The 54,798-nt window shown below is 60.4% G+C and carries 58 protein-coding genes (2 of these 58 running past the window's edge); 32 read left to right on the forward strand and 26 right to left on the reverse strand.

Annotation, left to right across the window (positions count from 1 at the left end):
* Positions 1 to 583 carry the 5' end (the start) of a class II 3-deoxy-7-phosphoheptulonate synthase gene (locus BSG20_RS16800; protein WP_072376998.1) on the reverse strand. The gene continues 791 nt to the left of window position 1, outside the view, so the window shows 583 of its 1,374 coding nt (coding positions 1–583); its start codon is at positions 581 to 583; its stop codon lies beyond the left edge, outside the window.
* Between the two features lie 289 nt (positions 584 to 872).
* On the opposite strand from BSG20_RS16800, the gene BSG20_RS16805 reads away from it, so the two are divergent.
* Positions 873 to 2,201 (forward strand): TadE/TadG family type IV pilus assembly protein, encoded by a 1,329-nt coding sequence (locus BSG20_RS16805; RefSeq protein WP_072376911.1) that lies wholly within the window; start codon positions 873 to 875, stop codon positions 2,199 to 2,201.
* Between the two features lie 6 nt (positions 2,202 to 2,207).
* On the opposite strand, the gene gor is transcribed toward BSG20_RS16805, so the two are convergent.
* The 3 genes from gor to rpiA form a co-directional block, all read right to left on the reverse strand.
* Positions 2,208 to 3,593, reverse strand: coding sequence for a glutathione-disulfide reductase (gene gor, locus BSG20_RS16810; protein WP_072376909.1), 1,386 nt, complete (start codon positions 3,591 to 3,593; stop codon positions 2,208 to 2,210).
* A gap of 109 nt (positions 3,594 to 3,702) precedes the next feature.
* A complete protein-coding gene (locus BSG20_RS16815; protein WP_072376907.1) occupies positions 3,703 to 4,290 on the reverse strand; it encodes a DUF2059 domain-containing protein in 588 nt (195 codons plus the stop codon).
* Between the two features lie 17 nt (positions 4,291 to 4,307).
* Positions 4,308 to 5,006: a ribose-5-phosphate isomerase RpiA gene (rpiA, locus tag BSG20_RS16820; RefSeq protein WP_072376905.1), complete on the reverse strand. Its 699-nt coding sequence runs from the start codon at positions 5,004 to 5,006 to the stop codon at positions 4,308 to 4,310.
* A 191-nt stretch (positions 5,007 to 5,197) separates the two neighbouring features.
* On the opposite strand from rpiA, the gene BSG20_RS16825 reads away from it, so the two are divergent.
* Positions 5,198 to 5,905, forward strand: a complete 708-nt coding sequence (locus BSG20_RS16825; RefSeq protein ID WP_072376903.1) for an HAD family hydrolase — start codon at positions 5,198 to 5,200, stop codon at positions 5,903 to 5,905.
* 57 nt (positions 5,906 to 5,962) lie between these two features.
* Here the strand turns inward: BSG20_RS16825 and BSG20_RS16830 are convergent, their stop codons facing one another.
* Positions 5,963 to 7,837: a L,D-transpeptidase family protein gene (locus BSG20_RS16830; RefSeq protein WP_072376901.1), complete on the reverse strand. Its 1,875-nt coding sequence runs from the start codon at positions 7,835 to 7,837 to the stop codon at positions 5,963 to 5,965.
* A gap of 399 nt (positions 7,838 to 8,236) precedes the next feature.
* Here BSG20_RS16830 and fumC point away from each other — a divergent pair, with 399 nt between their 5' ends.
* From fumC to BSG20_RS16845, 3 genes are all read left to right on the forward strand, one after another.
* A complete protein-coding gene (fumC, locus tag BSG20_RS16835) occupies positions 8,237 to 9,628 on the forward strand; it encodes a class II fumarate hydratase (RefSeq protein WP_072376996.1) in 1,392 nt (463 codons plus the stop codon).
* 160 nt (positions 9,629 to 9,788) lie between these two features.
* Positions 9,789 to 11,396: a fumarate hydratase gene (locus BSG20_RS16840; protein WP_072376899.1), complete on the forward strand. Its 1,608-nt coding sequence runs from the start codon at positions 9,789 to 9,791 to the stop codon at positions 11,394 to 11,396.
* 548 nt (positions 11,397 to 11,944) lie between these two features.
* The gene (locus tag BSG20_RS16845; protein WP_072376897.1) at positions 11,945 to 13,015 is read left to right on the forward strand and encodes a GGDEF domain-containing protein; all 1,071 of its coding nucleotides are present in this window, start codon (positions 11,945 to 11,947) and stop codon (positions 13,013 to 13,015) included.
* A 129-nt stretch (positions 13,016 to 13,144) separates the two neighbouring features.
* On the opposite strand, the gene BSG20_RS16850 is transcribed toward BSG20_RS16845, so the two are convergent.
* Both BSG20_RS16850 and BSG20_RS16855 read right to left on the reverse strand, forming a co-directional pair.
* Positions 13,145 to 13,756 (reverse strand): pyridoxamine 5'-phosphate oxidase family protein, encoded by a 612-nt coding sequence (locus BSG20_RS16850; protein ID WP_072376895.1) that lies wholly within the window; start codon positions 13,754 to 13,756, stop codon positions 13,145 to 13,147.
* A 50-nt stretch (positions 13,757 to 13,806) separates the two neighbouring features.
* A complete protein-coding gene (locus BSG20_RS16855; protein ID WP_072376893.1) occupies positions 13,807 to 14,760 on the reverse strand; it encodes an alpha/beta hydrolase in 954 nt (317 codons plus the stop codon).
* A gap of 45 nt (positions 14,761 to 14,805) precedes the next feature.
* On the opposite strand from BSG20_RS16855, the gene BSG20_RS16860 reads away from it, so the two are divergent.
* Positions 14,806 to 15,273 carry a MarR family winged helix-turn-helix transcriptional regulator gene (locus BSG20_RS16860; protein WP_024312811.1) on the forward strand — a complete coding sequence of 156 codons (468 nt, stop codon included), beginning with the start codon at positions 14,806 to 14,808 and terminating at the stop codon, positions 15,271 to 15,273.
* A gap of 1 nt (position 15,274) precedes the next feature.
* Here the strand turns inward: BSG20_RS16860 and BSG20_RS16865 are convergent, their stop codons facing one another.
* Both BSG20_RS16865 and BSG20_RS16870 read right to left on the reverse strand, forming a co-directional pair.
* Positions 15,275 to 16,462, reverse strand: a complete 1,188-nt coding sequence (locus BSG20_RS16865) for a low temperature requirement protein A (protein WP_072376891.1) — start codon at positions 16,460 to 16,462, stop codon at positions 15,275 to 15,277.
* Between the two features lie 26 nt (positions 16,463 to 16,488).
* A complete protein-coding gene (locus BSG20_RS16870) occupies positions 16,489 to 16,863 on the reverse strand; it encodes a gamma-butyrobetaine hydroxylase family protein (protein ID WP_072376889.1) in 375 nt (124 codons plus the stop codon).
* A 134-nt stretch (positions 16,864 to 16,997) separates the two neighbouring features.
* On the opposite strand from BSG20_RS16870, the gene moaA reads away from it, so the two are divergent.
* Positions 16,998 to 18,044 carry a GTP 3',8-cyclase MoaA gene (gene moaA, locus BSG20_RS16875; protein WP_072376887.1) on the forward strand — a complete coding sequence of 349 codons (1,047 nt, stop codon included), beginning with the start codon at positions 16,998 to 17,000 and terminating at the stop codon, positions 18,042 to 18,044.
* A 21-nt stretch (positions 18,045 to 18,065) separates the two neighbouring features.
* On the opposite strand, the gene BSG20_RS16880 is transcribed toward moaA, so the two are convergent.
* Positions 18,066 to 18,836 (reverse strand): SDR family oxidoreductase, encoded by a 771-nt coding sequence (locus tag BSG20_RS16880; protein WP_072376885.1) that lies wholly within the window; start codon positions 18,834 to 18,836, stop codon positions 18,066 to 18,068.
* A 201-nt stretch (positions 18,837 to 19,037) separates the two neighbouring features.
* Here BSG20_RS16880 and BSG20_RS16885 point away from each other — a divergent pair, with 201 nt between their 5' ends.
* From BSG20_RS16885 to BSG20_RS16900, 4 genes are read left to right on the forward strand one after another with little or no spacing between them, the layout of a single operon-like run.
* On the forward strand, positions 19,038 to 19,946 hold the full coding sequence (locus tag BSG20_RS16885) for a DMT family transporter (RefSeq protein WP_072376883.1): 909 nt from the start codon (positions 19,038 to 19,040) through the stop codon (positions 19,944 to 19,946).
* A gap of 7 nt (positions 19,947 to 19,953) precedes the next feature.
* Complete coding sequence (mobA, locus tag BSG20_RS16890) at positions 19,954 to 20,586, forward strand: molybdenum cofactor guanylyltransferase MobA (RefSeq protein WP_072376881.1); 633 nt, start codon at positions 19,954 to 19,956, stop codon at positions 20,584 to 20,586.
* Entirely contained in the window at positions 20,586 to 21,101 is a 516-nt protein-coding gene (gene mobB, locus BSG20_RS16895; protein WP_072376879.1) for a molybdopterin-guanine dinucleotide biosynthesis protein B, read from the forward strand. Before mobA ends, mobB begins: the two co-directional genes overlap by 1 nt.
* A 17-nt stretch (positions 21,102 to 21,118) precedes the next feature.
* Positions 21,119 to 21,907: a GNAT family N-acetyltransferase gene (locus BSG20_RS16900; RefSeq protein ID WP_072376877.1), complete on the forward strand. Its 789-nt coding sequence runs from the start codon at positions 21,119 to 21,121 to the stop codon at positions 21,905 to 21,907.
* 89 nt (positions 21,908 to 21,996) lie between these two features.
* On the opposite strand, the gene BSG20_RS16905 is transcribed toward BSG20_RS16900, so the two are convergent.
* The gene (locus BSG20_RS16905; RefSeq protein ID WP_072376875.1) at positions 21,997 to 24,213 is read right to left on the reverse strand and encodes an OmpA family protein; all 2,217 of its coding nucleotides are present in this window, start codon (positions 24,211 to 24,213) and stop codon (positions 21,997 to 21,999) included.
* Between the two features lie 324 nt (positions 24,214 to 24,537).
* Here BSG20_RS16905 and BSG20_RS16910 point away from each other — a divergent pair, with 324 nt between their 5' ends.
* From BSG20_RS16910 to BSG20_RS16925, 4 genes are all read left to right on the forward strand, one after another.
* Positions 24,538 to 25,314 carry an ABC transporter substrate-binding protein gene (locus BSG20_RS16910; RefSeq protein WP_024312821.1) on the forward strand — a complete coding sequence of 259 codons (777 nt, stop codon included), beginning with the start codon at positions 24,538 to 24,540 and terminating at the stop codon, positions 25,312 to 25,314.
* Positions 25,315 to 25,427: 113 nt separating this feature from the next.
* Positions 25,428 to 26,231 carry an ABC transporter permease gene (locus tag BSG20_RS16915; RefSeq protein ID WP_072376873.1) on the forward strand — a complete coding sequence of 268 codons (804 nt, stop codon included), beginning with the start codon at positions 25,428 to 25,430 and terminating at the stop codon, positions 26,229 to 26,231.
* Positions 26,228 to 27,058, forward strand: a complete 831-nt coding sequence (locus tag BSG20_RS16920) for an ABC transporter permease (protein WP_072376871.1) — start codon at positions 26,228 to 26,230, stop codon at positions 27,056 to 27,058. Before BSG20_RS16915 ends, BSG20_RS16920 begins: the two co-directional genes overlap by 4 nt.
* A 158-nt stretch (positions 27,059 to 27,216) precedes the next feature.
* Entirely contained in the window at positions 27,217 to 27,483 is a 267-nt protein-coding gene (locus tag BSG20_RS16925) for an usg protein (RefSeq protein WP_024312824.1), read from the forward strand.
* A 15-nt stretch (positions 27,484 to 27,498) separates the two neighbouring features.
* On the opposite strand, the gene BSG20_RS16930 is transcribed toward BSG20_RS16925, so the two are convergent.
* Entirely contained in the window at positions 27,499 to 28,221 is a 723-nt protein-coding gene (locus tag BSG20_RS16930; protein ID WP_072376869.1) for a DUF2270 domain-containing protein, read from the reverse strand.
* A gap of 125 nt (positions 28,222 to 28,346) precedes the next feature.
* On the opposite strand from BSG20_RS16930, the gene BSG20_RS16935 reads away from it, so the two are divergent.
* The 5 genes from BSG20_RS16935 (at position 28,347) to BSG20_RS16955 (ending at position 31,201) form a co-directional block, all read left to right on the forward strand.
* A complete protein-coding gene (locus tag BSG20_RS16935; protein WP_072376867.1) occupies positions 28,347 to 29,162 on the forward strand; it encodes a class I SAM-dependent methyltransferase in 816 nt (271 codons plus the stop codon).
* 295 nt (positions 29,163 to 29,457) lie between these two features.
* Complete coding sequence (locus BSG20_RS16940) at positions 29,458 to 30,141, forward strand: glutathione S-transferase family protein (protein ID WP_072376865.1); 684 nt, start codon at positions 29,458 to 29,460, stop codon at positions 30,139 to 30,141.
* Positions 30,138 to 30,470 (forward strand): ArsR/SmtB family transcription factor, encoded by a 333-nt coding sequence (locus BSG20_RS16945; RefSeq protein ID WP_072376863.1) that lies wholly within the window; start codon positions 30,138 to 30,140, stop codon positions 30,468 to 30,470. Before BSG20_RS16940 ends, BSG20_RS16945 begins: the two co-directional genes overlap by 4 nt.
* Before the next feature lie 8 nt (positions 30,471 to 30,478).
* Positions 30,479 to 30,955, forward strand: a complete 477-nt coding sequence (locus BSG20_RS16950; RefSeq protein ID WP_072376994.1) for an SRPBCC family protein — start codon at positions 30,479 to 30,481, stop codon at positions 30,953 to 30,955.
* Between the two features lie 63 nt (positions 30,956 to 31,018).
* Positions 31,019 to 31,201: a hypothetical protein gene (locus BSG20_RS16955; protein WP_072376861.1), complete on the forward strand. Its 183-nt coding sequence runs from the start codon at positions 31,019 to 31,021 to the stop codon at positions 31,199 to 31,201.
* A 47-nt stretch (positions 31,202 to 31,248) separates the two neighbouring features.
* Here BSG20_RS16955 and BSG20_RS16960 read toward each other — a convergent pair whose 3' ends face one another.
* Positions 31,249 to 32,064 carry a class I SAM-dependent methyltransferase gene (locus tag BSG20_RS16960; RefSeq protein ID WP_072376992.1) on the reverse strand — a complete coding sequence of 272 codons (816 nt, stop codon included), beginning with the start codon at positions 32,062 to 32,064 and terminating at the stop codon, positions 31,249 to 31,251.
* A 111-nt stretch (positions 32,065 to 32,175) separates the two neighbouring features.
* Between BSG20_RS16960 and BSG20_RS16965 the strand changes: the two genes are divergently transcribed.
* From BSG20_RS16965 to BSG20_RS16980, 4 genes are all read left to right on the forward strand, one after another.
* Complete coding sequence (locus BSG20_RS16965) at positions 32,176 to 33,309, forward strand: ABC transporter substrate-binding protein (RefSeq protein WP_072376859.1); 1,134 nt, start codon at positions 32,176 to 32,178, stop codon at positions 33,307 to 33,309.
* 96 nt (positions 33,310 to 33,405) lie between these two features.
* Positions 33,406 to 34,542, forward strand: coding sequence for an ABC transporter substrate-binding protein (locus BSG20_RS16970; RefSeq protein WP_072376991.1), 1,137 nt, complete (start codon positions 33,406 to 33,408; stop codon positions 34,540 to 34,542).
* Positions 34,542 to 35,609 carry a FecCD family ABC transporter permease gene (locus BSG20_RS16975; RefSeq protein ID WP_072376857.1) on the forward strand — a complete coding sequence of 356 codons (1,068 nt, stop codon included), beginning with the start codon at positions 34,542 to 34,544 and terminating at the stop codon, positions 35,607 to 35,609. Before BSG20_RS16970 ends, BSG20_RS16975 begins: the two co-directional genes overlap by 1 nt.
* Positions 35,603 to 36,355 (forward strand): ABC transporter ATP-binding protein, encoded by a 753-nt coding sequence (locus tag BSG20_RS16980; RefSeq protein WP_072376855.1) that lies wholly within the window; start codon positions 35,603 to 35,605, stop codon positions 36,353 to 36,355. Before BSG20_RS16975 ends, BSG20_RS16980 begins: the two co-directional genes overlap by 7 nt.
* Positions 36,356 to 36,388: 33 nt before the next feature.
* On the opposite strand, the gene BSG20_RS16985 is transcribed toward BSG20_RS16980, so the two are convergent.
* The 4 genes from BSG20_RS16985 to BSG20_RS17000 all read right to left on the reverse strand — a co-directional run bounded on the left by BSG20_RS16985 (position 36,389) and on the right by BSG20_RS17000 (position 40,319).
* Positions 36,389 to 37,213 carry an ABC transporter ATP-binding protein gene (locus tag BSG20_RS16985; RefSeq protein WP_072376853.1) on the reverse strand — a complete coding sequence of 275 codons (825 nt, stop codon included), beginning with the start codon at positions 37,211 to 37,213 and terminating at the stop codon, positions 36,389 to 36,391.
* 10 nt (positions 37,214 to 37,223) lie between these two features.
* Positions 37,224 to 38,060, reverse strand: coding sequence for an ABC transporter permease subunit (locus tag BSG20_RS16990; RefSeq protein ID WP_072376851.1), 837 nt, complete (start codon positions 38,058 to 38,060; stop codon positions 37,224 to 37,226).
* An 87-nt stretch (positions 38,061 to 38,147) separates the two neighbouring features.
* Complete coding sequence (gene ssuD / locus BSG20_RS16995) at positions 38,148 to 39,323, reverse strand: FMNH2-dependent alkanesulfonate monooxygenase (RefSeq protein ID WP_072376849.1); 1,176 nt, start codon at positions 39,321 to 39,323, stop codon at positions 38,148 to 38,150.
* 30 nt (positions 39,324 to 39,353) lie between these two features.
* The gene (locus tag BSG20_RS17000) at positions 39,354 to 40,319 is read right to left on the reverse strand and encodes an aliphatic sulfonate ABC transporter substrate-binding protein (RefSeq protein WP_072376847.1); all 966 of its coding nucleotides are present in this window, start codon (positions 40,317 to 40,319) and stop codon (positions 39,354 to 39,356) included.
* Positions 40,320 to 40,570: 251 nt separating this feature from the next.
* Here BSG20_RS17000 and BSG20_RS17005 point away from each other — a divergent pair, with 251 nt between their 5' ends.
* Positions 40,571 to 41,440 (forward strand): NAD(P)-dependent oxidoreductase, encoded by an 870-nt coding sequence (locus tag BSG20_RS17005; RefSeq protein ID WP_072376845.1) that lies wholly within the window; start codon positions 40,571 to 40,573, stop codon positions 41,438 to 41,440.
* Positions 41,437 to 42,117, forward strand: a complete 681-nt coding sequence (locus BSG20_RS17010) for a DNA alkylation repair protein (RefSeq protein ID WP_072376843.1) — start codon at positions 41,437 to 41,439, stop codon at positions 42,115 to 42,117. The genes BSG20_RS17005 and BSG20_RS17010 overlap by 4 nt, the downstream gene beginning before the upstream one ends.
* Positions 42,118 to 42,206: 89 nt before the next feature.
* Here the strand turns inward: BSG20_RS17010 and BSG20_RS17015 are convergent, their stop codons facing one another.
* Together BSG20_RS17015 and BSG20_RS17020 are read right to left on the reverse strand one after the other, a co-directional pair.
* Positions 42,207 to 43,196, reverse strand: coding sequence for a substrate-binding domain-containing protein (locus BSG20_RS17015; protein WP_072376841.1), 990 nt, complete (start codon positions 43,194 to 43,196; stop codon positions 42,207 to 42,209).
* A 46-nt stretch (positions 43,197 to 43,242) separates the two neighbouring features.
* Positions 43,243 to 44,223 (reverse strand): NAD-dependent epimerase/dehydratase family protein, encoded by a 981-nt coding sequence (locus tag BSG20_RS17020; RefSeq protein WP_072376839.1) that lies wholly within the window; start codon positions 44,221 to 44,223, stop codon positions 43,243 to 43,245.
* Between the two features lie 213 nt (positions 44,224 to 44,436).
* Between BSG20_RS17020 and BSG20_RS17025 the strand changes: the two genes are divergently transcribed.
* Entirely contained in the window at positions 44,437 to 45,180 is a 744-nt protein-coding gene (locus BSG20_RS17025) for an ATP-binding cassette domain-containing protein (RefSeq protein WP_072376989.1), read from the forward strand.
* A gap of 35 nt (positions 45,181 to 45,215) precedes the next feature.
* Entirely contained in the window at positions 45,216 to 46,214 is a 999-nt protein-coding gene (locus tag BSG20_RS17030) for an ABC transporter permease (RefSeq protein WP_072376837.1), read from the forward strand.
* A gap of 30 nt (positions 46,215 to 46,244) precedes the next feature.
* Here the strand turns inward: BSG20_RS17030 and BSG20_RS17035 are convergent, their stop codons facing one another.
* The 3 genes from BSG20_RS17035 to BSG20_RS17045 form a co-directional block, all read right to left on the reverse strand.
* Positions 46,245 to 46,733, reverse strand: coding sequence for an Lrp/AsnC family transcriptional regulator (locus BSG20_RS17035; RefSeq protein WP_024312846.1), 489 nt, complete (start codon positions 46,731 to 46,733; stop codon positions 46,245 to 46,247).
* Between the two features lie 67 nt (positions 46,734 to 46,800).
* Positions 46,801 to 47,451, reverse strand: a complete 651-nt coding sequence (locus tag BSG20_RS17040) for a uracil-DNA glycosylase family protein (protein ID WP_072376835.1) — start codon at positions 47,449 to 47,451, stop codon at positions 46,801 to 46,803.
* Complete coding sequence (locus BSG20_RS17045; protein WP_072376833.1) at positions 47,445 to 47,981, reverse strand: thermonuclease family protein; 537 nt, start codon at positions 47,979 to 47,981, stop codon at positions 47,445 to 47,447. Before BSG20_RS17045 ends, BSG20_RS17040 begins: the two co-directional genes overlap by 7 nt.
* A gap of 106 nt (positions 47,982 to 48,087) precedes the next feature.
* Here BSG20_RS17045 and BSG20_RS17050 point away from each other — a divergent pair, with 106 nt between their 5' ends.
* The gene (locus BSG20_RS17050) at positions 48,088 to 49,623 is read left to right on the forward strand and encodes a sensor histidine kinase (RefSeq protein WP_072376831.1); all 1,536 of its coding nucleotides are present in this window, start codon (positions 48,088 to 48,090) and stop codon (positions 49,621 to 49,623) included.
* 381 nt (positions 49,624 to 50,004) lie between these two features.
* Here BSG20_RS17050 and BSG20_RS17060 read toward each other — a convergent pair whose 3' ends face one another.
* Together BSG20_RS17060 and cobT are read right to left on the reverse strand one after the other, a co-directional pair.
* Positions 50,005 to 50,385 carry a diacylglycerol kinase gene (locus BSG20_RS17060; RefSeq protein ID WP_072376827.1) on the reverse strand — a complete coding sequence of 127 codons (381 nt, stop codon included), beginning with the start codon at positions 50,383 to 50,385 and terminating at the stop codon, positions 50,005 to 50,007.
* Between the two features lie 119 nt (positions 50,386 to 50,504).
* Entirely contained in the window at positions 50,505 to 51,521 is a 1,017-nt protein-coding gene (cobT, locus tag BSG20_RS17065) for a nicotinate-nucleotide--dimethylbenzimidazole phosphoribosyltransferase (protein WP_072376987.1), read from the reverse strand.
* 140 nt (positions 51,522 to 51,661) lie between these two features.
* Between cobT and BSG20_RS17070 the strand changes: the two genes are divergently transcribed.
* Genes BSG20_RS17070 through BSG20_RS17080 form a run of 3 tightly spaced genes read left to right on the forward strand, consistent with a single transcriptional unit; the run spans position 51,662 to position 53,376 of the window.
* Positions 51,662 to 52,444 carry an adenosylcobinamide-GDP ribazoletransferase gene (locus BSG20_RS17070; RefSeq protein WP_072376985.1) on the forward strand — a complete coding sequence of 261 codons (783 nt, stop codon included), beginning with the start codon at positions 51,662 to 51,664 and terminating at the stop codon, positions 52,442 to 52,444.
* A gap of 18 nt (positions 52,445 to 52,462) precedes the next feature.
* Positions 52,463 to 52,678, forward strand: a complete 216-nt coding sequence (locus BSG20_RS17075; protein ID WP_072376825.1) for a DUF1289 domain-containing protein — start codon at positions 52,463 to 52,465, stop codon at positions 52,676 to 52,678.
* On the forward strand, positions 52,675 to 53,376 hold the full coding sequence (locus BSG20_RS17080; protein ID WP_072376823.1) for a TIGR02281 family clan AA aspartic protease: 702 nt from the start codon (positions 52,675 to 52,677) through the stop codon (positions 53,374 to 53,376). Before BSG20_RS17075 ends, BSG20_RS17080 begins: the two co-directional genes overlap by 4 nt.
* Positions 53,377 to 53,406: 30 nt before the next feature.
* Here the strand turns inward: BSG20_RS17080 and BSG20_RS17085 are convergent, their stop codons facing one another.
* On the reverse strand, positions 53,407 to 54,168 hold the full coding sequence (locus tag BSG20_RS17085) for an ABC transporter permease (RefSeq protein ID WP_072376821.1): 762 nt from the start codon (positions 54,166 to 54,168) through the stop codon (positions 53,407 to 53,409).
* Positions 54,165 to 54,798, reverse strand: partial view of an ABC transporter ATP-binding protein gene (locus BSG20_RS17090; protein ID WP_024312857.1) — the 3' portion only. It continues 293 nt past the right edge of the window; the window shows 634 of its 927 coding nt (coding positions 294–927); its start codon lies off the right edge, out of view — the gene reads right to left on this strand; the stop codon is at positions 54,165 to 54,167. Before BSG20_RS17090 ends, BSG20_RS17085 begins: the two co-directional genes overlap by 4 nt.

Raw genomic sequence — 54,798 nt, forward strand, 5'->3', positions numbered from 1 at the left:
GCGGGCTATCCTTGACGAAACCGAGCATCCACTGATGCACGTTCTCGAGGTTGGCATAGCCACCCATAGCAAAGGCGCGCAGCAGGTTCAACGTCGCTGCCGACTGGCGGTAGGCCATCGCCTGGCGCTCCGGGTTCGGAATACGCGCTTCCTCGGTGAACTCGATGCCGTTGACGATGTCGCCGCGGTAGCTCGGCAGCGAAACGCCGTTCTGCGTCTCGATCCCGGAGGATCGCGGCTTGGCGAATTGACCGGCGATGCGGCCGACCTTGACGACTGGCAACTGCGCACCGAACGTCAATACGACGGCCATCTGCAGGAACGCGCGAAAGAAGTCGCGGATGTTGTCCGCGCCATGCTCGGCGAAGCTCTCGGCACAGTCCCCGCCCTGCAGCAGGAAACCGTTACCCTCGGCAACATTGGCAAGGTGCTTCTTGAGACGGCGCGCTTCGCCCGCAAAAACGAGCGGCGGATAGGATGCGAGCTGGGCTTCCGTTGCTGCCAATGCCGCCTGGTCCGGATAGTCCGGAACCTGCTGGATCGGTTTTTGCCGCCAACTGCTCGGAGTCCAATTCTGTGCCATCTCACTCACCTGTTCCAGCATCCGGTCCAGTCCGGATGTTCCGTCCTAAAAATGTTGGGCGGCTTATAAACCTTTAGCGCCATCTTGCATAGCGGCGTTCCGCTCTTTGGCGCGACCGATTCAATCGACGAACAACGACCGGTATAAAGGAATTCGGCGACGTGTTTTCAAACAGTGGGCGTGCGATTAACGATCAATATACCAAGACAGTTTGTATCTAATTTAAGCTTATACCGTAGAAACCCATCAATTCTGATGGGGCGTCATGAGGACTCCCGCTTGAACACCGATGGCATGGTGGAACCGTGGGATTGATTTCGTGCGCAGCTTGTATCGTTTCTGTACAGACCGTTCTGGCAATTTCGGCATGCTAACAGCCATCCTGATGGTGCCGCTCATCGGATCCGCAGGCGTGGCCGTCGACTTCGCGCACGCGCTTAGCCTCCGCACGCAGCTCTACGCGGCGGCCGACGCTGCTGCCGTCGGCGCGATTTCAGAGAAGTCGGCTGCAGCCGCCGCCGCAATGAAGATGACCAGCGACGGGCCGATCTCGGCCGGACAGGACGACGCGCGAAACATTTTCGTTGGCCAGATGCAGGGCGAACTGACGGCAAGCCAGGTCGCCGTCAATGTCCAGGTCAGCCGCGCATCCAACAAGCTCAACTCCGCGGTTACCTTTACTGCGTCGATCCCGACGACGTTCATGCAGATCTTCGGTCGCAAGAGCGTCGACATATCAGGCACCGCAACGGCAATGTTTCAGACGGCCTCGTTCATGGATTTCTACATCCTGATCGACAATACGCCCTCGATGGGTGTTGGCGCCACGCCTGCGGATGTCGCGAAAATGGAGAGCAAGACGCCCGATACCTGCGCTTTCGCGTGCCACGTCGTGTCTGAAGCCGGCGTCGAGGATAAGAACAGCTATTATAATATCGCCCGCAACAACGACGTCACACTCCGCGTAGACGTTGTGCGACAGGCGACCCAGAAACTGACCGAAACGGCTAAGACCGAGCGGGCCTCCGACAACCAGTTCAGAATGGGTGTCTACACCTTCGGCAAGAAGGCGGAGGACGCAACCCTGACAACGATTTCCGAGCCGATCACCGACCTTGCCAAGGTCGCAAGCTATACGAACGCCGTCACTTTGATGTCTATTCCGAGACAGGGCTATAACAACGACCAGCAAACGAGCTTCGACAACTCGCTGACGCAGATGAACAAGATCATTTCGACGCCGGGCGATGGCAGCACCGAAGCCCAGCCGCAGAAGATCTTGTTCTTCGTGTCGGACGGTGTCGGTGACAGCAAGAAGTCGAATTGCACGAAACCGAAGACCGGCGAGCGCTGCCAGGAGCCGATAGACATCTCCTTCTGCAAGTCGCTGAAGGATCGCGGCGTCAAGATCGCAGTGCTCTACACCACCTACCTGCCGCTGCCGAAAAACAGCTGGTACAACACCTGGATCAAGCCTTTCCAGAACGAAATCCCGACGAAGATGCAGAGCTGCGCTTCGCCCGGTCTCTACTTCGAGGTCACGCCGACGCAGGGCATCACAGATGCCATGCAGGCGCTCTTCCTCAAGGTCATCCGTACGCCCCGCATCACCAGCTGATCGGCGTCACACGCGGATGCCATCTCGTATGCGGTAGCTCGGAGCATACATCGTGACGAGCTCTTCTGCCGCCGTGGGATGCACAGCCATCGTGCGGTCGAAATCGTCCTTGGTGCAGCCGGCTTTGAGCGCAATGCCGAGGATCTGCGCCATTTCTCCGGCATCGTGGCCGAGGATATGCGCTCCGACGACCTTCCGACCGGAGGCGTCGACAATCAGCTTCATGATCATCTTCTCGCCACGCCCTGACAGGGTCGCCTTCAGAGGACGAAACTGCGCACGGTAGACCTCGAGTTCCTTGTAGCGCTTGCCCGCCTCCTCCTCGGTCAGCCCGACGGTACCGATCTCAGGCTGCGAGAAGACTGCCGTTGCGATCGTTTCGTGATCCGGCTTGGTCGGGTTATCCTTATACTCGGTCTCGATGAAGCACATCGCCTCGTGGATCGCCACCGGCGTCAACTGTATCCTGTCGGTGACATCGCCAAGCGCGTAGATGTTCGGGACGCTGGTGCGCGAATATTCGTCGACCACCACCGCTCCGCGCTCGTCAGTGTTCACGCCGGCCGCTTCCAGGCCGAGACCTTCGGTATTAGCGATGCGCCCAAGCGCCAGCATCACGACATCGGCTGTCAGCGTGCCGTTGTTCAGCGTCTCAACGGAAAGACGACCATCCTGCCTCGATACCTTCTCCAGCGTGTCGTGGCAGAGAATACGGATGCCCTTGGCGGACATCGCCTCGTGCAACCCTTGGCGAAGGTCCTGATCGAAGCGAGAAAGGATCTCCGCGCCACGGTAGATCAGTGTCGTCTCCACGCCGAGGCCATGGAAAATATTAGCAAATTCCACCGCGATGTAACCGCCGCCGGCAATCACGATCGACTTCGGGAGCTCGTCCAGATGGAAGGCCTCGTTGGACGATATGCAGAGTTCATTGCCCGGCAATGCCATGTGCGGGTTCGGCCGGCCACCGGTTGCGATCACGATCGTCCTGGCGGTCACCGTCTTGCCGGTGTTGATCAGTCGAACCGTATGGGCATCGACGAGCTCGGCCCGCGTTTCCAGAATTTCTGCGTTCGCCCCCGCAAGCCCCTTCTTGTAGAGCCCTTCCAATCGCGCAATCTCGGCATCCTTCGCGGCAATCAGCTTCTTCCAATCGAACGAACTCTCGCCCACCGTCCAGCCGAAGCCGGCGGCATCCTCGAAGTGCTCGTGGAACTGAGCAGCGTAGACGAAAAGCTTCTTGGGTACGCAACCACGGATCACGCATGTTCCGCCGTAGCGGTATTCCTCTGCGATCGCGACCTTCTTACCGAGAACGGCTGCAACGCGGGCACTGCGAACACCCCCTGAGCCACCGCCAATGACAAAGAGATCGTAGTCGTAGGACGTCATGAGAAACTCCAGATGGAATCGGCTGGTGAGGTGAAAGTGATATAGTATCGACCGCCGCAAAAACAAAAGCCCGGACGATGCCGGGCTTTTGATCTTTATTGACGCCAGTTTACGGCTTCGGCTTTGCGGCCGGCGTAGCGGCCTTCGGCGCGGCCGTTGCAGCCGGGTTGGCCGGATCGGCGGCCGGCGGCGGCGCCTTGATGACCTTGCTGAGCTCGGTGCTCGCCTGCTTCTGCAGATCGCGAGAAATGCCCTGCGCCCAAATGTCGGCGGCCTTCACGGTTTCGCGCGATGCGATCGGGCCGTCCTTCAGCAGCTTCTTGCCAACCGGCGAGTTGTAGAACTCGGCGATCGCGTTGAGTTCCTCGACGGAGAATGCCTTGGCATAGGTCAACGCGGCTTCCTTCTCGAGATCGGCGCGGCGCGGAGCAAGGGCCAATGCCTGCTTGTCGACCTCAGCGGTGATCGCATCCTGGTAGTTCGGCGAATCCTGGATGAGATCGGCCTTCAGGCGTTCAGCCAAGCCAGGCAGGATGTTGTCGAACTGCGCAGTGGCGCCAATCGCGTCGATGGCAGCGCGGGCTGCCTTCAACTGCTCCGGAGAGGCTTCCTGAGCGTGTGCGCCAGAGCCAAATGCGACGCCCGAGAGAATAACGGTCGCAGCAGCAAAACGGCCAAGACCTGCAAATTTAATCATAAGTTTCAATGCTCCTGTTACCTGTTCGCCCGCAGCGTACGCGCACCTGCTGGACCTGCAATGATCGCAAGCGCCGCCATTTTGAGAAAGAGCCCGTGTTCAACGACTCCGGGTATTGAATTCAGCTCGTTTGAAAGCGCCTCTGCATCAGGAATGCGGCCAAAAGATGCATCGATGATGTAGTGGCCGCCGTCCGTCATGAAGTCTTCGCCACCGGCTTGGCGCAGCGTCAGGCTGCCGCCCAACCCCAGTTTCGAAGCCTTCTTTTCGATTGCCATGCGCGTGGAGACAAGGCCGAACGGATTGATTTCGATCGGCAGCGCGAAGGCGCCCAGTGTCGCGACCAGTTTGCTCTCGTCGGCAATGACGACCATGCGCTGCGATGCCGCAGCAACGATCTTCTCGCGCAGCAGTGCACCACCGCCCCCCTTGATGAGCGTCAAGTCGGAATCGACCTCGTCTGCGCCATCGATTGTCAGATCGAGTTCGGGCAGTTCATCGAGTGACTTCAGCGGAACGCCAAGCTCAAGGCAAAGCCTCGCGGTGCGTTCAGAGGTTGGCACTCCTTCCACCTTGAAACCGGTGGCCACCTTCTCCGCGAGCAGGCGCACGAACTCTTCCGCAGTACTCCCGGTTCCGATTCCAAGCCGCATGCCGTATTCGACATGAGCGAGTGCCGCCTCGGCGGCTTTGATCTTCATTTCGCGGGCATCCATGCGCCGCTCACTCCGACTATTGTGTTGGATGTGCTGTTTACACGGCTCGCTTGCCAAACGAAAGCCAAAATAGCGTAATGATTTTCGAAAAGCCGTGGCCATCTACAACTGGTCGCGTTTGCCGCGAAACGTTGCTTTTCCCGTCCTCATCACCTACTGCCGAATGACACTATTTCTGAAAGGCGGAATCCTTGACCCCTGCCCTCGTTGTATTCGATCTCGATGGAACCCTGCTCGATACTCACGCCGATCTCGTGCAAAGCCTGAACTATACGATCGCCGCGATCGGTTTGGCACCAGTCGGCTACGACGACCTCACGCATCTCGTCGGACAAGGCGCCAAGGTGATGATCGAGCGGGCCTGCAACCTTCGGGGACATCCGCTATCACAGGAGCAGATCCCGGCCCTACTCGACCGCTTCATCACACACTATACCGACAACATGCCCGGACATACGCTCCCTTACCCGGGCCTTGTCGAGGCAATGGATCAGTTGAAGAGCGCCGGCTACACGCTTGCCGTTTGCACCAACAAGCTCGAAGGTCTGGCGCGCGGCCTCATCGGGAAGCTTCAACTCACTCACTATTTCAACGCCATTACCGGCGGCGATACCTTCACGATCAGGAAACCGGACGCTCAGCATCTTCTCGGAACCATTGAACGCGCCGGCGGCGACGTCCGCAGGACCATCATGGTCGGTGACAGCGTCAACGACATTCTTGTTGCTCGAAATGCGGGAGTGCCTTCGATCGCCGTGCCGTTCGGCTATTCCGACGTCCCCGTCGAGACTCTCGCGCCGACCCGCGTCATCACCCATTTCAAGGAGCTGACGCCTGCGCTCGTTGATGAATTGATCGGGGATTTTGTTTCCGCGAAGCCGGCCGCGGCAGCAGGCTGACGCAAAAGAAAAAGGCGGCTCACCGGCCGCCTTTGTCGTATTATCTGCTCGGCGCGGTCAGATCTGCGCGTCGCGTGCCTTCGTCGTGGCATCGAAGGCCTTCTGCACATAGGCGTCGCGGCCGTATACGTCGTCGAAATACTGCACGACGCCATCCTTGTTCGGCCAGGCCGTGAAGTAAGCTACGTAGACCGGTATCTTCTGCGGAACCTGCAGGGCGTGGTTCTTGCCTGTGGCGATTTCCTTGCCGATCTGGTCCACCGAAGTGTTCAAGACGGCTGCCGCCATCGCACGCGGCTCAGCAAGGCGCACGCAACCATGGCTGAGGGCACGCATGTCGCGCTTGAAGAAGCTCTTCGAGGGCGTGTCATGCATGTAGATCGCATGCGCGTTCGGGAACAGGATCTTGAGTTCGCCAAGGGCGTTGTCGTCGCTCGGCGGCTGGCGCACCGAGACGTTGGTCGTAGACCCGTACCAGTCGACGCTGGACGACGCCACGGCGCGGCCGCCAACCGTTACTTCATAGCCCATCCGGTCCAAATAGCTTGGGTCGGAGCGCAGGCGCGGCAACATCTCGTTGATGATGATCGACTGCGGCACGCCCCAGAACGGGTTGAACTCGACCGTCTCGATCTGGTCCTGGAAGAAGAAGGTCTGATGCGACGGCTGACCGACGACGACACGCATCGACAACTGTTCCTTGTTGTCGTTGTGATAGTAGACCATGTAGGCTGGCTGGTTGATGAAAACGTAACGCGAGCCGAGGTCAGCTGGCAGCCAGCGCGCTTGCTCCATGGCAACGATCAACTTATCGACCTTCGACGCGTTGCTGTCGCCGCCGGTCATGGCGCGGACCGTGGCCTGGCCGATGACACCGTCCGGCTTCAGGCCATGTTCCTTTTGGAAACCTTCGACGAGTGCAACGATCTCCGGCGAATAGTCGGTGCTACCTGTATATGCGGCGAGCGTCGCGGCATGTTCGCCCTTGAGGGCGGCCGAACCGTGCTTGTCGATCGACTTCACGATATTCGCGATTTCGGAAGAGTTATCGCCCGGACGAAGCAGGCCGCTCAGGGCAATATCGATGCGGTCGTCGCCTGCGCCTTCGGCGTGCAGCTTCGCCAACTCATCCTCGAGCGCAACAAACTGCGGCCCATCGGGCGTCCGGCTTCTGAGATAAGCTGCCGTATCCGGGCTCATGCGGGCAAGCTTCAGCACCGGCGCGAGGTTCACATCCTTACGCTTGAAATCATGATAGCCGGAGAGCTTGTTCGGATCGATGCGTCCGCGCACGGTATCCTGCACATAGGCGAGCACCTTGGCAGAAAGCTCCAGCTCGAACTGCGTCAGGGCGCGGTCGCGGACCGCTGGATCCGGATTGGTCGGATCCTCGGTCGGCACCTGGACCGCATAGTCGGCCGAATCGAGACCAACCGACGCCGCATCTGCCAATACGGCCATCGCAGCCTTGGCGCGATCATTCACATCCGTTCCGGTGAGCCAAACCAGCGGGTTCCTCACGTCACTATAATAGGCCTCTAGCGCCTTGGCGACGTCGACGGGTGCACGCACTTTTGCCTCGATGAGGAAGCGGCGCTGAACCGACGGCATAGTCTCGGTCGCCGCCGACGCGTCGGCGACTGCTCCGGTGACAACAGGATCGGTGAACTTGCCGGTATCGACGAAGCGCATCGCATCGGGCTGGTAGGTATAGTAGCGCGGGCTTGACACCTTCGGCAGCGGCGCGTCCGGAGCAGACTGAAGGAACGAAGGAACCGACGACCTCGGATTGACAATCGTGCTCTGGGTCCGAGCGCGATCCCCGCGGATCATATCCATCAACGTGTAGGCATGCGCGGGCGCGACACCCATCGCAGCTATACCGCAGGAAAGCGCGAGTGCGGAAACCGCACCTCTCAGAAGGAATGTCATACGTTTATCCAGTCCCAGTGTCATGCTGTCTTCAAATCGCGGGCGAGACCCGCCTCAGAACTCGTTTCATCCGCCGCGAGCGTCACATGGCAGAAAGCAGGCGCCGCCGCCAGCCTCGGCCAACTCAACCTACAGTAACGCGACGAACTCTTGCGTTGATCCGCAGTTCACACAAAATTATGAAATTATTGGTTAATTTTTTACTTTATTTTCGCGTTAAGACACAGTGGCCAAAAAGCCGCTGAAAGATAAAAATTCAGCCGTGTCTAAAAGATCACTGATCGTGCCAAATAATATGAATTACCCATTCATGTTTTCATTTCTGAACGGTTTTCTTCGGCCCGTTTCGGACCTATAAGACCGCATCTCTGAGAGGCACCGCGACAGAAAGGCATGGCCATGACCTCCACCCGCACCGAAACAGATACGTTCGGCCCGATCGAAGTGCAGAATGACCGATATTGGGGTGCGCAGGCGCAGCGCTCGCTCGGCAATTTCAAGATCGGCTGGGAAAAGCAGCCGCTTTCGATCGTTCGCGCCCTCGGCATCGTCAAGCAGGCAGCGGCCCGCGCAAACATGGCGCTCGGCCAGCTCGAGCCGGCGATCGGCAACCCCATCGTTGATGCGGCGCAGGAAGTCATCGACGGGAAGCTCAACGACCATTTCCCTCTGGTCGTCTGGCAGACAGGTTCCGGCACGCAGTCGAACATGAATGCCAACGAGGTGATCTCCAATCGCGCGATCGAATTGCTGGGCGGCGTGATGGGCTCGAAGAAGCCGGTACATCCGAACGATCACGTCAATATGAGCCAGTCGTCGAACGATACTTATCCGACGGCGATGCATATCGCCTGCGCAGAGCAGATCGTGCGCCACCTATTGCCGAGCCTGAAGCACCTTCATGCCGCCCTCGACATGAAGGTTACCGAGTTCAGTCACATCATCAAGATCGGCCGCACGCACACGCAGGATGCGACGCCGCTGACGCTTGGCCAGGAGTTTTCGGGATATGCCGCGCAGGTCGGCTCCGCCATCAAGCGTATCGAAATGACGCTCCCCGGCCTTTGCGAACTGGCCCAGGGCGGCACTGCTGTCGGTACGGGCCTCAATGCGCCGGTCGGCTTTGCCGAGAAGGTCGCCGACGAGATTGCGGAGATCACCGGCCTGCCTTTCGTCACCGCCCCGAACAAGTTCGAAGCGCTCGCCGCCCATGACTCGATGGTCTTTAGCCACGGCGCCATCAATGCGGCCGCCGCCGCTCTCTTCAAGATCGCCAACGACATCCGCCTCTTGGGCTCCGGCCCGCGCGCCGGCCTCGGCGAACTCGCGTTGCCGGAAAACGAGCCCGGCTCCTCCATCATGCCGGGCAAAGTCAACCCCACGCAGTGCGAAGCGCTGACACAGGTCTGCATTCACATCTTCGGCAACAACGCGGCGCTGACCTTCGCCGACAGCCAGGGCCACTTCGAGCTCAACGTCTACAATCCGATGATGGCCTACAATTTCCTCCAGTCGGTACAGCTGCTCGGTGACGCCGCCGTCTCCTTCACCGACAATTGCGTCGTCGGCATCGAGGCGCGCGAGGACAACATCAAGGCCGGCCTCGAACGGTCGCTGATGCTGGTCACGGCGCTTGCCCCGAAGATCGGTTATGACAATGCCGCCAAGATCGCCAAGACCGCACACAAGAACGGTACGACGCTGAAGGAAGAAGCCCTGGCGAGCGGCCTCGTCACTGTTGAGGAATACGACATGATCGTCCGTCCCGAAACGATGATCGGCCCCAAGTAAATCCGCCGAAGAGCCTGATCTAAGTAGCAAACACCGCCGCCCTTGCGGCGGTGTTTTCACGGGCTTTCATGACTAAAACAAACAAGTTTTAGAATTATTGCATTTGCGAAGATGCCCGAATAGACCATCTGCGATTTCGGTCCGCATGAAAGGTCCTTCGATGGCTGACGATCTTTTCCCCCTCGGCAAAGACTCCACCCAATACCGCAAGATCAGCAGCGACTACGTCTCTGTCGACAGCTTCAAGGGACAGGACGTCCTGACCGTCGAGCCGGAAGGCATTCGCCTGTTGGCCGAAACGGCATTCGCCGACATCAACCATCTCCTGCGGCCCGGCCATCTGAAGCAACTCGCCTCGATCCTCGAGGATCCGGAAGCCACCGACAACGACCGCTTCGTCGCCTACGATCTGCTGAAGAATGCCAACATTGCAGCCGGCGGCGTGCTGCCGATGTGTCAGGATACCGGTACGGCGATCATCATGGCCAAGAAAGGCCGCCGCGTCTGGACCGAAGGTGAGGACTATTCGGCTCTCGCCAAAGGCGTGATGGACGCCTACGAAAGGAAGAACCTGCGCTACTCGCAGCTCGCGCCTGTCAAGATGTTCGAAGAAAGGAACACCAAGAACAATTTGCCGGCGCAGATCGATATCTACGAGGAGGGAACCGACTCCTATGACTTCCTCTTCGTCGCCAAGGGTGGCGGTTCGGCCAACAAGACCTTCCTCTACCAGGGTACCCCGTCGCTCTTGACGCATGATCGCATGATCGACTTCCTTAAGGAGAAGATCCTTACGTTAGGGACGGCAGCCTGTCCCCCCTACCATCTTGCGATCGTCATCGGTGGCACCTCCGCCGAGATGAACCTGAAGACCGTCAAGCTCGCCTCGACGCGCTATCTCGACCATCTGCCGACCGAAGGCTCCGAAAGCGGCCACGCCTTCCGCGATATCGAGATGGAGAGGGAAATCCACAAGCTGACGCAGCAGATGGGCGTCGGCGCTCAGTTCGGCGGCAAGTATTTCTGTCATGACGTACGCGTCATCCGCCTGCCGCGCCACGGCGCCTCGCTGCCGATCGGCCTCGGCGTCTCGTGTTCAGCCGACCGTCAGGCGAAGGGCAAGATCACCCGCGAAGGTATCTTCATCGAGCAGCTGGAGACGGATCCGTCGAAATATATGCCCGAGATCGACCAGTCGAGCCTGTCGGAATCGATGGTTCGCATCGACCTCAACCAGCCGATGTCTGGCATTCTCGCCGAACTCGGCAAGCATCCGGTCAAGACGCGTCTCTCGCTCACGGGAACGATTATCGTCGCACGCGACCTCGCCCACGCCAAGATCCGGGAGCGGCTGGAAAAGGGCGAAGGCATGCCCGACTACATGAAGAACCATCCGGTCTATTATGCCGGTCCGGCCAAGACCCCGGCAGGCTATGCCTCCGGCTCCTTCGGCCCGACCACGGCCGGCCGCATGGATTCCTATGTCGACCAGTTCCAGTCTTTCGGCGGATCGATGGTGATGCTTGCTAAGGGCAACCGCTCCCGCGCCGTGCGCGAAGCCTGCAAGGAGCACGGTGGCTTCTACCTCGGCTCCATCGGCGGACCGGCAGCGCGGCTGGCGCAGGACTGCATCAAGAAGGTCGACGTCCTGGAATATCCGGAACTCGGCATGGAGGCCGTCTGGAAAATCGAGGTCGAAGACTTCCCGGCTTTTATCGTCACTGACGACAAGGGCAACGACTTCTTCCAGGAATTCAACCTCGGCTGATCGGCCTCAATCGCCGCGGTCGCCCAATGGTCGGCCACGGCGCTATCGATCTCGCTCTCGGAGCCCGCAAGGCTGAGTACCTCCCCTGCCTTCACAGTTGGCGGGGATGGCGCTGCGCAAGACCCCATCGAAGAAGCCGTCCTGCTGGGTCAGCGCGACAGACCAGCGACAACGACGGCGACGAGCACGATGGGTAAAGTGTGACAGGACGTTTTCATGCTCTCTGGCCTGCAGCGGAGCCCCGCGGCTCGCTGGCGTGCGCCTTCTCGGCAACGCACAATAGAGCGACCAATCGACACCGACTGTCAACAATCTGGAGACGATCGGAAGCAACCAAAACGGCTGATGGGATTTTTTATTTCGCGTTACTCGCGCACAAGGCGCAACAATTGTTACGTCGATGCAAATTCTCAGATAAAATCAATGCGATAAGCAAGCATAGAGAAGATCGTATGTAATCATTGGTATATCCCCCCTTAATCATTTCCCAATATTTGTAGGCTAACCAATTAAAGACTGCATTTGACATTCAATTGAGGAGTAGCCGCATGACGACGGCCGCAGCGCCAACGAGGGCGCAGGTTCCCGACGTGGCAGGTCAGATCACGTTCGCCATGCGCTCCATGGGCGTTGCGCCGATCCCTCGCAATTACGAACTCTTCTACGAAGCCTACATCGGCTCCAACCCGGCGCTGACTCGCGACCTCGCGGCGCTCGGCAGTCAGGCGACGCAGGAGGAATTGGATGCCCTCGGTGCACAGTATTTTGCGCACAGCCCTGCCCGTGTGTTCGACGACGCGCACGGTCGCATCGCCGCCGAGCTCGAGACACTGTTGCGCGTCCTTCGCCAGGAGCAAATATCGCTGGAGAGCTACAACAAGCTTCTCGGCGAAACCTACAAGCGGATCAGCTCGAAGAACCATACAAGCGTGGAGCTTATCGAAAACGCCCTCACCCTGCTTACCGAGGCAACCGGCGACACCATGGCGCACGGCGAACGCACGGTCGAGAACGTCGTTCAGCGTTCGCAGGAAATGGATCAGGTTCGCAAGGAACTCGACGAGTATAAGCGCATTGCCAATACTGACTCATTGACGCGCCTGTCGAACCGACGTGCCTTCGACGACCGCCTGTCGGCCGTCTTCAACAATCCGGCAATGCGTCCCGTTACCGCGCTCGTGCTTGCTGACATCGACAACTTCAAGAAGATCAACGACACCTATGGTCATCCGGTGGGTGACAAAATCCTTGCGACTGTCGCCTCGGTCATCCGAGCCAATGTACGCCGCGACGTTTTCGTCGCCCGCACCGGCGGCGAGGAGTTCGCCTTGATCATCGAGGGCAACACTTCCGAGGAAGTGATGGGAACGGCCGAACGCATCCGCCGCACATTGGAAACGACGCCCTTCACGAACTCGCGCACGAGGGTCAACTACGGACCTGTCACCGTATCGGTCGGCGCCTGCATGGCATCCTACGCGGAGGACGCCGGCGAGCTTTATCACAAGGCCGACGTGGCGCTTTACGGCGCCAAGAATTCCGGCCGCAACTGCAGCGTCCTCTTCGAAGACGGTATGCAGAAAGACTTCACAAAAAGCTGGCTGATCTATAAGGCATAAATCCCAGCCGACACCGTCCCGACCTGCCCGTTGCAGTCGATGAGCTGCGATCGTCACGACACCTGTCGCTATCGCAAGCAACAGCCATCGATAGCCTGCGTGCGAGCCCATTTGGAAGAACGACTGACGTTACCACATCGTCTTGGCCGCGCGTTGCGGCCATTCGCGGTCATAGGTTTCGTAGTCGAAATCCCCGGTCGCCGCCTTCAGCATCAACCCCGGTGTCGGCAGGCTCTTCGGATCGATGAAGGTTTCCGGGTTCCATAGCTCGGAACGGATCAGCGCACGAGCACACTGGAAATAAACCTCGTCGATCGTGATGACGATCACCGTTCGCGGATGCTTTCCGTCCATCTCGAAGCTGGAAAGGACCGCCTCGTCATTGGTCACGACGCCGCGCCCGTTGATGCGCATCGTTGTGTTCGATCCGGGAATGAGGAACATCAGCGCCAGGCGCGGGTCGCGCACGATGTTGGAGAGCGAATCGACGCGGTTATTTCCACGCCAGTCGGGCAGGTGCAGTGTCCTGTCGTCGATGATGCGCACAACCCCGCCAATATCGCCGCGCGGCGAACAGTCGAGCCCTTCGGGTCCCACGGTCGCCAGCGCCACGAAGGGCGATGCCTCGATCATTTCGCGATACAGCGGCGTCAGATAATCCGTCACCTTGGCCACGGATGCCTGCGTCAACCCGCCAGCGTAGATCGCCGCGAGTTCTTCCACCGTTTCGACGATTTTCATGGTTGTCCTGCCCGCATTGTCGTGGCGGCCTTTAGCTGCCTAGCGTGACATTACAATGACATACGCCTGGCGGGAAGATCGAAAAGCGGAATGATCTCAGCATCTTTGTCCGCATCGTCCTCAGCGAGAAAACCGGTGATTGCATCCAGAACCGGCCGAGCCCCGACGATCCGGCGATGCCCGAACCCATTGGCCCAATAGAGCCGCACAGCATCACTTGCCGCCGCGTAACGCCGCGCGTGGTTGGCGTTCACTTCCTTATCGTCTTCGGCATGCACGATCAGCACCGGGCGCCGGATCGCGTCGGCCGCCCTGCTCGCGTCGAATTCCTCCAATCGCCGGCCGGTGACCCGGAACACCTCGGTCTCAAGTACCTGTTGCGCCGACCGTCCAAGGCCGATCATCTTGCCGAAATCCTGGAAGAGCCAGTGCATCTCGCTCGGCGAGCCGATCAGCGCGAGCTTCTCCGGGAGCACGGCAGTAACGCCGGGCAGCATCCCCGCCGCCGCCACCATCAGTGCAGCGCCGCCGAAGGAGTGGCCGATTGCAGCGTCGAACGCCCCGAATCGACGCTCGGCTGCCGCGATGGCCTTCACCGCCATGCCCATGTGGAGAACCCGCCCTGCCGCGCGGCCATGGCCGGGAAAGTCGACTGCGATCACCTCGGCACCGGTTGCCGCCAGCCTCTCCGCGAGATCGCCCATATACGCGCCGCTCGATCCCCAGCCGTGCGTCACAAGATAACGGGGGCGGCGCCCCAAAGCGCCGCCATTCAGCCGATAGGCATGCGCCCGTCCGCCGCCGATAAGACGAAGCGTGAACCGCTCCGCGCCGGCGAGCTTTTCCGCGCCCGCTGCATGTGCTGCTTTAGCCTTCTCGCCCTTGGGTTTCGTGGACGGCGTTACGCAGAACAGACGGAATGCCGCCTTTCCGGCGATGCGCGGCGAAACCGACTGCAGCAGCGAAAATCCGAGGCGGGTGACCTTCAGCGCAAAGTTTGTCATAGTGGGAATCCAACAATGTTCAACACTGAACAATAAAGTACAACGATGAACAAAAATCAATCCCTGCCCTGGGATCATCCGCGTTTTCGCAGCTGGATCGCTGTCGCCCGCGCTTGCCAGCTCATGCAGCAGTCGCTCGGCCGGTCGCTCACCGAACTCGATATCAAGACCCCGCATCTCGATATTCTCATCAATCTCTACCGCTTCGAAGGCATCTCGCAGCAGGAACTCGCGCGCAAACTGCTGGTCGGCCGCTCGAACATGAGCATGCTCCTGCCGCAGATGGAAAAGCGCGGGTTGATCGAACGGCGCAGCGACGAGAAGGACAAGCGCGTGCTTCGGCTCTTCCTGACGCCGGAAGGCCGAGATGTCACGCAAAAGGCCATGGTTATTCAGACCGATCTCATCGAGCGCGTGCTGTCACCCGAACCGATCGAACAATGCATGGCGATGGCCGATTCGATGGAACGGATCATCCGTGTCCTGCAGCAGGACTTGGTCTACGAAGACTGATTCAGTGAACGGTGTGGCCGACTGCGCCACCTGCAAGGGATTTATATTCCCATGCGGCCACGATGATCAGCACCAGCGTCGCAAGGATACCGGCAAGGTAGAGCTCGATGAATGGAGCGATGAAGGCAAGCAGGATCAGCAGCACGAGCCCAGCAAGGTGCGAGAGTGGCAAGCGCCCGCTGGTCGCTCCCTTGAACCAGAGATTGCCGGCAAGGAACAGTCCCGAGCCGCCGAGCACCGAAGCTAGTACACCAAGATTGCCGCTCTCGTGCGGGTGTGAAAACATGAACTCGACTGCGACGGCATGGACGATGATCCCTGCCAGGATTGGAATATGCGCATAGGTGAACGCCTGCCGCGCCAGGCCTCCCGGCTTTTCGTCGTGCTCGATGCGATGGGCCGCCCGCTCATGGCCGAAACGGAAGTAGAGCCACCACATCGCCACCGTGCCGACGAACCCGGTCCCGAAGACGACCGCGGTCAACGTTGAAAATGGCATTTCAGAAAATGTCCGCCCCGAAACCAGCACCGCCTCGCCAAGGCAGATGATGACGAAAAGCGCACAACGCTCGGCCATGTGGGCGCCTGACACGTCCCAGTCTAAAGTGGTCGATTTGCCAAGTCCCGGCACCGCAAAGCCGCTCGCCGGACCGGCATATTCGATGGCAATTGCAATAAGCCATGCAATCATCCGCGCGTCATGCTCCAGCAGGCCGCCGGCGATCCAAAATACGCCGGAAAAAATTAGCCAGCTACTGATGCGGACGAAGTTCTGGTACTTGGATGCGTCCGACTTGACCGCATAGGCCGCGAAAAGAGATCGACCGACCTGCATGAGCACGTAAGCGCCGGCAAAGAGCAGCCCCTTGTCGCCGAAAGCCGCCGGGATAGACGCCGAAAGAACGAGGCCAAGCAACATCAGCACGACGAGAATGCCCCGAACCGGCATCTTGTCGGGATCGAGCCAATTGGTCACCCAGGCGGTGAATATCCACACCCACCAGACCGCAAACGTCATCAGGCCGGCCTCAAGAGCACCGAGCGGCGTATAGTGGGCCGCCAGGGCGTGCGAGAGCTGCGAGATCGAGAAGACGAAAACGAGATCGAAGAACAGTTCGAGAAAGGTCACCCTACTTTCACTCGGGCTGCCCTTGGCGCGCAGCCAGTTTCGTTTGCTCGTTCCCGCCATGCACTCCCCCTTGTGGCCGTTGTCGTTCAGCGTGGCTTCTCTGACGTGTCGCGGTTCATGCCCTTCTGGCGCAGCTCTTCTTCATAGGCAGCAAACAGCTCTTCGCCCCGCTCGCCAAGTTCGCGCAGATAGGTCCAGGTATAGATGCCGGTATCGTGCATATCGTCGAAGCCGATGCGCACCGCATAGTTGCCGGTCGGTGTCAGAGAGATGATCGCGACATTGCGCTTGCCAGGCACTGTCACCCTCTGTCCCGGCCCGTGCCCCTGCACCTCCGCGGATGGAGATAGCACACGCGCCATCTCGGCGGAAAGATCGAAGCTCTGCCCGTCGTTGAACGTGACAACGAGGTGCTGCCGGTCTTTCGAAACTCTGAGTTCAGTCGGCCAGATATCGCTCATGATCCCATTCCCCTTCAAAATCACGAGTAGGCAATGCAGCGTGGCGAGGCAAGTTCAATTTGCCGTGCCCAAGAAGCGTTTCCCTTGACGCGGCAATAGCCTATACGCACATTAGTAGCATTGCGGAGGCATTCGTGAACAGCAACGTCGGAACGACAGGCAGCGCATCGCCACTGGTCGCAGAGGCAAAACCGATGATCGACCCGTTCAAGCGGGCCGTGACTTATCTGCGCGTGTCCGTCACCGACCGCTGCGATTTCCGCTGCACCTATTGCATGGCCGAACACATGACCTTCTTGCCGAAGCAGGAGCTTTTGACGCTCGAGGAACTCCATCGGCTCTGTTCCGTCTTCATCGCGAAAGGTGTGCGCAAGCTGCGGCTCACCGGCGGCGAACCGCTGGTGCGCAAGAACATCATGCATCTGGTGCGCGAACTCGGCAAGCAGATCGGCTCCGGCCTCGACGAACTGACGCTGACCACCAACGGCTCGCAGCTCTCCCGCTTCGCCGACGAGCTCTATGATTGCGGCGTGCGCCGCATCAATGTTTCCCTCGATACGCTTGATCCCGACAAGTTCCGCCAGATCACCCGCTGGGGCGACTTCCACAAGGTGATGGAAGGCATCGAGGCGGCACAGAAAGCCGGCCTCAAGGTCAAGCTCAATGCGGTGGCGCTGAAGGACTTCAACGACGTCGAAATGCCCGAGATGATCCGCTTCGCGCATGGTCGCGGCATGGATCTGACCGTCATCGAAACCATGCCGATGGGTGAAATCGAGGAAGACCGCACCGATCGCTACCTGCCGCTGTCGAAGCTGCGCGCCGATCTCGAACGCCAGTTCACCTTCTCCGAGATCGGCTACCGCACCGGCGGCCCGGCCCGCTATGTCGAAGTCAGGGAGACCGGCGGCCGGCTGGGCTTCATCACGCCGATGACGCATAACTTCTGCGAAAGCTGCAATCGCGTGCGGCTGACCTGCACCGGCACGCTCTACATGTGCCTCGGACAGAACGACGCCGCCGATCTGCGCGCTGCCGTGCGCGCCACACCAGACGACGGGTTTCTCTATGCCGCGATCGACGAGGCGATCTCGCGCAAGCCGAAAGGCCACGACTTCATCATCGACCGCACCCATAATCGACCTGCCGTTGCCCGCCACATGAGCGTCACCGGCGGGTGACGCTCGCCGGTGACGTGCGAACTACGTCCGGTTGATCGATACCCCGCCATCCGCCAGCATGGCCGTTCCCGTGACGAAGCTCGCCATATCGGATCCGAGGAAGAGCGCCGCCTGGGCGATCTCCTCTGGCTGCGCCAGGCGTTTCAGCGCATGCAGGCCGTGGATGAAGGCGACGAGTTCGCTATCGGGATTCTCGAAATTGGCCGGATTCATCGCGGTATCAGTGCCGCCGGGCAACAGCGCGTTGACGCGGATGTTCTTCGCACCGAGCTCCGCCGCAAGCACCTGTACAAGCCCGGTCAGTCCCGCCTTACTGGCTGCATAGGCGCCCATGCCGGGCATCCCCGCCGTATGGCCGACGAACGTCGAGGTAAAGACGATCGATCCGCCGCCGCGCTCGATCATCGCCGGCACCTGGTATTTCGCCGCAAGGAAGGCACTCGTCAGGTTGACCGCAATCATCTCGTTCCAGGCATCGAGCGACAGTTCGGCCACGGGTGCGGATTCGCCCGCGCTGCCGGCATTGTTAAATGCGACGTCCAGACCGCCGAAGCGTTGCAACGCCACCTCGACCAGCCGCCGGTTCAAAGCCTCCTCGCGCACGTCGCCCGCGACCGCGACCGCCTCGCCGCCTGCATCCCCGATCTCTTCCACCAGCATGCCGAGTTCGGCCTCGCGACGCGCCGCCACGACCAGCAGCGCACCTTCCGCGGCGAAGAGCTTGGCCGCTGCCCGGCCGATACCGGAACTCGCGCCTGTTATGATCGCAACCTTGCCATCCAGATATTTCATATCGGAACCTCCACTTGTTGTTGGCGGTATTCGAAATCTCAGAGATCGGGGCTGCCAGCCACCCGTTTCCTGCAGTGTCGGCACGCATCGCCTGCATTATTGTGCACTGCGCAATCGAATTATGTCAGGTGTGGCTTTCCTTCGATTCCCATCCCGCCAGGCACCCTCTAAAAGGACGTGGACGAGAATCGGAATATCGACATGCCGCGGTCCCGCAATACCCAGGGCGCCATCTACATGAGTTCGGCCATGGCCGGATTTTCCTGCAGCGACGCGCTTTCCAAATCAGTCATCGCCTACATGAATGCCGGCCAGATCATGTGCTTGCGCGGCCTCTTCACCAGCATCTTTGTCTACGTCATCGCGCGCTACATGGGCGCATTGCGGTCGTGGCGCATGGTGCTCAAGCCGATGGTCATCGTCCGCGTCATTTGCGAGATATTGGCAGCCGTTACTTACATTACTGCGCTTGGAATGATGCCGATCGCGAATGCTTCAGCCATCCTGCAATCACTGCCGCTGGTCGTGACCTTCGGCGCGGCGCTGTTTTTCTCGGAACCAGTCGGCTGGCGTCGCTGGTCGGCGATTCTCGTGGGGCTGTCTGGTGTACTGATCATCATTCGACCGGGACCGGACGGCTTCACGGCCGCCGCACTCCTGTGCGTCGGCAGCGTGCTCACCACGGCCGGCCGCGACCTCGCCACGCGCGGCATCGGCCCGGAGATTCCGTCGCTGATGATCACCGTGGTCACCGCCGTCTCCGTGACGATCGTCGGCGCCTTGCTGACGCCGCTGCTGGGCGGATGGCAGCCGGTTAGCCTTACGTCGCTTTCCCATCTGTTACTCGCGGCCATTCTCGTCCTGATCGGCTATCAGTCCGTGATCATGGCGATGCGAACGGGCGAAATTTCCTTCGTGGCGCCGTTCCGCTACACGAGCCTGATCTTCTCGACATTGCTGGGCTTCGTCTTCTTTGCGGAACTCCCTGATCTCTGGACACTCACCGGTGCTGCAATCGTCATCGCGTCCGGCCTCTACACGTTCTATCGTGAGGCCAAGCGCCATGTACCGCCGGTCGCCCAAGAGTCCGAGCCGAGAACACCTGTCTGAGGCAATTATGAACGATTTTTCGCTGGATAGATCCAATATACCGGGCGTCGTCCTGGCCGGCGGGCGCTCCTCGCGGATGGGCCGCGACAAAGCCTCCGTGCAGCTCAGCGGCCGCACCTTGCTGGAGCGTGTCGTCGAACAGCTTGAGCCGCAGGTAAGCATCCTTGCCGTCAATGCCGACGCGACGCCGGAAAATTGCCGCCACCTGTTCATTCCTGATATAGTTCCCGGCAAAGCGGGACCGATGGCCGGCATCCATGCCGCGATGGCCTATGGCGCGACGCTCGGAGGTGTTACGCACGTGGTTACGGTATCGGTCGACAGTCCATTCTTCCCCCGCGACCTGGTCGACTGGCTTGCCGCCGCCATTGATGCGCCCGAGAAAATTGCCATCGCAGCCTCGGAAGGCCGCAGTCATCCCGTGTTTGGCTTATGGCCCCTCAAGCTTGCCGATGATCTGGAAGCCTGGATTGCCACGGACGAAAAACGCCGCGTGCGGGACTTCCTCTTACGGCATGACGTTACGGAGGTTGCCTTTCCGCTGCGCCCGACGCGCGCAAGCCTTCTCGATCCGTTTTTCAACGTCAACACGCCAGACGATCTCGCCGAGGCGGAACGCTGGCTGAGGGTGCTGGCCTGATGCAAAAACCGAAAGTCTTTGGCATCGCAGGCTGGAAGAACTCGGGCAAGACCGGCCTGGCCGTCCGCCTCGTCGAGGAGTTTACCCGCCGCGGCTACAGCATTTCGACGATCAAGCACGCCCATCATGATTTCGACATCGACAAGGTCGGTGCCGATAGCTACCGCCACCGGCAGGCCGGCGCACAAGAAGTCACGATCGTTTCCGGCACGCGTTTCGCCATCATGCACGAGTTGCGCGGTGCCCCCGAGCCAACATTCGAAGAGATCCTTGGCCGGATTGCGCCCTGCGACCTCGTATTGATCGAGGGCTACAAGCGCGAACCGATCCCAAAGATTGAAGCCCGGCGGCTGGAAGCAGCCAACCAGGAACCTCTCGCGCCGACAGATCCCTTCATCGCCGCCATTGCGGCCGATTACCCGGTTGCCGAAGCCTTTCTGCCGGTCTTCAATCTCGATGATACGCAGGCGATCGCAGATTTCATTTCGGGAATGGTTGAACTACCTGCAAAGTAGCTTGTTGCGAGGGACCGATGAACTACTACGGCACCGAAAAACAGCAGCGACTGCAGCGTCAGTCCGACGAGGCACAGGCGAGGATTGCGGCCACACCCGGCCTCGTGCAAGCGGGTCGGTTCTTCGCGTTCGACGATTTCGACCGCATCGACTGGGCCTTTGTCGATGAGCGCCTCGCCAAGGACGGCGTCTTCGGCTTTCGCATGATGCCGACGACGCGCATCGAAGACATCCGTTGGAAGCTTGGATCGTCCTACCGGGTTGACGTGTGGAGCGTCTGTAGGGCGGACCGCACGACGGCGGTCGCCGCTTGCACCCCGATCCGGGCGGCCGGGCTGCCCGACAGGCTAACCTGCCTCGACCTTTTGGCCCGTCCCGAGGACGAGACGGTTCGGCGCATTCAGCTCTGCATGGCGCACAATGGCATCGCGCCGTTCTCCGCCGACATGCTGCTTGGCAAGATCGTGCCGGCTGTGACGGTCGCCGTCGCAGGCGAGGACGGCGATATCGTCGCCACGGCACACGCGAATCTGCCCTTCAATACCCACAGCAGCTATCGTGGCGTCGCCTGGGTCGGCTTGATAACGGTCACAGCAGGTCAGCGTGGAAAAGGCCTTGGCCGGCTTGTCAACGCTCTGGCAATTATGGCCGCATTCGAGAAGCTGGGCGCTGACGAAGTGGTTGAGTTCGTGCACGCCGACAATAGGGCTTCCCGCCGCATGATTGAGTCCTGCGGCCTGCGGCTCGATCCGGCAATCCTTTGCGGCCTCGCAACACCGATCGATGACGCCCGCTTTACGACCTAGGCTTCGGTCCCTGCCTACGGCAAAGGGTGTGGCGTGCGCAAGAAAGCCGCCGGTCTCCCGGCGGCTCTCGATCAGTTCTGACTGTCGGCTCAGTTGCGTGAGGCGACCGGGCGTACGAGTGCCGTCACGCGACGGATGGTGACGCGGCGGTTTTCCTGGTTCGGCCCCTGCGTGTTGACCTTGAGGTAACGCTCGCCGTAGCCCTGCGTCGCCAGGTTTTCAGGCGGGATGCCGTAAACGTCGGTCATGACGTTCGCCACCGATTCCGCGCGCTGGTCAGACAGGACAAGGTTGCTTTGGTCGGAGCCGACAGAATCGGTGTGACCTTCAATCAGGAAGGTTTCCGCCGGATCCTTGCGCAGCACCTCGTTGATCGCATCGGCAACCTTGCGCAGGCTGCGCGCCTGGCTCATCGGGATCTCGGCACTGCCCGTCGCAAAAGTGATCGTATCGAGGTCGATACGGCGAACCTTGTCGCGGATACGCGCCGAATACTTCACCTCATCCAGCGAATAGACACGCTCCACAGGCTCCACAGGCGGCTCGCGCAGGAAGTCATAGTAGTTGCGGTCGTCATCGCTGCTCGTGTCCATGATGTAGTCATCCAGCGGAATGCGCAGGCGCATCGGCGGCAGATCGCGACCCGGATCCTCGAAGTAGCCGCGGTCTGGATCTTCATAGAGATCCGGCGAATAGTAGAGGACCGACTCGCGCCCCCGATTGTCTACGCGCGACCGCTGAATGATGTCGCCATAGCGGTTGCGGATCGTCACGATCTGATAGCCGTCACGGTCGATCGTCTCGCGGTAGCGGTCCCGCGGCAGCTGCTCGTAAATTGGACGCTCGCCGTCACGTAGGAAGCGCCGGTCGTCATCACCGCGAACGATCGTCTGGTTATTGATCTGGATGATCACGCGATTGTCGTCGCCGCGCTCGCCGAAGCGTGCGCCTTCCGGCCGCTCGAACTGCGGACGCCCCTCGAGGCGCCGGCCTTCCTCGCTGGTGACGGCTTCGATCCTGATCGGCGCGGCCTTGGCGCCTTCGGTTACGATCTGGGCGTCAGCATCGGATTTCGGAACGCGGAAGTTCTGCTCCTGGCCACGCTGCCTGTCGCGATCGCGACGGGACTGGATGCCACCGGAGCGATCGGCGTCCTTGTCGCTATCGAGAACGGCCGCACCGTTTTCAACAGGCAGAACGACGGTTTCCGTGCTCTTGCTCGGATCCGCGGCAATTGCCTTGCGACGCTCGAGCTCCTTGGGCGTGATCGTCTCTGGAGCCGGGATAACCTGTTCGGCCTGACCCGTTGCCGGCTGATCGGTCGGTGCTGCGTTCGGCTGCGCCGGGATCTGCTCGCCCTGCTGCTGGGCGGGCGCCTGCTCACCCTGCTGAGGTACCGGGACCTGTTCGCCCTGCTGTTGGGTCGGCTGCGCACCGCCAGGCTTTGCCTCTGTCGCCGGTTCCTGTGCCGGAACGGGCGGCTTCTCGGGAGCCGGCGATACCTGTGGAACGGGGGTCTGTTCGGCTGCCGGCTTCTGCGTTTGCTGCTGCGGCGCTTCAGCGGCGGCCGGCTTCTTGCGTGGCTTTACCGGCTGCTCCGAGCCTTCGGTCGCCTGCTGCTTGCTTCCCTTACCCTTGGGCTGCGACTCTACACCCTGCGGCTGAGCTTGTTCCTGCTGCGGGGCGGCCTGTTCCGTCTGAGGTTGCGGCGCTGCCTCCTCCAGCGATTGTTGCTTGTCGCGCTTACGACGCGGCTTTTCCTGGTTCTCCGCCGGCTGCTGTTCCGGTGCGGGAGCTACCTGCTCCTGCGGCGCGGCAGGCGCTGCCTGTTCGGCGGCGGGCTGCCGTTTCTTGCGCGGCTTTTCGGCGGGAACTTCTTCTTGTAGCTGCTGAGACTGCTGCTCGGCCGCAGGCTCCTGCTGACGGCGGGGTTTTTCTGCCGGTGCTTCCTGTTGCTCGGGCTGCGCCTCCGCTGCTGGCTCACGCTGCTTGCGGGGCTTTTCGGGGGGCGCTTCCTGCTGTTGCTGCGGTTGCTCGGCAGGCGCCTCCTGCTGTGGGGGCTGCTCCTGGGCCGCCGGAGCCTGTTCCTTGCCGCCGCCGTCGCGCTGCTTATGCCGCTTCTTCAGAAGCTCTTCGTCGGAGGGCGCATCCTGCGCGACCTCGAAGCTGCCCGCGACCGCTTGCGGCGCTGCGCGAACCTGATCAACACTGGCAACTGCGGCAAAGGAATGCACTGGAGGCAGTACGAGGGACAGTGACAACAGCGGAAAGGCGGCACTGGCAAACAATCTCGATTTCATACCCATAGGGGCTCCTCGTTGACTTTTATGCTTTTTGAGACGCGGTCGCGGCCACGTCCGATTTTGGGGCACTCACCCGCGGCGACAACCGCGCGAGGACTGCATTTGTTCCACGAGTCTTAGGAACTGGACTATTAACCCGGTATGAATGTGGCAGTGCGGCATTGTTCATCTTCGCCATAGTTGGCTGTCCCCAGCGCCCCTGCGATTCCAGTTGCAATTCCGCTGAAAAAGGTTTGATTATCGCGCCAAGGCAGTGTCCGCACCGCCCCATTCTGCCTCCGTCGCAAAAGAAAAATACGAACGGCGGCACCAACAGAGAGGACTAACATGCGTATCTCCACCCGTATTCTCGCCGCCGCTTCCGTCGCCGCGATGTCTCTTTTCGCAGGCGCCGCGATGGCTGATGGCGAGAAGTATGTTATCGGCACGGACTCGACTTATCCGCCCTTCGAATATGTTGACGCCAGCGGCCAGTTCCTGGGCTTCGACATGGACATCGCCCGCGCGCTCTGCGCCGAGATGAAGGCCGAGTGCACCATCGTCAGCAGCGACTGGGACGGCATCATTCCCGCGCTGCAGGCCAAGAAGTTCGACATGATCATCTCGTCGATGTCGATCACGCCGGAGCGCTCGAAGCTCGTCGACTTCACCAACAAGTACTACAACACCCCGCCGGCAATCGCCGTACCGAAGGATTCGACCGTCACCGACGTTGCCGGCCTGAAGGGCAAGACGATCGGCGCACAGACCTCCACCACCCACTCGAACTATGCTGAAAAGCACCTGCCCGATACCGAGTTGAAGCTCTATCCGACAGCAGACGAGTACAAGCTCGATATCACGAATGGCCGCGTCGACGCCGTCATCGACGACATCGTCGTTCTGTCGCAGTGGGTCAAGTCGGATGCCGGCGCATGCTGCAAGATCCTGACGCCCCTGCCAGTCGACAAGGAAATCAACGGCGTTGGTGCAGGCATTGCCGTCCGCAAGGGTGACGACGCGCTGCGCGAAAAGTTGAACACGGCGATCGCTGCGATCCGCACCAGCGGTGAATACAAGAAGATCCAGGACAAGTACTTCGACTTCGACGTTTACGGCCAATAAGAAAAGCTGTAGGTCGCTCATAAAGCTGATGGCGGGAGGCTTGCTCTTCCGCCATTTTTGTTTGACAAGAATGGAAAGATCAAAGCGGTACAAACCGCGAGGGGAAAGCTGGCATGGGCGGATTATTTTCCGCGCTAGGCTCATTCTGGGCCTGGATTGGGTATATCTTCGATCCGCTTTGCGGACCTGCAGGACTCTTCACCTGGTTCGCCTCTTCGACGATCCTGGCCTGTGGCGACACCGGCTGGGGCGATGAGATCGCCGCCGGCCTGAAGGTCACCGTTGCGGTCGCGCTGGTTACCCTGCCAATCGGACTTACCATCGGCTTTCTCGTGGCGCTCGGCCAGCAATCGGAAGAGAAATCGGTTCGTCTGGCCGCCGGCATCTACACCACGATCTTTCGTGGCCTGCCGGAACTGCTGACGCTGTTCATCATCTATTACGGCATGCAGATCCTGATCCAGTCGGTTCTCGCCTCCATGGGCTACGACGGCCGCATCGAAATCAACGCCTTCTTCGCGGGCATGATTGCGCTTTCGGTCGTATTCTCCGCCTATTGCTCGGAAGTGTTGCTGTCGGCTTTCCGCGCCATTCCGAAGGGCCAGTACGAGGCAGGGGACGCGCTGGGCTTTCATCGCGGGCGAACCCTACTCCTGATCGTGCTGCCGCAACTCGTGCGCATCGCCCTTCCCGGCTTGGTGAACCTCTGGATGATCCTGCTCAAGGATACGTCCTACGTCTCGATCATCGGCCTTGCCGATATCCTGCGACAGACCGGTGTCGCCGTTAAGGTCACTAAGCAGGCGTTCCTGTTTTATACCGTCGCCTGCACTCTTTATCTCGGCCTTGCCGTCATATCCTCCTTCGGCCTCAGCTACATCGAGCGGTGGGCCAAGCGGTCGGAGATCAGCCGATGAGCCATGCCCAGACGCTCATTCCGGCGCAGCCGGCGCCGAAGCAAGCGCACAAGCCGATCACCGCCACGCGCATCACCGGCTACGTCGTCGTCGCCCTCTGGATCGCCCTTGCCGCCGCCCTGATCGCGATGGTGGTGAGCGGCTGGGATCCCGAGAAGTTCACCCGCTACGGCCCCCGCTATTTGCATGGCCTGTACACGACGATTGCGCTGGTGGCGATCTCGGTGTTCTTCGGAGCGATCCTGTCGTTGCCGCTGGCCTTTGCCCGCATGTCAAAGAACAGGTTCATCAATGGCATCGCCTACTGTTACGTCTATGTGTTCCGTGGCACGCCGCTGCTGGCCCAGCTCTTCCTCATTTACTATGGCCTGGGCAGTTTCCGTCCACAACTGGAAGCTGTCGGCTTATGGTGGTTCTTCCGCGAAGCCTGGTACTGCGGCATGTTTGCGATGACCATCAATACCGCCGCCTATCAGGCTGAAATCCTGCGTGGCGCCATCCAGAGCGTTCCGCGCGGCCAGCACGAGGCCGCGGCCTCGCTCGGCATCCACAAGATCATCGCCTTCCGCAAGATCATCCTGCCGCAAGCGCTGATCGTCGCCTTGCGGCCCTACGGCAATGAGATCATCCTGCTGATCAAAGGCTCGGCGGTCGTTGCCATCATCACCGTCCTCGACCTGATGGGTGAAACGCGTTACGCCTTCTCGCGCACCTTCGATTATCAGACCTATCTCTGGGCGGCGATCTTCTATCTCAGCATGGTCGAAGCGCTACGCCATCTCTGGGGCTGGATCGAGCGTCGCCTGACCCGCCACCTGAAACGCTAAGGACTTGGCAGCACTCGCCACAGAGAGCTGCTAACAGATTGAAATTTCAGAATAAATCCATATCCCTCTAGCAATTCGTCACGCTTCGGTTAAGCATGTCATGGTTCCATTTCAAGGATCGCTGATACGCGATCATTGGAACGAGAAGCGAGACGACGATGCACAAGGACATGGAAAGGCAGCTTCGTGGCTACGGCCTCACGACCGCCCAGATCATCTACCGCATGCCGGATCACCAGACGATCCTTCAGACCTACATCTGGCAGGACTACGATCTTGCTCCGGACTTTCCCGAGATGCGCGGCTTCCTCAAATTCTGGCAGGAAAAGCTCGACGGGCCGCTGCATTCGGTACGCTACATACACCGCAAGCTCATCTCGGCGACCGAATGGCGTGCGCTGAAAGGTGAGTTCATCCTCAACTGACCGTGCAGTGGCCGGTCAGACATGAGCCTCCCCTTGGACGAACTCGCCTTCGTCCATCTGGCGACGCAGTGCGCCATAAAGAATGACGAGATAGGCCAGCGCGACGATACAGAGCACGGCCAAACCGGGAATCGGGCCAAGCGCCGCGTTGTCGATGACATAGTTCCAGGAATGCGCCTGCGTTAGCGGATTGCCTTCGGTCTGAAGCTTGGGTGTCGTGATCTTCAGGCACCATGCGAGAAGCAGGATGAGGTACATCCAGCAATAGTTCCGGCGCAGTCGGCGCTTTACCGCCCCGCGATAGCTCAGCAGAAATTGCGGCTTGCGCAGACTTTTGGCGATGGCGCCGGCCCAGTCGACTTTGGGCTCGCCGTCTGGCGCAAGAATTTGAGCAAAATATCCCCGCTCGAGCTTTCGCACGCGGGCACGGTAAATATCGAAGAAACGGTAACGGCGCGCCTCGATGAGCAGCAGTAGCGTGATCAGCATCATCCCGAAAAGCAGCACGCCATGGTGAGAGGTCGGTGTCGAGAGAGATACCGAAAGCAGCGCTGCCGCAACCGTGATGGCCCAGTTGGATGTTCGGTCGATGCGATCGCGCCAGCTTATCATCCGGCCGAGCTCGCCACGATAGTAGTGGCTGAGCGTATTCGTGATCTCCCCGGGGCTCGCCGGCAGCCCCGGGCGCGGACTGTCCAACTCCTTCTCGAAATTTGCCTTGCTGATTTCGGCGACCATGGCATTTCCTCCATTTTGTTTTTATCCATTAGAGGGAGCTTATTCTGCTCCCCGAACGTTGCCATTGCAAAAGGCATTCAGTCGCCGTAGACGCAGCTCTGGAATAAAAACGGTGGTGGATTGCTATGGCCAAGAAGATCGACGAAGACGCACTTGCGGAAGCCTACGACCGGGCGCTTGCTCTCGAGAAGGCAGGTGATGTCGATGCGGCTGTGAAAGCCTATGAGGAAGTGCTCGCCATCGATCCCGAAGATCATGGGGGTGCAGCCGTCAGGATCGCCTCCATGGGACGCGGTGAAACGCCGACCAAGGCGCCGGATGCCTATGTCGAGACCTTGTTCGACCAGCACGCCGAGGTCTTCGAGGATGTTTTGGCGGAACAGCTCGGCTACCACGTACCGATGATGGTCCGCCAGCGCCTGCAGGAGCTCAACCTTGGCCCCTTCAAGCGCATGCTCGACCTCGGCTGCGGCACCGGCCTCACCGGCGGCGCGCTCCGCGATCTCTGTGAGGACATGACGGGCCTCGATATCTCCGAGAACATGGTCGAGATCGCCCATGAAAAAGAGCTCTACGAAACGCTCTTCGTCGCAGAAGTCGAGGACTTCCTGGATGACAATGACGAGGATCCATTCGACCTCATCACGGCGACAGACGTCCTGCCTTATTTAGGCGCGCTCGAACCGCTGTTCTTCGGTGCCGCCGAAAACCTCAACCCAGGTGGCCTTTTCATCTTCTCGTCGGAAGAGCTCCCCGAAGCCGAGGCCAAGGGCCAACCCTACATGGTCGGACCCCATCAGCGTTTCCTTCATTCCGCCGCCTATATCAGCGATCGGCTCGCAGCGACCGGGTTCGAACTCGTCGAGATGAGAGAGATCAACGTGCGCATGCAGGAAGGTCATCCAAGCCCGGGCCATCTGGTCATCGCGCGCCTTGGCTGATACCAGCAGCGACGGAACATCGCGATAGCCGGCGTCACCAAATGCAATCTCTGATTGCGACCAGTCGGTAGACGAATGATGATTTAAAGCTGAACTTCTCATCAGCACCCCTGAGGAGAGGTCGCATGGAATCGTGGCACCGCCCAGCGTTCGAAGCGGCTGGACAATGGGCCAACAATCGCGGCTCCTCCCGCCGATAGTTAGCCATTCGCGCAACTTTTCTATTGAAGATACATCGATGGCCTGATACTTAGCCATTCACGCAAGTTTTCAAACAACGTGAAAGGCTGGCCGCATGTCGCTCTTCCTCCACAGTCATCCGCTTGCATCCTTCTGCCACAAGGTCCTTGTCGCGCTTTACGAGAACGCCACACCCTTCGAGGCGGTACATGTCGACCTCGGAAACAAGGCGTCGAAAGCCGCATTCCTGAGCGTCTCGCCGCTCGGCAAGATGCCGGTGCTGCGCGATGAAGCGCGCGATCGCACGATCCCCGAGACGACGATCATCATCGAGTATCTTGATCGGTATTATCCAGGTGCGAATGCCCTTATCCCGAACGATTTCGATAAAGCGCTCGAAGTTAGACTATGGGATCGTTGCTTCGACCTGCACGTGCAGGAGCCGATGCAGCAGATCGTCGCCGAACGCCTGCGCGGCGGCGGCGATCCGGCCCGCGTGGTCCAGGCCGAGGCGGCCCTTCGGAAAGCCTACGACCTGATCGACCAGCAACTTGGCGATCACCCATGGATCGCCGGGGACAGCTTCACCATGGCCGATTGTGCCGCCGCCCCCGCCCTCTTCTACTCGGAGACCCTTGTGCCCTTCCTGAACCAGCCAAGACTGCACGGCTACTATAGGAGGCTTCTGGCGCGCCCGTCGTTTGCGCGCGTTCTGGAAGAGGCGCGACCATACTTCAAGTTCTATCCCTATCGCGAGCGGCTGCCTGCTCGCTTCCGACCGGATGAAGCTGCGGAATGATCCACGAACCTGCCGCGCTCGATCAGATGTTCCAGGCGCTGTCGGACCGCAGCCGGCGGGGGATGATTGATCGTCTCGGCCGTGGGCCTGCCTCCGTCTCGGATCTCGCAGAGCCTCTGTCGATGGCACTTCCGACTGTTATGAAGCACCTTGCGGTTCTGGAAAAGAGCGGACTCGTCCGCTCGGCAAAGAGCGGACGTGTGCGGACCTATCGCCTGCAGACGGAGGCGCTAGGGCAGATGGAGCGCTGGCTTGCCGAGCGCAAAGCAAGCTGGAACAGAACCTTCGACCGCCTGGAGCAGTTCCTCGCAGACGACCAACCGGAGTGAAGAACGACATGACGAAGCATTCCGCCATGCACGAGACATTCGTGATCGGGCGAAAGATGGGGGCGCCCGTCTCACGCGTCTTTGCTGCCTGGGCCGATCCGGAGGCCAAACGTCAGTGGTTTGCTTGCCACGACGAATGGGTGTCCCTCGAATATAGCCTAGACTTCCGCGTCGGCGGCCAGGAACGGAACCGCGTTGCCGACAGCGACGGCGTTCCGCACGCCTACGAGGCGCGCTACCTCGACATCGTGCCGCAAGCCCGCATCATCTATGCTTACGACATGAAACTTGGCGAAACACGCATTTCGGCCTCGCTCGCGACAATCACCTTTGAGGCAACACCATCAGGAACAACCATGCTCTTCACGGAGCAAGTCGTCTTCCTCGATGGTTACGCCGACGGTGGCTCGCGTCGGCAGGGAACCGAGATTTTGGTCGATCGCATCCAAGCCTACGTCGAGCGCGACGCCAGCACCGCGCACTAAATATTGGACCGCTTTCATGCTAGATTGGCGTCTTAACAATCCCACGGCTGCAAGTGAGGCGGAATGGCTGCGGAGAAGCGATCTTCACAAAGTGGAACCGCACTAAAGCGGCGGCACAAATTCAATCCCAAGCGCGGCCCCAGACCAAAAGTCCTGGCCAATGCCAACCGCACGGTTGTCTGGGCGGCTTCCTTGGTCGTCGTTGCTTTTTTCGTGATCGTCACGGTCAATGCATTGCTGTTCTAGCCGCCTTGAGGATTCGCCGCTCGTCGTTGCAGTTCCTGGTGGCCGCCTCAGCCGCCCGGCTTACGTGCACTGATGGCAAAACGATGCTGGATGCCACGTGACAGCGCCTTCAGATAATTCCAGTGCTTCGCCTGGCTCTTATGGATTTCGCGCAGGTTCGTGTCGATCGTCATGCCTTCGAAGCCCGCGCCACCGAGCATGCCCGCGACAAGCTCCGCCCGCGCGCCGTTCGAGAAATGAACGCGCGAAACGATGTCGTTGTGATTTTTCATCAGTTCCAGCGGTGCATGCTGCGGATCAGCCTTGAGCAAACCGACCCTCTCCATGGTCTTCGCAAGTGCCTTCAGCATCCGTTCCACACGGCCCACCTTCACGAAGTCGCCATCGACGATCAGGATCGTTCCGCCGGGCTTCAGGACGCGCATCCATTCGGCAAAAGCCGCCTTGGGATCCACGAGTGTCCAGACGAGGTGGCGGGTTATGATGACGTCGTACGTCGCATCGGGTTCCATCGTCGCCTCGACGTCCGCCATCCGAAATGAAATAGACCGTCCCCTCGCCTTTGCCTTGGCGCGCGCCCGCTCGAGCATCGGCTCAGCCCAATCCAACCCCGTGACCCTGAACCCAAGATCGTCCATCAAGTGGGAAATAACGCCGGTGCCGCTTGCAAGGTCGAGGGCCAGCCTGCCGTCGCCAGGCCCCAGATGCTTTAGAATCAGGCGATGCCAGGCAACACGCTCGCGCTCGGAAAAAATCTCGTGCCCGGGAGACAGATCGAAGGTCGCCGCGCGGGCCGACCAGTAAGCCTTGATCTCCTCGCGAAGCCCGTAGTTGTGCCCGCCTGCAATTCCCGTTTCACTCATGCTCATGCCAATCGCTATTTCAGTTTGAAATCGTTCTAATAGATATAACTTGACTGTTTAAGTCAGAAAATAATAGACGACGAAAAGTTTTCCACGGGGGTATACTTTTCGATGCGACTTACAGGCAAAACAGCAGCGCTTGCAATGGGTCTTCTCGTCTCCATGGTCCTGCCGGCCCTGGCCGACAAGGTCACGGTCAAGGATGTCACCGGCCGTAGCGTCGAAGTGAACGCTCCCGTCAATCACATGATTCTCGGCGAAGGACGGCAGATCTACTTCCTGGCCGCCCTCGACAAGGAAGCAGCCTTCCAGCACGTCGTCGGCTGGCGCGACGACCTGCCCAAGGCCGACCCTGAATCCTACCAGGCCTATCTCACGAAGTATCCCGACATCGCCAAGCTTCCGACCTTCGGCGGCATGAAGGACGGTACCTTCGATATCGAGCAGGCCGTGGCCCTCAAGCCCGATGTCATCCTCATGAACGTCGACGCCAAGACAGCAACCGAAGAAGCCGGCTATATCGAGAAGCTCGCCAAGGTCGGCATCCCGCTGGTCTATGTGGATTTCCGCGAGAAGCCGATGGAGAACACCGATCCGAGCATGCGCATCATGGGTCAATTGATGGGCAAGGAGGCTGTCGCCGAGGACTTCATCAGGTTCCGCGCCGATAGCATCAAGCGGGTGACCGACGTTCTGGAAAAGAACAACCCGGCCAAGCCGGTCGTCTTCGTGGAGCGCGCCGGCGGCTATTCCGACGATTGCTGCATGTCCTTCGGCGACGAGAACTTCGGCAAGATGGTCGAGATTTCAGGCGGCAAGAACATGGCCAAGGACATCATTCCGGGCACCTTCGGCACCGTCAATCCGGAGCAGATCATCGCCTCCAATCCAGACCAGATCATCATCACCGGCGGCAACTGGGACAAGTATGTGCCAGGCGGCGCCTGGGTCGGCGTCGGCTATGGCTCGGACCTCAAGGAAGCGCACCGCAAGCTCGAGGCCTTGACCCAGCGCCCTGCCTTTACCGGCGTCAAGGCCGTCGAAGACAAGAACGTTCACGCCATCTGGCACCAGTTCTACAACAACCCCTACCAGTTCGTGGCAATCCAGGAGATTGCAAAGTGGCTGCATCCGGATCTCTTCGCGGATCTTGACCCCGAGGCAACCTTCAAGGAGTTGCACGCCCGCTTCCTGCCGCTGGAGTACAAGCCGGGTTACTTCGTTTCGTTGAAGGACGACCGGTAAGACGCAGCCGGCATGACCCGAAAGGTCAGTCGGCGCATCGCAGGGCGAGCCGCAAACGTGCGGCTCGATTCGTTTTTACTTCAAATAGAGGTCTCCATGCGGTTCATGACACTCCGGCACGTTGCCGCCCTTTCGCTGGTGCTCCTGACCACCCCCGTCCTGTCAGCGGAAATCACCGATGTCACCGGCCGCACGGTCGAGCTCGACCTGCCCGCCAAGCGCGTCATCGTTGGCGAGGCGCGTCAGATCCATGTGATCGCGGCGCTCAAGGGTGAGCAGACCTTCGACACCATCGTCGGTTGGCGCGACGATCTCATCAAGAAGGACCCCGACAGTTACAAGGCCTACGCCGAACGTTTCCCGCAGATCGAGAAACTGCCGCGTTTCGGCTATGTGCCCCAGGGCGATTTCAGCCTCGAAACAGCGATCTCGTTGTCGCCGGATGTCATCACGCTCAATCTCGAATCGGAAAAGTCCGCAAAGGAAAGCGGTTTCGAGGAGAAGGCGGCCGCCGCGGGCATCAAGGTCGTCTATCTCGATTTCCGAATTGATCCGGACAAAAACAGCGAGGCTTCGATCGAGCTTCTCGGCAAGCTCTTCGGCGCGCAAGAGCGGGCCAAGGAGTTTATCGCCTATCGCCGCGCCGAGATTGCGCGGGTGACGGACAGACTTGCGACCGTCGAGGATCTCAAGCGGCCAAGCGTCTTCATCGAACGCGCGCCCGGCATTTCCGGCGAAAACACGTGTTGCCGCACCTTCGGCCCGGTCAACTTCGGCGCCATGGTCGAACAGGCTGGCGGCCACAATGTTGCTGCCGACGTCATCAAGACAACGTTCGGCGATCTCAATTCCGAACAACTCGTCATCTCGGATCCGGAGCATGTCATCGTTACCGGATCAAACTGGGCAGCCGAATCCGACATCAACCAGTTCGTGCCCGCTGGGCGCGGCGCGGATATGACGCTGGCGCGCGAGAAGCTGGCACATCTCATGACACGCACGCCATTTCCTGAATTGAAGGCTGTGAAGAGCGGCAACGTGCATGCCGTCTGGCATCAGTTCTATGGCGCGCCCTACGAGTTTTTCCCGATTCAGCAATTCGCCAAGTGGTTTCACCCGGAACTCTTCGCCGATCTCGATCCCGAAGCCAACTTCGCGGAATTCCACAGGAAGTTCCTGCCGGTGACGTACAAGCCGGGCTATTTCGTCTCTTTTGAAAAAGGCTCCAACTGATGGCCTCATTCAGTCAGGTCCAGGCTAAGACGACGGGGCGCGAGCAATATCGCGCCCTTGCGTTTCGCCGTATCCTCATCCTTGTCGCGCTCACCGCGGCGCTCTGTTTCAGCATCTCGGCCGATATGGCGCTCGGGCCTGCCAACTATGCGCTTTCGGACGTATTGTCGGCGCTCTTTGACCCCGCCGCAGCTGCCAACCAGCTTCGGGTCATCATCTGGGATATCCGCATGCCGATTGCCTTGATGGCGGTCACCGTCGGTGCCTCGCTTTCCGTGGCGGGTGCGCAGATGCAGACGATACTTTCAAACCCGCTGGCAAGCCCCTTCACGCTCGGTATTTCCGCCGCCGCGAGCTTCGGCGCCGCTCTGGCACTTGTCGGCGGCGTTGCGATCTTTCCGGGCGCGATCGAATACATGGTGCCGCTGAATGCATTCCTGATGGCGATGGCGGCCGCGCTCTTCATCCACTTCGCCTCGACCATGCGCGGCGTGAGCGTCGAAACGATCGTGCTCCTCGGCATTGCCCTCGTCTTCACCTTCAATGCCGCACTGTCGCTGCTGGAATACCTCGCCTCCGAACAGGCGCTGGCCGCCGTCGTTTTCTGGACGATGGGCAGCCTGACCAAGGCCACTTGGGCGAAGGTCTATTTCACTGCCGCGGTGCTTGTTGTCACCGTGCCGCTCTTCATGCGACAGGCCTGGGCGCTGACCGCCCTGCGGCTCGGGGACGACAAGGCCGCCAGTCTCGGCATCAACGTCCGCAGGCTGCGTCTGCAAACGATGATGATCGTCAGCCTTCTGGCCGCCATCCCGGTGTCGTTCGTCGGTACGATCGGCTTCGTTGGGCTCGTCGGCCCGCATATCGCCCGCATGGTTGTCGGCGAAGATCAGCGCTTCTTCCTGCCGGGCTCGGTCATCTGTGGCGCACTTCTCCTGTCGGTGACATCGGTCGTCAGCAAGATCCTGATCCCAGGGGCGATCCTGCCGATTGGCGTCATCACGGCACTCGTCGGCGTACCCTTCTTCTTCATTCTCATCTTCAGCAACAGGAGGCGCGCATGGTAGCGCTGGCCCTCGCAGATGTCGGCGCCGCCTACGGGCGCATGACCGTTCTATCAAACGTGAGCATCGACGATCTGAAAGGTGGCAGCGTCACCGCCATCATCGGCCCCAACGCGGCCGGCAAGTCGACGCTGTTCAAGCGGATTGCTTGCTTGGTGAAAGGTCCTGGACTGGTCGAGCTTTCCGACACCGATCGCGGATCGCGAACGATCTGCTACATGCCGCAGGATACGGGTGCCAATGCCGTACTGACCGTGTTTGAATCGATCCTTCTGTCGGCCAAGCAAGGCAGCGGCTGGCGGGTCGCCGACGACGAGCTTGATGGCATCGATGAGATCCTGAGGGCCCTTCGTATCGAAAACCTCGCCTTCCGCGGCCTTGGCGAACTGTCCGGAGGTCAGCGTCAGCTCGTGTCCCTCGCGCAGGCATTGGTCCGCAAGCCTGAAGTGCTGCTGATGGATGAGCCGACCTCTGCGCTCGACCTGCACAGGCAGGTCGAAGTGTTAAGCTTTATCGCCGACCTTGCCCGCCGCAATGGAATGATCGTGCTGATCGCGCTCCACGACCTCAATCACGCGTTGCGCTATTGTGAGAACACGATCGTCATTGCCAGTGGCATGATGGCGGCGAGCGGGCCGACGTCGCACGTCATCACAGACGCCATGCTTCGCGACATCTACAAGATCAACGCCCGCATCGAGCGCTGCTCGCAGGGCACACCGATGGTGATCGTCGACGGCGCGATCTGAGATTGGCCGGTCGGACATCACGAACGGTTCAGTTCAGTGAGAGGTTTCCGTCCCCAGGATCGCCGCGAGCAGTCGCCCTTCGAGTTCGGCAAGCTTTGGGTTGCCGTGGCGGCGCGGGTGCGGATAGGGGATCGCCAGGTCAAGCGCAACGCGCCCCTCGTCCAGGACGATCACACGATCGGCAAGATGCACCGCCTCGCTGACATCATGCGTGACCAGCACCGCGGTAAAGCGGAGCTCTCGCCATACGCGATTGAGCAGTTCCTGCATGCTGATCCGCGTCAGGGCGTCGAGTGCGCCCATCGGTTCGTCCAGCGCCAGGACGCCGGGCTTGCTCACAAGTGCCCGCGCCAGCGCGACACGCTGCCGTTGGCCGCCTGAAAGACGAGCCGGCCATTCCTTCACCTTCTCGGCAAGCTGTACCTCACCGAGTACCGCCTCGACCTCAGCGGCGGCGACCCGCTTGTCGATCCCGTCACCGAGCCCGATCGCCACATTATCGGCGACGCTCAGCCAGGGGAGCAATCGAGGCTCCTGAAACACGATCCGGGCGTTCGCTTCGGCATCCGGACCATCGGGGTTTTCGAAATGCAGTTCGCCGCTCGTCGGCTCGTCGAGCCCCATCAGGATCCGCAGCAGCGTACTCTTGCCGCAACCGCTCTTGCCGATGACGGCGACGAACTGGCCAGCCGGAATGTGGAGGTTGATACCGCGCAGCACGCGGTTGCTGCCGAAGCGTTTCTCAAGTCCCTTCAGCGTGATTGCCGCAGCACCGGTGCCGACCGGTGTCGCACGATCTGTCTCGTATTCAATTTCATCCGCAGCCCCTTGAAAACGCTCATGCGCGATGATGGTCATGGCGCCTCTCCTACTTTTGGTAAACCGGGTTCCATTTGAGCGCCCGGCGCTCCAGGGCACGGGCAACGACATCGGCAAGCTTGCCGAGAACGGCGTAGATCACCAGGGCGAGCACGACCACGTCGGTCATCATGAATTCGCGGGCGTTGTTCGCCATGTGACCGATGCCTGATGAAGCCGCGATCGATTCAGACACGATCAAGGTCAGCCACATGATGCCGAGCGCATAGCGCAGGCCAACGAAGATCGACGGCAGCGCGCCGGGGAAGATCACTTTCCGGAACAAGGTCCAGCTTCCCATCCCATAGATCCCGCCCATCTCGATCAGATCGCGGTCGACGTTGCGAACGCCGTGATAGGTGTTGAGATAGACCGGAAAAAGCACGCCGAGAGAGGTCAGGAATAACTTCGATTCTTCGCCGATCCCAAACCAGAGGATGACGAGCGGGATCATGGCGAGATGCGGGATCGTGCGCAGCATCTGCAGTGTCGTATCCGTCAGCTGCTCCGAGACTTTCGAGACGCCGTTGGCGATGCCAATGAGAAAACCGATCGAGCCGCCGACCAGCAATCCCGCAAAGGCGCGAGCGGCGCTGACCAGAATATCATGGGGAAGCTGCCCGGTGACGGTCGTCGCCCAGAAGGCCGCGGCGACGTCGACAGGTGATGGCATGATGCGGGAGGAGATCCAGCCGACTGACGAGGCCAGCTGCCAGGCGGCAATGATTGCCGCGGGCACGAGGAAGGGAAACACCTTATCGCGCCCCGGAAGCGAGACACGGAGGCTTCTCTTGCGTGCAGCGCGCTCGGTCAGCGTCCGCCCGATCGGCGTATCGAAAGTCGACATGAAGATTTTCCTCGCTTCTGCGTACTCTACCGTGCGTTCCCCAATGAAAAAGCGCCGCCCGACAGCGGGGCGGCGCCAATTGGCGGATCAGGAGCCGGAGACCACTTTCAGGTTTCCGCCATGGCTGCCGCCGCCGAAGACCTGATGCTTGCCGAAATCGGTCTGGAAGCCGTGTCGCTGCTCTTGGCGCGTGATCCCGAGTTCGGGAAACAGCAGCTCGGCAACGCGGTAGGCCTCCTCGAGATGCGGATAGCCGGATCCGATGACGGTATCGATACCGACATCCTGATATTCGCGCAGGCGCGCGGCCACTGTCTTCGGCGAGCCGACCAGTGCCGTCCCTGCCCCAGCGCGCACGAGGCCGACACCGGCCCACAGGTTCGGCGAGACCTCCAGCTTTTCCCGGCGACCGCCGTGCAATGCCGCCATGCGCTTCTGGCCGACAGAATCGGATTCCTTGACGAAGCGCTCCTGCGCCTCGCGGATCGTCTCATCGTCGAGTTTCGAGATCAGGCGATCGGCCGCTGCCCATGCCTCCTCGTCCGTTTCGCGGACGATGAAATGCAGGCGAATGCCGAAGCTGACCTCACGCCCCTTTTGCGCGGCAGCGGCGCGCACCTTTTGAATCTTTTCGGCAACCTGCGCCGGTGGCTCGCCCCAGGTCAGGTACTTGTCGACGCGACCGACCGAGAAATCGATGCCGGCGTCCGACGAACCACCGAAATAGAGCGGAGGACGCGGGTTCTGGACGGAGGGGAAGCCAAGGCGCGCATTGGTCGCCTTGATGTACTTGCCGTCGTAGCTCGCGGTACCTTTTTCAAGCAGCTCTTCAAAAACGGTGAAGAATTCATCGGCATGGGCATAGCGCTCGTCATGCGCGAGATGAATGCCGTCGCCGGCAAGTTCTGCCGGACTGCCGCCGACGACGATGTTGAGCAGCAGGCGCCCGTTCGAAATACGATCGAGCGTCGTCGTTAGACGGGCGTAATATGCCGGCGAGGCCGTGCCAGGACGGATTGCCACCAGGAACTGCAGCTTCTCGGTCTTGGCGGCAAGTGCTGCGGCGGTTACGAAGGATTCTTCGCAAGCCACGCCCGTCGGCAGCAATACACCAGAATAGCCCAGACGATCGGCTGCCTGGGCAATCTGCGTGAGATAGCCGATCTCTGGAGCACGCGTCTGTTCGTTCGAGCCAAGATAGGCGCCATCCCCCGAGGTCGGGATGAACCAGAGAAAATTGATAGGATCGTGTTTGCCGGTCATGGATCTGATGCCTTCTAGTCGGAATTGAAATCAGCTTGCCTTCGCACGCCAGACGATATTGCCGGTCTTCAGCTGCTTCGGGACGATGCCGAGCTTGTAGAACTCATCGGCCAGCGCCTGCTGGTAGGCCGCAGCGGCGTCCGTAATGCCGGATACGCTGCCGAGATCGGCGCCGGCACGCGTCAGCGTCACGCGCGTTACCTCCGGCGGCACGCCGGTGATTTCGGAGAGCTCCTTGACTGTCGCTTCGAGATTGCTCTGTGCGGACCGGCCGACCTGCGCAAGTTCATCAAGCACGTCGACGATCACCTGTCCGTTCGCATCGGTGAACTCGGCATTTGCAAGGAAGAAGCTGTAGGAGTCGACAATGCCCTCAGCCGTCGTCAGAACCCGCGTTTCGGGATCGGCCTGAGCAATGGCCAGATACGGATCCCAGATCGACCATGCATCGATGCTGCCGTTCTTGAAAGCAGCGGCCGCGTCCGGCGGGCTGAGATCCAGACCCTCGATATCTTCCGGCGTCAGGCCAGCCTTGCGCAAAGCCTTGACCGTTACATTGTGGGCGCTCGAACCGCGCTTGAAGGCGACTTTCTTGCCCTTGAGGTCTTCCAGCGTCTGGATCGGCGAATCTTTTCGGACAAGGATTGCCGAGCCTGCGGAACTGCCCCGATACAGTCCCACATAGTAGAGGTGGCCACCGGACGCCTGGGCGAAAAGCGGCGGCACGTCGCCCGTTGCACCGAAATCGAGCGCACCTGCGCCGAGCGCCTCCAAAAGCGGCGGACCGGAGGTGAATTCCGACCAGCTGACGGTGATGCCTCTGTCGGCAAGGCGCTTTTCCAGCGCGCCGCGCCGCTTGGCCAAAGCGAGTACCCCGTTCTTCTGCCAGCCGATGCGGAACTCAGACGCTGCCGCACGCGCGCCTTGGATGCCCGGCAATAATGCCGTGGCCGCAGCCGCGCCGAAAAGCCCCAGTGTTTGACGTCGTGAAATCACAGTTGTTCCTCCTTGGAAGTCGGCAGGTCTCACCGCTCCAATGTTGCGATACTCCAATTCTGATAAACTCTATAAACTCGATCGACATTTATATTTATTATCTTTGTGCGCTTGCGGGATTATCCGGACCAGTATTCGCTGCTTTCGGAGAAAATTTTTCCCGTGCGAGGTCACTTGCTGCCCCGGGCGGCTTTTCGCGCGCGGTACTTTCGGCTAATCCTCGTGCCCTGCAATCGCGAAAGGATAGGCACATGGCAAAAGTCGCATTCATCGGTCTCGGCGTGATGGGGTTTCCCATGGCCGGCCACCTCAAGGTGAAAGGCGGCCATGACGTCACGGTCTATAACCGGACCGCAGGAAAGGCCGCCGCTTGGGCGGAGAAATTCGGCGGCAAGTCGGCCCCCACGCCCGCGGAAGCCGCAAGGGATGCGGATTTCGTCTTTACCTGTGTGGGCAATGACGATGATCTCCGCGCAGTGACAATGGGTGAGAACGGCGCTCTCGAGACGATGAAGCCGGGTGCGATCCTGATCGACAATACGACCGCGAGCGCAGAAGTCGCCCGCGAGCTTTATGCCGCGGCGAAAGACAAGGGCTGTGGCTTTATCGACGCCCCCGTCTCCGGCGGGCAGGCAGGCGCCGAAAACGGCATTCTGACGGTCATGTGCGGCGGCGATGAAGCCACGTTCGAGAAGGCGAAGCCGGTGATCGATGCTTACGCCCGAATGGCCGGCCTCATGGGACCGGCCGGTGCCGGTCAGCTAACCAAGATGATCAACCAGATCTGCATCGCCGGTCTCGTCCAGGGGCTCGCGGAAGGCATTCATTTCGGCAAGCGCGCCGGCCTCGACATCGAGAAGGTTGTCGAGGTTATCTCCAAGGGTGCCGCCGGCTCTTGGCAGATGGAGAACAGGCACAAGACGATGAACGCAGGCAAGTACGACTTCGGCTTCGCCATCGATTGGATGCGCAAGGATCTCGGGATCGTCCTCAACGAAGCGCGCCGCAACGGCGCGAAGCTGCCGGTCACCGCCCTTGTCGACCAGTTTTACGGCGACGTACAGGCCATGGGCGGCAACAGATGGGATACGTCCTCGCTGTTGGCTCGACTCGAGAAATGATCGGCCCTTCCTCCAGCGCCGCGGAGCTCATTGCGCATCTGCAGGCGTTGCGCTCGGAGGAAAATATCGCAGGTATGGCCCGTTTCGGTATCGTCACCGAGACGGCGCTCGGAATCTCCAATCCAGACCTCCAAAAGATCGCCAGAGCAGCGAAGCGAAACCACGCCAGTGCCCTCGAGCTTTGGCAGAGCAACGTCCGCGAGGCGCGTCTACTCGCACTCTATACGGCGGAACCGGAGAAGCTCACACCAGATATCGCGCGAACCTGGGCCGATAATTTCGACTCGTGGGAAATAGTCGATTGCGCGGCCGATCTTTGCGTCGAGGCCCGCATCGAGGCACTCGTCCCCGAATTCGCAGCTGATGATCGGGAGTTTGTTCGGCGAACCGCCTTCGCGATGATAGCAGGCGCTGCCGTTCATTTGAAGCAAGAGCCGGACGAGACGTTGCTGGCATGGCTTCCGCTCATAGCGGCACATGCTGCCGACCCGCGCAATTTCGTGCGCAAGGCGGTGAACTGGGCGCTGAGAAACATCGGCAAACGCAACCTCCGCTGTCATCGTCGTGCGCTGGCACTTGCCGAGCGCCTTGCCGCGTCGGACGACCGGACAGCCCGCTGGATCGGCAAGGATGCAGTCCGGGAACTGACCAGCGAGAAGGTCGTCGCTAGGCTGTAGCGGACATCGGCGGCACAGTGATCGCCGCATTCGTCCGTCAAAGAGCAGCGGGCGGACGATCTTCGCCCACCCACTGTCCCTCCTGCCAACTATTTCTGGATGCAGGTATCGACCGTATCCTTCGTGCACTCATCGAGGCCGGTGAAAACAGGATCCTCGACCGGCTTGCCGGCGATCAGATCCATCATCACCGATGGTGCCTTGTAGCCCATCTCGAATGGCCGCTGGCCGACAAGTGCCGTCACGAGGCCTTCCTTGGCGATGGCGACTTCATCGCCGATCGTGTCGGCCGCACCGATGACGAACTCGTTCTTGCTAATCTTCTCAGCCATCGGCTTGAACAGGTCGCGATAGGGCTGCGGCGCGCCGAACAGCGGCCAGCCGCCCATGATGCCGAAGGCATCGAGGTCGGGGTTGGCGGCGAGAATATCGGTCATCGCCTGCACCCCCGTGGCGCCGTTGTCGTTCGTGAAGACCGGGCAACCGGCAACTTCCGTCCACCCGCCCTCGCCTTTCAGCTCGGCCAGGCCTTTCTGGCCGGTCAGGGTGTCACGCATCCCCTGAGCGCGGCGAAGGATATTGTCGGCGCCAGGATTACCTTCGATCGTGCAGATCTTGCCGCCCTTCGGCTTTGCTTTCTTGATGTATTCGCCGATGCGTGCGCCCATCAGATAATTGTCGGTGCCGAGATACGTCTTGCGCAGTGCTGAGTCTTCTGCCGCAAGGTCGGCGTCGAGCGTCATGACAGGCACTTTAGGGTTTGCCGTTTTCAGCGTCTGTGCGATCAGTTTGGCATTCGACGGTGAAATGGCGATGGCCGCCGTTTCCGCTTTGCCCAATACATCCTGAACGATTTGCGCCTCGCCGGCTTCATCGGAGGTCGATGCAGGACCGGTGTAGAAGCATTCATATTCGGAGTCCGGATTTTCCTTGTTCCACTTCTGGCAACCTTGGTTAATCGCCTCGAAGAACGGGTTGTCGAGGCCCTTCACGACGATGACCAACTGTTTCTTGGCCGCCAGGGCCTGTCCGGCGGTCAGCGCCAGCACCGCGGCTGTAAGCAATAATGCCTTCCTCATAGTTACCTCCCATTGAAAATGGCGGACGCCATCGCCCGCCACATGATCAACCCGGATACCAGACGATGCGAGGATCCTCCTCCGAACGCACATACCCCCAGGCCGAGTCGATAAGCATTTCCGGATCGTAGACGGGCCGCCATCCAAGCAGGTACTTCGCCTTGCTGTTGTCCATCCAGTTCGAATGGAACTGGCTCGGTATGTCGACCGAGCCGAGCCCGCGCGTCCGTGCAAGGTAGGCGGCAACCTCACCGTAGTCGACGGGTCGGTCCATGCAAATGTTGAACAGCTGACCTTTGGCGCGCGGATTGTCGAGCGCGGCAAGGATCGCGGAGACGAGGTCGTCCACGTGAACGAAATTGCGCTTCAAGGGCCTGCCGTCAGCATCACGCAACAGCGGAACCGCGTGCTCCCGCGCATAGCGTTCCGCGTCAGCCCGCGGCACGAGCGCATTCCAGTCCGGTCCGCCGAAAACGTCGTCGCCGAACGACAATGTGAACTTGAAGTCGTCCTTCTCCATGATCCAGGGCGCACGCAGGCAGCAGCCATTGATGCCGTACTGGATTTGGAACTGCACCAGCATCACCTCTTCCAGCACCTTCGACAGCGCATAGCAGCCGGGATAGGCCTGATGCGGCGTCGCTTCAGTGATTGGCGCTTCATGGCGATAGAAGAAGTGCCCGATCCCGGCATCGCCGCCGATGAGAATGAATTGGCGCGCAGTGGCGCTCGTTCTGAAGCCATCGAGAAGCCAGAAAAGTCCCTTGACGGTGACGTCCATGACGTCGTCTGGCGTCTCCTTGCACGTCGCGAGATGCACGACATGCGTGACATCAGCGAGCGCATTCCTCACCGCCTCGCGATCGCTGATCGAGCCGCGCACCGCCTCGACACGCTCGGTTTCTGGGCACAAGCGATTATGACAAAGCGCGCGAATGCGCGCCTTTGAAAATCGCGGATCGTCGAGCAGCCCACCGATGAAGTGCTGCCCGACCTTGCCCGTTGCGCCGGTGACAAGGATCAGCATGATCTCCTCCAACAACAGCTAATATACAGACACTTCTGCGCGTCAACGAAATTGTACTACAAAACGAATAATTGTAGCGGGGACCGCAAATTAGCGACATCCGATTGACGGATTCGCGTGGTTCTGGATAAATGTCGAGAGCGCTCGCGGGGAGGAAACTGGCGGGCGAAATCGCGGCTCGAAACAGGGTCGCGGCTTTGGGAGGCTAGACGTCTGGTGGCAGTTCTCGAGCTCGCCAACATCTCAAAACATTTCGGCGCCATACAGGCGGTCAACGACGTTTCGTTTTCGCTCGCGGCGGGAGAGGTCGTGGGCTTGATGGGCGACAACGGCGCCGGCAAGTCGACGCTTGTGAAAATGATTGCCGGCAATTTCCGCCCAAGCCACGGAACGATGCAGCTTGATGGTCAAGACCTCATTCTGCACAAGCCGGTCGAAGCCAGGCAGCGGGGCATCGAGATCGTCCACCAGGACCTGGCGCTCTGCAACAATCTGACGGCTGCCGCCAACGTGTTCCTAGGCCGAGAAATCCGCCGCGGGTTCGGGCCCCTGCGCATTCTCGACTACAAGACGATGTACAGGCGCGCCGGCGAAATCTTCAGGGAACTGAAATCGGAGACGCGCCCGCGAGACCTGGTCAAGCAGATGTCGGGTGGCCAGCGCCAGGCGGTCGCGATCGCCCGCACCATGCTGGCGGAGGCAAAGCTGGTGCTCATGGACGAGCCCACCGCCGCCATCTCCGTGCGCCAGGTTGCCGAGGTTCTCGCCCTCATCCGCCAACTACGCGATCGTGGCATCGCCGTCATTCTGATCAGCCACCGCATGCCTGATGTCTTCTCGGTTGCTGACCGTGTGATCGTCATGCGGCGCGGGCGCAAGGTTGCCGACAAGCCGATCGCGGCGAGTTCGCCGGAGGAAGTCACAGGGCTCATAACGGGCGCAATCGAACAAGTGTGATGCGTACCCGGTCCTAACGTAAGCGAAGGTCGACCATGGCAATAACCCTCGATCAGACGATAGCGCAGAAGCAACGCAGCTGGTTCGCATCCGTATTCGCGAGCCAGACCTTCTGGGTTCTCGTTGCCGTCGTTCTCGCCTGTATCTTCCTGTCCTTCGCGACCAGCTCCTTCGCCACGCCCGCCAACCTTTACAACATCACCCGCAACGTCACCTTCATCGCGATCATCGCGCTCGGCATGACGCTGGTCATCATCACGGGCGGCATCGACCTCTCGGTCGGTTCCGTCCTTTGCCTCTGTAGCATGGTGCTCGCGGTTACCATGCATGCCGGGTACGGCATCGGAACGGGCATTGCAGCCTCGATTGGCACAGCGCTTGTGGTCGGCGCGTTCAATGGCATCCTGATCGCCTATCTCGGTTTCCCGCCCTTTGTCGTCACGCTCGGCATGTTGTCGATTGCCCGCAGCCTCGCGATGGTGGCCTCGAACAATACCGTCGTCTTCCAGTTTGGCCCGGATCACGACAAGCTGCTGGCGCTCGGCGGCGGCGCATGGCTCTTCGGCATCGCCAACCCAGTGCTATACATGGCGGTTCTGGCACTTTTGACCGGTTTTGTGCTGCGCTGGACACGATTTGGTCGCTACGTCTTCGCCATCGGTGGAAACGAGCACGCCGCGACGCTGACCGGCGTGCCCGTCAGGAAGATCAAGGTCGCGATCTATATGATCTCGGCGTTGTCGGCCGGTGTTGCCGGCATCATCCAGACCGGCTGGCTTGGCGCCGTAACCACGAACATCGGCGCGGGCATGGAACTACAGGTGATTGCCGCAGCCGTCATCGGCGGCGCCAATCTCGCCGGCGGCGTCGGCACCGCCTTCGGTGCCATCGTCGGCGCTGCCTTGATCGAAGTCATCCGAAACAGCCTTGGCTTGCTTGGTATCAACGCCTTCTGGCAGGGCACCTTCATCGGCGGCGCGATCGTTCTCGCGGTTCTTTTCGACCGGCTGAGAAACCTGCGGCAAAGCGAGTAGCAGAAGGCGCAGCGACTAGCGGCGTGCCCCTCAGTCCTCGTTCGATTTGGCGTTGTCGAGAATCATGTAATCGAGCGGCAGCTGCGTCGAATACTTGATCTGCTCCATGGCGAAGGTGGAAGACACGTCGCGGATTTCGATCTTCGCGATCATCCGCTTGTAGAAGGCGTCATAGGCGGCAATATCCGGCACGACCACGCGCAGCAAATAGTCCACGTCGCCGCTCATGCGATAGAACTCGACCACCTCGGGAAAATCGGCAACGACTTCCGAAAAACGCCGCAGCCACTCGATCGAGTGCGTTGCTGTCCGGATCGACACGAAGACCGTGACCTTGGTGTTGACCTTTTCCGGATCAAGGATGGCGACGCGGCGCTTGATGACGCCATCCTCTTCCATCTTCTGGATGCGCCGCCAGCAGGGTGTCGTGGAAAGCCCGACCTTCTTGGCGAGATCGGCAACGGCCAGAGTCGAATCTTCCTGCAAAAGGCGCAGGATCTTGCGGTCAAGACGGTCCATACAGCAAAGCCCCTTCGAATTATTTTCTCTGTATAGCGCGATTCCGGCAGTTTAAAAGAATTTTGTTTCAGTCAGTCAGGAGTTTCACGCGTTCCCGCAAAACTGGCAGCAGCTCCGCCTCGAACCACGGATTGCGCTTGATCCAGGCCGTGTTGCGCCAACTCGGATGTGGCAGTGGCAAAATTGCCGGTGAGCGCCGATGCGATAGCGTCGCCCGCCAGGCCCGCACTGTCTCGGTCATGTTTTCACGGCGCTCGGCGCCCATGTGCCAGGCCTGCGCATATTGGCCGACCGCCAACAGAAGTTCGATCTGCGGCATCGCCGAAATCGTCCCGCTCTGCCAGTGTCGTGCGCATTCGCGGCGCGGCGGCAGGTCGCTACCCTTGGCGTCATAGCCAGGAAAACAGAAGCCCATCGGCACGATGGCGAAGCGATCGCGGTCGTAAAACGTCTCCCGATCGACCTGCAGCCAGTCGCGCAGGCGATCGCCGGATGCATCGTTGAACGGAACGCCCGTCTCGTGAACCCTGAGGCCAGGCGCCTGCCCCGCGATCAATATCCTCGCCTTCGACGATATCACGGCGACTGGCCGCGGCTCATGCGGCAAACGAGCGACCGCCCCGCCAAGCGGCGCGTCACGACAGATGCGGCAGGCTGCAATCTCCTGCCGAAGAGCATCCAGCACCCACTCGTCCGGCGCGTTTTTCCCCATCACCATCCAAGCAACCCCATGATGCCACGAGCATCTGCACGCGGCGCATGGTCGCGCACGCTGCGTGGCATCTCGAACGTGCCTGCCCAGAGTCCGGCTTTCTCCACCCGCGCCAGCGCTTCCTCGTCGCCATAGGCGCCATAGGATACCGCCATGCCTCTGCGCACCATTGCAGCGTTAAGATCGACTTCGCCGGAATGACAGACGACAAGCAGACGATCGAACCGGTCCCGTTCCGTCCCGCTGCACTGCGTATCTGCCGGCATGATAAGAACCTGCAGTGCCCGCTTCGCCTCCTGCCCGCATGCCCATGCCCTGCCTGCCCGTTCGCACCTCTGGCTGAGCTCCGGCGCATCGATGCCGTAAAGCCGCATTCGCTCCTTGCCGAGGTTCAGGCTGTCGCCGTCCGCCACATGAAATTGGCCGGAATAAGCCGTTTCGGCCCCGTCGTTCAGCTTGGCTGCAATCAGCCACAGGAACGCCAGCAGAGCCAGCGCCGTCACGCCGTCGCGCATCACCCGCAAACCGCGTGTCACGGTTTCGCCTCCTTCAAAAACAAATCCTTGGCAAAGATGCCTAACATCATCTTAAGGATTGCGGTCTAGGGTGTAGACACCCGCGGATCAAGTTTCAACGTGCACAATGAGTACAGGCGTTAGCACATCGGCCGATAAGAACATCGTCGACAAGTCACGCAGTCACCGCAACAAGCCTGTGTCGAAGGCTGTTCGGCTGACGCGGGAACGCCTCCAGTCGAGCCACGCAGCAAGCGGCGCATTCGATCGCGACGTGCTCGTGATGTACATCAATGCTGTCCTCCAGGGCGCGTCGATCGTACCGCTCTTCGTCATCATTATTGCCGCTCTCGGCGTCTACTTCACGGAAAACACGCAGATCTTTCTGTGGGCGCTGCTAACGCTGACGGCCCATGCCGCAAACGTGTTCCTCGCGCGACGCGCCCGCGGTCACGAGATCAACGCGACAACAGCGCGCAAATGGCGCCGCGTTCTCTTGCTTGGGCAATTCATGGTTGGCTGCTGCTGGGCGGTGTTCGCCCTACAGGACTGCACCGCATGCGAGCCCTCGAGCTTCCTGCTCTACAAAGGTGCCACGCTGCTCATTGCGCTCTCCGTCACGGCAATGTCGAACTTCATGCTGACGCCGTCGGTCCTCATAACCTTTGCACCTGTCGTTCTCGGATTGGTTGCCAAGGCCGGGCTCTCCCGCGAAATCCTTGAGATCAGCCTGACGGCCATCTTCACGACGACGGTGATCCTTTTCAACTACATCAGCGACCGGCTCTTCCAGTCCAACTTGAAGATCCTCGCATATCAGGCCGAGAAGGACGATCTGATCGCCGAGCTGGAAGTCGCAAAATCCATGTCGGATGAAGCCCGTCGTCGGGCGGAGGAAGCGAACCTGGCAAAGTCCCGCTTCCTCGCTTCCATGTCGCATGAATTGCGCACACCGCTTAACGCCATCCTGGGCTTCTCGGAGGTCATGTCTGCCGAGGTGATGGGGCCGCTCAACAACCCCACCTACAAGGAATACACCAACGACATCCATCGCTCTGGCGAGCATCTGCTGAACCTCATTAACGAGATCCTCGACCTGTCGCGCATCGAGGCTGGCAAATACGAGCTCAGCGAGGACGCAATCTCGCTGCTGAACATATCGGAAGATTGCATCGGCATGGTGCAACTGCGCGCCCGCGGCAAGAACATCACCATCTCGCAGCAGTTCGAGGCCGAATTGCCTGCCGTCTGGGCAGACGAGAAAGCGCTGCGTCAGGTCATCCTCAACCTGCTTTCGAACGCCGTGAAGTTCACGCCACAAGCCGGCGAAATCCACGTTAAGGTCGGCTGGACGGCAGGCGGCGGCCAGTACATCTCCATCAAGGACAACGGTCCCGGAATTCCGGAAGAAGAGATCCCTGTAGTCCTGTCGGCTTTCGGCCAGGGCTCGATCGCGATCAAGAGCGCAGAACAGGGCACCGGCCTCGGTCTGCCGATTGTTCAGGCGATCCTCGCCAAGCACGACGGTCAGTTCATCCTCAAGTCGAAGCTGCGCGAAGGCACCGAAGTCATAGCGATCCTGCCCGCCAAGCGCGTGCTGCAGACCGTCCCGGCCGTCGAGGATACGCCGGTGGTTTCCCGCAAGCGCCGGAGCTTCGCGTAGCCGTCCTAGTCGATGATCCGCTTCAAATCAGCGTCGTCCGTGAAGTCCTGCGGGGCATTGTCGATGCCAGCCGGATCGGTCAAGTTCTTGAGAGCTCGGTTGGCGGTCGCTGAGTTCTGCGGCCTTGCGCAGCATGCAAGATAGCATCTCGCGATGCCGTCTCGGGCATCCAGCCAGTCGGTCAGCGACAGTCTCAACGCGTCATTGCGAGCCGGCTCTACCAGACCAACGGATGTATCAAGGCGATCGAACTGGGCAATAAACGCGCGGCCACGCCCGCGGTGAAGCTACCGCGCTCGTGGTTTCTGATGGCTGCCGCCTACGGCCAAAAGCATCACTATTTGCCGAATGCATCCGCCGAGGAGCGCAGTTGCGGACCCGTCATCCGAACAGCAGATGCTTCCCGATCGTGAACACCAGGAACACGCCGCATGCGACGATCATGCAGACGACGGCGAAAGATCCGAGATCCTTGGCGTGTTTTCCAACCATCGAGATCTCGGGCGAAATCCTGTCGATGACTTCCTCGATCGCCGTGTTCAGCGCCTCGACAGCGAAGAGTGCGAGAAACAACACAGTGGCGATCATCAGCTCGGCGAGTGTCGCACCGACGGCGATCAGCAGGATCAGCGAAACCGCGAAGAACAACAGTTCCTGCCGGAACGCAGCCTCCTTGATCAGCCGCCGGAAACCGCCGATCGAATAGCCGGCTGCTGCAAGGAAGTGGCTGATGCCAGTGAGTTTTGTCACGGCAGGTTTCATCAAGTGCCCTCGTGGTCCGTCAATGGCGGCCGTTGCCGCCACCAGTCAGAAATTGCGAATACCGGTTCACGGCCCCCGCGGCAAGAACTCCGTCATCAACCTGTCACAAACCTGAAAGCTCAGTGCTTGTTGCTGACGCCGGCCTGCGAGAACGTTGCCATGCCGGAATGGCAGGCCGCCGCTGCCTTGACGATCCCGGCCGCCAGCGCAGCTCCCGTCCCCTCGCCGAGCCGCATGCCGAGCGCCAGAAGCGGCGTCTTGCCGAGCATCTCGATGGCCCGCAGATGACCCGGCTCGCCGGAGACGTGGCCGATCAGGCAGTGGTCGAGGGCCGAAGGATTGGCGGCCTTCAGGATGGCGGCGGCCGCCGTTGCGACATAACCGTCGATCAATACCGGGATCCGCTCTACTCGCGCGGCAAGGATGGCTCCAGCCATCGCCGCGATTTCGCGGCCGCCGAGGCGGCGCATGATCTCCAGCGGATCGCCCAGGTGATCGCTGTGCAGCGCGACCGCCTTTTCGACAGCCGCAATCTTCCGCTCCAGCATCTCGCCTTCCGAGCCGGTTCCCGGTCCGACCCAGTCGCGCGCGTTGCCGCCGTAAAGCGCATAGTTGATCGCCGCTGCGATCGTGGTGTTTCCGATTCCCATCTCGCCGATGCAGAGAAGATCGGTGCCGCCTGCGATCGCTTCCATGCCGAATGCCATGGTCGCCGCGCAATCGCGCTCCGACAACGCGGGCTCCTCGGTGATATCGCCGGTCGGGTAGTCGAGAGCGAGATCGAATACCTTCAGGCCGAGATCATAGGCCACGCAGATCTGGTTGATGGCCGCGCCGCCGGCCGCGAAATTCTCCACCATCTGCTGCGTCACGGCAGGAGGAAACGGCGTGATGCCCTGCCTGGTAACGCCGTGGTTGCCGGCGAAGATCGCGACCAACGGCCGGTTCACCGCCGGCGCCTTGCCCGTCCAAGCGGCAAGCCAGAACGCAATTTCCTCGAGCCGCCCGAGCGCGCCGGGCGGCTTCGTCAGCTGCGCATCGCGTTCGCGTGCGGCTGCAAGTGCCCTGGCATCCGGCCCCGGCAGATCTCGCAGGAGTGCCCGGAAATCATCGAATGGCAGGCCTGAGACGCTCATGAATGCGGTTTCCTTGTCTTGGTCGATTAACTTGTCTTTTCGCTGCAAATCAGCTTCTTTCGTCGCCACTCTCTTAAAGGCAGCCGCGGAGGCGAACAACTCCAAAAGCGCTGCATATGGTCGCGGGGTCGGGCTGCACAATGAACATTGGAAACTATGCGGCCGACGTCGCTCGCGCCGTTGCCTTTCTCAGCCGCATTCCGATGCCGCCTTCTGCTTTCGTCGATTTCAACGGCAAGCTTGACAGGGCCTCCCGCGCCTTTCCGGCCGCAGGCATTGTCATTGCGCTCCTGCCCGCGCTTGTCTTCCTGGTGATGCTCTGCCTGCATGCAGACCGGCTGCTGTCGGCTTTCGTCGCGCTTGCCGTACAGGCGGCATTGACAGGCGCGCTTCACGAAGATGGTCTGGCCGACTGCGCCGACGGGCTCGGCGGCGGGCGCGACCGCGAGCATGCACTCACGATCATGAAGGACAGCCGCATCGGCACCTATGGCGCAATCGCCTTGATCCTGTCGTTTGCGCTTCGAGCAGGCGCACTCGCCGCAGTCGCACGCGCAGCGCCGCCCTTGGCCGCAGCACTCGCTCTGCCGGCGATAGCCTGCATCAGCCGTGGCGCGCTTGTTTGGCACTGGCATCGGCTGCCATCGGCAAAACCCGATGGCGTGGCCGCCGCCGCAGGACAGCCGAGCGATGGCACGATGCATATGGCGCTTGCCTCCGGCTGCCTTTTGTCGGCGCTGCTGCTCTGGCCGAGCCTCGGCCTCCTGCCCCTCGTCTGCGCGCTTCTTGCCTGCGGTTTGTCGGTCATGGCCTTTACCCGGTTCGTCCGACGCAAGCTCGCCGGGCATACAGGCGACACGCTTGGCGCTGCCCAGCAGATTTCGGAAATCGCCGCCGTCTGCGCCCTTGCCATGGCTTTGTGAAACCTCGATATAGATTGTATGCAAACAGCCTGCATCCATGTCTGCTCCATCGATCCGGAAACCGGCCTGTGCATGGGTTGCGGCCGTACGCTTCCCGAGATCGGCGGTTGGATGTCCTTCTGCGACGAGGAACGCCGACAGCTGATAGCCATATTGCCCGCGCGGCTTGCCGCAAGCCGACTGGCAATCCCGCCACAGCCGATGATGCAGGCCACAGCGGAGCAGCGTGCATGAACCGTCTGACGATCGTCCTTGCGGTCCTTGGCCTGGGTCTCGCCGTACTCATATTCAGCGATGACACGAACCGGATCTTCGGCATGAGGACCGACGATTTCGGCCGCGTCGTCTATCTGCTTCCGATCGCGCTGATGCTGGCTGCCGGCGTCTGGGCACGGCGCACGAGCGCGAGTGAGACCCTGCGCAATTTGATGATCTGGCTTGTGCTGATCCTCGCTCTTGCGACCGTCTATCTATATCGGCAGGAGGTGCTTGGCATCGGCAACCGCCTGCTCGCCGGCCTTGTCCCGGGCCGCGCAGTCGTCGTGACCACCAGCGAGGGCGGCGAAGAGGTGATCCTTCACAAGCTCCTGAACGGTCACTACGAGGCCTATGTCACGATCAACGGCCAGAGCATTTCGATGCTGGTCGACACGGGTGCAAGCATGATCGCGCTATCCCGCGAGGACGCGGAGCGGGTCGGCATCATTCCCGAGAATCTCGATTATTCGATGAGCGTCATGACGGCCAACGGTCGCGCCCGCGCAGCCCGTGTGACGCTCTCCGAGGTCGCGATCGGCCCGATCATCCGTCATAACGTTCCGGCCAGCGTCGCGCAGGACGGAAAGCTCGACCAGAGCCTCCTCGGCATGAGCTTCCTCTCCACCCTCGGATCTCTGCAGATCCAGACAGACGAGCTGCGGATGCGAGACTAGGAGGGCCCTTGGACCTCGCGCAGGTAGCAGCTAACTTCGCAGCCTGTATCCCGTCTTGAAGATCCAGCCCAGCGTTCCCAGGCAAACCGCCAGGAAGATCGAGATCATCCCGAGGCTCACCAGCGGATTGACGTCGGCAATGCCGAAGAAGCTCCAGCGGAAGCCGCTGACGAGATAGAGCGCCGGATTGAAGTGGCTCACCGCCTGCCAGAACGGCGGCAGCATGCTGATCGAATAGAAGCTGCCACCAAGGAAGGTCAGCGGTGGCACGACGAGCATGGGGATGAGGTTCAGCTGTTCGAAGTTGGTTGCCCAGATGCCGATCATGAAGCCGAACAGGCTGAAGGTGATCGCTGTCAGCAGGAAGAACAGGACCATCATCACCGGATGCTCGATCCTCACATCCACAAATATATTCGCCGTCAACAGGATGATCACCCCGATCATCAGCCCCTTTGTCGCCGCGGCGCCGACATAACCGAGCAGGATTTCGCTCATGGCCACCGGCGCCGACAATACCTCGTAGATCGTGCCGGTGAATTTCGGAAAGTAGATCCCGAAGGATCCGTTGCTGATACATTGGCCAAGCAGCGTCAGCATGATCAGCCCCGGTGTGATGAAGGCGCCGTAGGAAACGCCCTCCACCTCTTGGATCCGCGATCCGATCGCCGCGCCGAAAACGATGAAATAGAGCGATGTCGAAATGACAGGCGAAACGACGCTCTGCAACAGCGTCCGGCGTGTGCGCGCCATTTCGAAGAAGTAGATGGATTTGATTGCTTCGACGTTCATTTCGCTCCTCCCACGAGCGCCACGAAGATGTCTTCCAGCGAGCTCTGCTGCGTCGAAAGATCCTTGAAGTGAATATTGTGCTCGCCGAGCCGCGTCAGTAGCGTGGCGACGCTCTCCTGCTCGTTCTGGGCATCGAAATCGTAGATCAGCCGGCTGCCGTCTGCGGCGAGCGAAAGACCGTTGCCGGCAAAACGGTCCGGCAGCTCTTGCAGTGGCTCGTTCAATTCGAGAATGAGCTGCTTGCGGCCAAGCTTCGCCATCAGTGCCGTCTTGTCTTCCACCAGCAGGAGCTCCCCGCCGTTGATGACGCCGACGCGATCGGCAATCTCTTCTGCCTCTTCGATGTAGTGCGTGGTCAGGATGATCGTGACTCCGGAGCGCCGCAGCTTTTCGACGACGTGCCACATGTCCTTGCGCAGCGTCACATCGACGCCCGCGGTGGGCTCGTCGAGGAAGAGGATTTCCGGCTCATGCGACAGCGCCTTGGCGATGAGCACGCGCCGCTTCATGCCGCCCGACAGTTGCCGCAGCATGTTGTCCTTTTTGTCCCACAGCGAAAGGTCGCGGAGCACCTTCTCGATATGCGCCGGATCGGATCGCTTGCCGTGCAGCCCGCGCGAGAAGCTGACC

Origin of the sequence: Rhizobium tibeticum, from assembly GCF_900110205.1 — a bacterium.
Lineage (GTDB): Bacteria > Pseudomonadota > Alphaproteobacteria > Rhizobiales > Rhizobiaceae > Rhizobium > Rhizobium tibeticum.

Excerpts from the sequence above, each read along its gene's own strand:
- BSG20_RS16960 (WP_072376992.1), bottom strand. The coding sequence starts at position 32,064 with ATGAGTGAAACGGGAATTGCAGGCGGGCACAACTACGGGCTTCGCGAG.
- BSG20_RS16980 (WP_072376855.1), top strand. The coding sequence starts at position 35,603 with ATGGTAGCGCTGGCCCTCGCAGATGTCGGCGCCGCCTACGGGCGCATG.
- BSG20_RS16930 (WP_072376869.1), bottom strand. The coding sequence starts at position 28,221 with ATGGTCGCCGAAATCAGCAAGGCAAATTTCGAGAAGGAGTTGGACAGT.
- BSG20_RS16925 (WP_024312824.1), top strand. The coding sequence starts at position 27,217 with ATGCACAAGGACATGGAAAGGCAGCTTCGTGGCTACGGCCTCACGACC.
- ssuD (WP_072376849.1), bottom strand. The coding sequence starts at position 39,323 with ATGACCGGCAAACACGATCCTATCAATTTTCTCTGGTTCATCCCGACC.
- BSG20_RS17040 (WP_072376835.1), bottom strand. The coding sequence starts at position 47,451 with ATGGTGATGGGGAAAAACGCGCCGGACGAGTGGGTGCTGGATGCTCTT.
- mobB (WP_072376879.1), top strand. The coding sequence starts at position 20,586 with ATGCAAAAACCGAAAGTCTTTGGCATCGCAGGCTGGAAGAACTCGGGC.
- BSG20_RS16955 (WP_072376861.1), top strand. The coding sequence starts at position 31,019 with ATGGCTGCGGAGAAGCGATCTTCACAAAGTGGAACCGCACTAAAGCGG.
- BSG20_RS16855 (WP_072376893.1), bottom strand. The coding sequence starts at position 14,760 with ATGACAAACTTTGCGCTGAAGGTCACCCGCCTCGGATTTTCGCTGCTG.
- BSG20_RS17005 (WP_072376845.1), top strand. The coding sequence starts at position 40,571 with ATGGCAAAAGTCGCATTCATCGGTCTCGGCGTGATGGGGTTTCCCATG.
- BSG20_RS17060 (WP_072376827.1), bottom strand. The coding sequence starts at position 50,385 with ATGAAACCTGCCGTGACAAAACTCACTGGCATCAGCCACTTCCTTGCA.
- BSG20_RS17010 (WP_072376843.1), top strand. The coding sequence starts at position 41,437 with ATGATCGGCCCTTCCTCCAGCGCCGCGGAGCTCATTGCGCATCTGCAG.
- BSG20_RS16900 (WP_072376877.1), top strand. The coding sequence starts at position 21,119 with ATGAACTACTACGGCACCGAAAAACAGCAGCGACTGCAGCGTCAGTCC.
- BSG20_RS16805 (WP_072376911.1), top strand. The coding sequence starts at position 873 with ATGGCATGGTGGAACCGTGGGATTGATTTCGTGCGCAGCTTGTATCGT.
- BSG20_RS16945 (WP_072376863.1), top strand. The coding sequence starts at position 30,138 with ATGATCCACGAACCTGCCGCGCTCGATCAGATGTTCCAGGCGCTGTCG.
- BSG20_RS16865 (WP_072376891.1), bottom strand. The coding sequence starts at position 16,462 with ATGGCGGGAACGAGCAAACGAAACTGGCTGCGCGCCAAGGGCAGCCCG.
- BSG20_RS16885 (WP_072376883.1), top strand. The coding sequence starts at position 19,038 with ATGCCGCGGTCCCGCAATACCCAGGGCGCCATCTACATGAGTTCGGCC.
- BSG20_RS16985 (WP_072376853.1), bottom strand. The coding sequence starts at position 37,213 with ATGACCATCATCGCGCATGAGCGTTTTCAAGGGGCTGCGGATGAAATT.
- BSG20_RS17075 (WP_072376825.1), top strand. The coding sequence starts at position 52,463 with ATGCAAACAGCCTGCATCCATGTCTGCTCCATCGATCCGGAAACCGGC.
- cobT (WP_072376987.1), bottom strand. The coding sequence starts at position 51,521 with ATGAGCGTCTCAGGCCTGCCATTCGATGATTTCCGGGCACTCCTGCGA.
- BSG20_RS17030 (WP_072376837.1), top strand. The coding sequence starts at position 45,216 with ATGGCAATAACCCTCGATCAGACGATAGCGCAGAAGCAACGCAGCTGG.
- BSG20_RS16840 (WP_072376899.1), top strand. The coding sequence starts at position 9,789 with ATGGCTGACGATCTTTTCCCCCTCGGCAAAGACTCCACCCAATACCGC.
- BSG20_RS16970 (WP_072376991.1), top strand. The coding sequence starts at position 33,406 with ATGCGGTTCATGACACTCCGGCACGTTGCCGCCCTTTCGCTGGTGCTC.
- BSG20_RS16910 (WP_024312821.1), top strand. The coding sequence starts at position 24,538 with ATGCGTATCTCCACCCGTATTCTCGCCGCCGCTTCCGTCGCCGCGATG.
- BSG20_RS16990 (WP_072376851.1), bottom strand. The coding sequence starts at position 38,060 with ATGTCGACTTTCGATACGCCGATCGGGCGGACGCTGACCGAGCGCGCT.
- rpiA (WP_072376905.1), bottom strand. The coding sequence starts at position 5,006 with ATGGATGCCCGCGAAATGAAGATCAAAGCCGCCGAGGCGGCACTCGCT.
- BSG20_RS16815 (WP_072376907.1), bottom strand. The coding sequence starts at position 4,290 with ATGATTAAATTTGCAGGTCTTGGCCGTTTTGCTGCTGCGACCGTTATT.
- BSG20_RS16880 (WP_072376885.1), bottom strand. The coding sequence starts at position 18,836 with ATGAAATATCTGGATGGCAAGGTTGCGATCATAACAGGCGCGAGTTCC.
- BSG20_RS16975 (WP_072376857.1), top strand. The coding sequence starts at position 34,542 with ATGGCCTCATTCAGTCAGGTCCAGGCTAAGACGACGGGGCGCGAGCAA.
- BSG20_RS17050 (WP_072376831.1), top strand. The coding sequence starts at position 48,088 with ATGAGTACAGGCGTTAGCACATCGGCCGATAAGAACATCGTCGACAAG.
- BSG20_RS16950 (WP_072376994.1), top strand. The coding sequence starts at position 30,479 with ATGACGAAGCATTCCGCCATGCACGAGACATTCGTGATCGGGCGAAAG.
- gor (WP_072376909.1), bottom strand. The coding sequence starts at position 3,593 with ATGACGTCCTACGACTACGATCTCTTTGTCATTGGCGGTGGCTCAGGG.
- BSG20_RS17085 (WP_072376821.1), bottom strand. The coding sequence starts at position 54,168 with ATGAACGTCGAAGCAATCAAATCCATCTACTTCTTCGAAATGGCGCGC.
- BSG20_RS16920 (WP_072376871.1), top strand. The coding sequence starts at position 26,228 with ATGAGCCATGCCCAGACGCTCATTCCGGCGCAGCCGGCGCCGAAGCAA.
- BSG20_RS16965 (WP_072376859.1), top strand. The coding sequence starts at position 32,176 with ATGCGACTTACAGGCAAAACAGCAGCGCTTGCAATGGGTCTTCTCGTC.
- BSG20_RS17080 (WP_072376823.1), top strand. The coding sequence starts at position 52,675 with ATGAACCGTCTGACGATCGTCCTTGCGGTCCTTGGCCTGGGTCTCGCC.
- fumC (WP_072376996.1), top strand. The coding sequence starts at position 8,237 with ATGACCTCCACCCGCACCGAAACAGATACGTTCGGCCCGATCGAAGTG.
- BSG20_RS17070 (WP_072376985.1), top strand. The coding sequence starts at position 51,662 with ATGAACATTGGAAACTATGCGGCCGACGTCGCTCGCGCCGTTGCCTTT.
- BSG20_RS17020 (WP_072376839.1), bottom strand. The coding sequence starts at position 44,223 with ATGCTGATCCTTGTCACCGGCGCAACGGGCAAGGTCGGGCAGCACTTC.
- BSG20_RS16905 (WP_072376875.1), bottom strand. The coding sequence starts at position 24,213 with ATGGGTATGAAATCGAGATTGTTTGCCAGTGCCGCCTTTCCGCTGTTG.
- BSG20_RS16870 (WP_072376889.1), bottom strand. The coding sequence starts at position 16,863 with ATGAGCGATATCTGGCCGACTGAACTCAGAGTTTCGAAAGACCGGCAG.
- BSG20_RS16935 (WP_072376867.1), top strand. The coding sequence starts at position 28,347 with ATGGCCAAGAAGATCGACGAAGACGCACTTGCGGAAGCCTACGACCGG.
- BSG20_RS16940 (WP_072376865.1), top strand. The coding sequence starts at position 29,458 with ATGTCGCTCTTCCTCCACAGTCATCCGCTTGCATCCTTCTGCCACAAG.
- BSG20_RS16860 (WP_024312811.1), top strand. The coding sequence starts at position 14,806 with ATGAACAAAAATCAATCCCTGCCCTGGGATCATCCGCGTTTTCGCAGC.
- BSG20_RS16915 (WP_072376873.1), top strand. The coding sequence starts at position 25,428 with ATGGGCGGATTATTTTCCGCGCTAGGCTCATTCTGGGCCTGGATTGGG.
- BSG20_RS16845 (WP_072376897.1), top strand. The coding sequence starts at position 11,945 with ATGACGACGGCCGCAGCGCCAACGAGGGCGCAGGTTCCCGACGTGGCA.
- BSG20_RS17015 (WP_072376841.1), bottom strand. The coding sequence starts at position 43,196 with ATGAGGAAGGCATTATTGCTTACAGCCGCGGTGCTGGCGCTGACCGCC.
- BSG20_RS16830 (WP_072376901.1), bottom strand. The coding sequence starts at position 7,837 with ATGACATTCCTTCTGAGAGGTGCGGTTTCCGCACTCGCGCTTTCCTGC.
- mobA (WP_072376881.1), top strand. The coding sequence starts at position 19,954 with ATGAACGATTTTTCGCTGGATAGATCCAATATACCGGGCGTCGTCCTG.
- BSG20_RS16850 (WP_072376895.1), bottom strand. The coding sequence starts at position 13,756 with ATGAAAATCGTCGAAACGGTGGAAGAACTCGCGGCGATCTACGCTGGC.
- BSG20_RS17035 (WP_024312846.1), bottom strand. The coding sequence starts at position 46,733 with ATGGACCGTCTTGACCGCAAGATCCTGCGCCTTTTGCAGGAAGATTCG.